The 57,671-nt window shown below is 39.1% G+C and carries 53 protein-coding genes (2 of these 53 cut by a window edge); 49 read left to right on the forward strand and 4 right to left on the reverse strand.

Annotated elements, in window-relative coordinates:
- The 29 genes from pseG to QYB95_RS01725 all read left to right on the forward strand — a co-directional run.
- Positions 1–351: the 3' end of a UDP-2,4-diacetamido-2,4,6-trideoxy-beta-L-altropyranose hydrolase gene (gene pseG, locus QYB95_RS01585; protein WP_301136324.1), read on the forward strand. Its footprint begins 624 nt before the window's first position; 351 of the gene's 975 nt are visible here — the last part of the coding sequence; the start codon falls outside the window, past its left edge; the stop codon is at positions 349–351.
- Positions 348–1,394, forward strand: coding sequence for a pseudaminic acid synthase (gene pseI / locus QYB95_RS01590; protein WP_301136325.1), 1,047 nt, complete (start codon positions 348–350; stop codon positions 1,392–1,394). Before pseG ends, pseI begins: the two co-directional genes overlap by 4 nt.
- On the forward strand, positions 1,391–2,551 hold the full coding sequence (locus QYB95_RS01595) for a glycosyltransferase family protein (protein ID WP_301136326.1): 1,161 nt from the start codon (positions 1,391–1,393) through the stop codon (positions 2,549–2,551). Before pseI ends, QYB95_RS01595 begins: the two co-directional genes overlap by 4 nt.
- A 1-nt stretch (position 2,552) precedes the next feature.
- Positions 2,553–3,695 (forward strand): UDP-4-amino-4,6-dideoxy-N-acetyl-beta-L-altrosamine transaminase, encoded by a 1,143-nt coding sequence (pseC, locus tag QYB95_RS01600; protein WP_301136327.1) that lies wholly within the window; start codon positions 2,553–2,555, stop codon positions 3,693–3,695.
- Between the two features lie 77 nt (positions 3,696–3,772).
- A complete protein-coding gene (locus QYB95_RS01605) occupies positions 3,773–4,996 on the forward strand; it encodes a glucose-6-phosphate isomerase (RefSeq protein ID WP_301136328.1) in 1,224 nt (407 codons plus the stop codon).
- Between the two features lie 291 nt (positions 4,997–5,287).
- Positions 5,288–5,662 (forward strand): flagellar protein FlaG, encoded by a 375-nt coding sequence (locus QYB95_RS01610; RefSeq protein WP_301136329.1) that lies wholly within the window; start codon positions 5,288–5,290, stop codon positions 5,660–5,662.
- A gap of 15 nt (positions 5,663–5,677) precedes the next feature.
- The gene (fliD, locus tag QYB95_RS01615) at positions 5,678–7,906 is read left to right on the forward strand and encodes a flagellar filament capping protein FliD (protein WP_301136330.1); all 2,229 of its coding nucleotides are present in this window, start codon (positions 5,678–5,680) and stop codon (positions 7,904–7,906) included.
- 15 nt (positions 7,907–7,921) lie between these two features.
- Entirely contained in the window at positions 7,922–8,281 is a 360-nt protein-coding gene (gene fliT, locus QYB95_RS01620; protein ID WP_301136331.1) for a flagellar protein FliT, read from the forward strand.
- A gap of 94 nt (positions 8,282–8,375) precedes the next feature.
- On the forward strand, positions 8,376–8,780 hold the full coding sequence (fliS, locus tag QYB95_RS01625; RefSeq protein WP_301136332.1) for a flagellar export chaperone FliS: 405 nt from the start codon (positions 8,376–8,378) through the stop codon (positions 8,778–8,780).
- A 285-nt stretch (positions 8,781–9,065) separates the two neighbouring features.
- A complete protein-coding gene (locus tag QYB95_RS01630; protein ID WP_301136528.1) occupies positions 9,066–9,383 on the forward strand; it encodes a PilZ domain-containing protein in 318 nt (105 codons plus the stop codon).
- Between the two features lie 268 nt (positions 9,384–9,651).
- Positions 9,652–10,206 (forward strand): ribosome hibernation-promoting factor, HPF/YfiA family, encoded by a 555-nt coding sequence (hpf, locus tag QYB95_RS01635; protein WP_301136333.1) that lies wholly within the window; start codon positions 9,652–9,654, stop codon positions 10,204–10,206.
- 218 nt (positions 10,207–10,424) lie between these two features.
- Complete coding sequence (locus QYB95_RS01640; RefSeq protein ID WP_301136334.1) at positions 10,425–10,724, forward strand: hypothetical protein; 300 nt, start codon at positions 10,425–10,427, stop codon at positions 10,722–10,724.
- Positions 10,725–10,742: 18 nt separating this feature from the next.
- The gene (locus QYB95_RS01645; protein WP_301136335.1) at positions 10,743–11,300 is read left to right on the forward strand and encodes a hypothetical protein; all 558 of its coding nucleotides are present in this window, start codon (positions 10,743–10,745) and stop codon (positions 11,298–11,300) included.
- A 584-nt stretch (positions 11,301–11,884) separates the two neighbouring features.
- Entirely contained in the window at positions 11,885–12,685 is an 801-nt protein-coding gene (gene cpaB, locus QYB95_RS01650; protein ID WP_301136336.1) for a Flp pilus assembly protein CpaB, read from the forward strand.
- A 17-nt stretch (positions 12,686–12,702) separates the two neighbouring features.
- Complete coding sequence (locus QYB95_RS01655) at positions 12,703–13,863, forward strand: AAA family ATPase (protein WP_301136337.1); 1,161 nt, start codon at positions 12,703–12,705, stop codon at positions 13,861–13,863.
- 12 nt (positions 13,864–13,875) lie between these two features.
- Entirely contained in the window at positions 13,876–15,225 is a 1,350-nt protein-coding gene (locus QYB95_RS01660; protein ID WP_301136338.1) for a TadA family conjugal transfer-associated ATPase, read from the forward strand.
- Complete coding sequence (locus tag QYB95_RS01665) at positions 15,222–16,148, forward strand: type II secretion system F family protein (protein WP_301136339.1); 927 nt, start codon at positions 15,222–15,224, stop codon at positions 16,146–16,148. Before QYB95_RS01660 ends, QYB95_RS01665 begins: the two co-directional genes overlap by 4 nt.
- A gap of 4 nt (positions 16,149–16,152) precedes the next feature.
- Positions 16,153–17,085, forward strand: coding sequence for a type II secretion system F family protein (locus QYB95_RS01670; protein WP_301136340.1), 933 nt, complete (start codon positions 16,153–16,155; stop codon positions 17,083–17,085).
- 16 nt (positions 17,086–17,101) lie between these two features.
- Complete coding sequence (locus QYB95_RS01675; protein WP_301136341.1) at positions 17,102–17,308, forward strand: hypothetical protein; 207 nt, start codon at positions 17,102–17,104, stop codon at positions 17,306–17,308.
- 176 nt (positions 17,309–17,484) lie between these two features.
- Positions 17,485–18,912: a vWA domain-containing protein gene (locus QYB95_RS01680; RefSeq protein ID WP_301136342.1), complete on the forward strand. Its 1,428-nt coding sequence runs from the start codon at positions 17,485–17,487 to the stop codon at positions 18,910–18,912.
- A gap of 21 nt (positions 18,913–18,933) precedes the next feature.
- The gene (locus tag QYB95_RS01685) at positions 18,934–20,622 is read left to right on the forward strand and encodes an ICP22 family protein (RefSeq protein ID WP_301136343.1); all 1,689 of its coding nucleotides are present in this window, start codon (positions 18,934–18,936) and stop codon (positions 20,620–20,622) included.
- A gap of 225 nt (positions 20,623–20,847) precedes the next feature.
- Entirely contained in the window at positions 20,848–21,222 is a 375-nt protein-coding gene (locus tag QYB95_RS01690) for a hypothetical protein (protein WP_301136344.1), read from the forward strand.
- Positions 21,219–21,887, forward strand: coding sequence for a hypothetical protein (locus tag QYB95_RS01695; protein ID WP_301136345.1), 669 nt, complete (start codon positions 21,219–21,221; stop codon positions 21,885–21,887). The genes QYB95_RS01690 and QYB95_RS01695 overlap by 4 nt, the downstream gene beginning before the upstream one ends.
- An 8-nt stretch (positions 21,888–21,895) precedes the next feature.
- Positions 21,896–22,342 (forward strand): hypothetical protein, encoded by a 447-nt coding sequence (locus tag QYB95_RS01700; RefSeq protein ID WP_301136346.1) that lies wholly within the window; start codon positions 21,896–21,898, stop codon positions 22,340–22,342.
- Positions 22,343–22,378: 36 nt separating this feature from the next.
- Entirely contained in the window at positions 22,379–22,978 is a 600-nt protein-coding gene (locus QYB95_RS01705; RefSeq protein ID WP_301136347.1) for a hypothetical protein, read from the forward strand.
- Positions 22,979–23,038: 60 nt separating this feature from the next.
- Positions 23,039–23,437: a TadE/TadG family type IV pilus assembly protein gene (locus tag QYB95_RS01710; protein WP_301136348.1), complete on the forward strand. Its 399-nt coding sequence runs from the start codon at positions 23,039–23,041 to the stop codon at positions 23,435–23,437.
- Entirely contained in the window at positions 23,434–24,129 is a 696-nt protein-coding gene (locus QYB95_RS01715) for a pilus assembly protein TadG-related protein (RefSeq protein ID WP_301136349.1), read from the forward strand. Before QYB95_RS01710 ends, QYB95_RS01715 begins: the two co-directional genes overlap by 4 nt.
- Positions 24,130–24,278: 149 nt before the next feature.
- Entirely contained in the window at positions 24,279–24,488 is a 210-nt protein-coding gene (locus tag QYB95_RS01720; RefSeq protein WP_301136350.1) for a helix-turn-helix transcriptional regulator, read from the forward strand.
- Positions 24,481–24,783 (forward strand): hypothetical protein, encoded by a 303-nt coding sequence (locus QYB95_RS01725; RefSeq protein WP_301136351.1) that lies wholly within the window; start codon positions 24,481–24,483, stop codon positions 24,781–24,783. Before QYB95_RS01720 ends, QYB95_RS01725 begins: the two co-directional genes overlap by 8 nt.
- Before the next feature lie 121 nt (positions 24,784–24,904).
- On the opposite strand, the gene QYB95_RS01730 is transcribed toward QYB95_RS01725, so the two are convergent.
- Complete coding sequence (locus QYB95_RS01730; RefSeq protein WP_301136352.1) at positions 24,905–25,330, reverse strand: VOC family protein; 426 nt, start codon at positions 25,328–25,330, stop codon at positions 24,905–24,907.
- Positions 25,331–25,568: 238 nt separating this feature from the next.
- On the opposite strand from QYB95_RS01730, the gene secA reads away from it, so the two are divergent.
- The 3 genes from secA to QYB95_RS01745 all read left to right on the forward strand — a co-directional run bounded on the left by secA (position 25,569) and on the right by QYB95_RS01745 (position 30,061).
- Positions 25,569–28,073: a preprotein translocase subunit SecA gene (gene secA / locus QYB95_RS01735; protein ID WP_301136529.1), complete on the forward strand. Its 2,505-nt coding sequence runs from the start codon at positions 25,569–25,571 to the stop codon at positions 28,071–28,073.
- A gap of 158 nt (positions 28,074–28,231) precedes the next feature.
- Positions 28,232–29,336 (forward strand): peptide chain release factor 2 gene (prfB, locus tag QYB95_RS01740; protein ID WP_301136530.1). Its coding sequence is split into 2 segments (ribosomal slippage): positions 28,232–28,303 and positions 28,305–29,336, totalling 1,104 coding nucleotides; the frame shifts between segments, so codons are not numbered across the junction.
- A 326-nt stretch (positions 29,337–29,662) separates the two neighbouring features.
- Positions 29,663–30,061: a YhjD family protein gene (locus tag QYB95_RS01745; protein ID WP_301136353.1), complete on the forward strand. Its 399-nt coding sequence runs from the start codon at positions 29,663–29,665 to the stop codon at positions 30,059–30,061.
- On the opposite strand, the gene QYB95_RS01750 is transcribed toward QYB95_RS01745, so the two are convergent.
- Positions 30,021–30,617, reverse strand: a complete 597-nt coding sequence (locus tag QYB95_RS01750) for a competence protein ComK (protein WP_301136354.1) — start codon at positions 30,615–30,617, stop codon at positions 30,021–30,023. The two genes, QYB95_RS01745 and QYB95_RS01750, sit on opposite strands and share 41 nt — an antisense overlap.
- Positions 30,618–30,901: 284 nt before the next feature.
- On the opposite strand from QYB95_RS01750, the gene QYB95_RS01755 reads away from it, so the two are divergent.
- The 14 genes from QYB95_RS01755 (at position 30,902) to QYB95_RS01820 (ending at position 50,143) form a co-directional block, all read left to right on the forward strand.
- Positions 30,902–31,168, forward strand: a complete 267-nt coding sequence (locus QYB95_RS01755; protein ID WP_301136355.1) for an IDEAL domain-containing protein — start codon at positions 30,902–30,904, stop codon at positions 31,166–31,168.
- A 161-nt stretch (positions 31,169–31,329) separates the two neighbouring features.
- On the forward strand, positions 31,330–32,322 hold the full coding sequence (locus tag QYB95_RS01760) for a LacI family DNA-binding transcriptional regulator (RefSeq protein ID WP_301136356.1): 993 nt from the start codon (positions 31,330–31,332) through the stop codon (positions 32,320–32,322).
- 179 nt (positions 32,323–32,501) lie between these two features.
- Entirely contained in the window at positions 32,502–33,926 is a 1,425-nt protein-coding gene (locus QYB95_RS01765) for a hypothetical protein (RefSeq protein ID WP_301136357.1), read from the forward strand.
- Complete coding sequence (locus QYB95_RS01770) at positions 33,898–35,349, forward strand: aldehyde dehydrogenase family protein (protein ID WP_301136358.1); 1,452 nt, start codon at positions 33,898–33,900, stop codon at positions 35,347–35,349. Before QYB95_RS01765 ends, QYB95_RS01770 begins: the two co-directional genes overlap by 29 nt.
- Positions 35,350–35,364: 15 nt before the next feature.
- Complete coding sequence (locus QYB95_RS01775; RefSeq protein WP_301136359.1) at positions 35,365–36,570, forward strand: iron-containing alcohol dehydrogenase; 1,206 nt, start codon at positions 35,365–35,367, stop codon at positions 36,568–36,570.
- Between the two features lie 244 nt (positions 36,571–36,814).
- The gene (gene uvrB / locus QYB95_RS01780) at positions 36,815–38,794 is read left to right on the forward strand and encodes an excinuclease ABC subunit UvrB (protein WP_301136360.1); all 1,980 of its coding nucleotides are present in this window, start codon (positions 36,815–36,817) and stop codon (positions 38,792–38,794) included.
- A 5-nt stretch (positions 38,795–38,799) separates the two neighbouring features.
- Positions 38,800–41,667 (forward strand): excinuclease ABC subunit UvrA, encoded by a 2,868-nt coding sequence (gene uvrA / locus QYB95_RS01785; RefSeq protein ID WP_301136361.1) that lies wholly within the window; start codon positions 38,800–38,802, stop codon positions 41,665–41,667.
- Positions 41,668–41,819: 152 nt separating this feature from the next.
- Positions 41,820–43,022 (forward strand): DUF4097 family beta strand repeat-containing protein, encoded by a 1,203-nt coding sequence (locus QYB95_RS01790; RefSeq protein ID WP_301136362.1) that lies wholly within the window; start codon positions 41,820–41,822, stop codon positions 43,020–43,022.
- 537 nt (positions 43,023–43,559) lie between these two features.
- The gene (gene ftsE, locus QYB95_RS01795) at positions 43,560–44,246 is read left to right on the forward strand and encodes a cell division ATP-binding protein FtsE (protein ID WP_301136363.1); all 687 of its coding nucleotides are present in this window, start codon (positions 43,560–43,562) and stop codon (positions 44,244–44,246) included.
- Positions 44,236–45,132 (forward strand): permease-like cell division protein FtsX, encoded by an 897-nt coding sequence (ftsX, locus tag QYB95_RS01800; protein ID WP_301136364.1) that lies wholly within the window; start codon positions 44,236–44,238, stop codon positions 45,130–45,132. The genes ftsE and ftsX overlap by 11 nt, the downstream gene beginning before the upstream one ends.
- 75 nt (positions 45,133–45,207) lie before the next feature.
- Entirely contained in the window at positions 45,208–46,518 is a 1,311-nt protein-coding gene (locus QYB95_RS01805; protein WP_345783700.1) for a murein hydrolase activator EnvC family protein, read from the forward strand.
- Positions 46,519–46,686: 168 nt separating this feature from the next.
- Positions 46,687–47,271 (forward strand): peroxiredoxin family protein, encoded by a 585-nt coding sequence (locus QYB95_RS01810; protein WP_301136365.1) that lies wholly within the window; start codon positions 46,687–46,689, stop codon positions 47,269–47,271.
- A 116-nt stretch (positions 47,272–47,387) separates the two neighbouring features.
- On the forward strand, positions 47,388–48,830 hold the full coding sequence (locus tag QYB95_RS01815; protein ID WP_301136366.1) for a S41 family peptidase: 1,443 nt from the start codon (positions 47,388–47,390) through the stop codon (positions 48,828–48,830).
- Positions 48,831–48,973: 143 nt separating this feature from the next.
- Positions 48,974–50,143, forward strand: coding sequence for a PDZ domain-containing protein (locus QYB95_RS01820; protein WP_301136367.1), 1,170 nt, complete (start codon positions 48,974–48,976; stop codon positions 50,141–50,143).
- Positions 50,144–50,454: 311 nt separating this feature from the next.
- Here QYB95_RS01820 and QYB95_RS01825 read toward each other — a convergent pair whose 3' ends face one another.
- Positions 50,455–50,778, reverse strand: a complete 324-nt coding sequence (locus QYB95_RS01825; RefSeq protein WP_301136368.1) for an AzlD domain-containing protein — start codon at positions 50,776–50,778, stop codon at positions 50,455–50,457.
- The gene (locus tag QYB95_RS01830; protein WP_301136369.1) at positions 50,775–51,500 is read right to left on the reverse strand and encodes an AzlC family ABC transporter permease; all 726 of its coding nucleotides are present in this window, start codon (positions 51,498–51,500) and stop codon (positions 50,775–50,777) included. Before QYB95_RS01830 ends, QYB95_RS01825 begins: the two co-directional genes overlap by 4 nt.
- A gap of 411 nt (positions 51,501–51,911) precedes the next feature.
- Here QYB95_RS01830 and QYB95_RS01835 point away from each other — a divergent pair, with 411 nt between their 5' ends.
- From QYB95_RS01835 to addA, 3 genes are all read left to right on the forward strand, one after another.
- Positions 51,912–52,562 (forward strand): TVP38/TMEM64 family protein, encoded by a 651-nt coding sequence (locus QYB95_RS01835; protein ID WP_301136370.1) that lies wholly within the window; start codon positions 51,912–51,914, stop codon positions 52,560–52,562.
- A 173-nt stretch (positions 52,563–52,735) separates the two neighbouring features.
- Complete coding sequence (addB, locus tag QYB95_RS01840; protein WP_301136371.1) at positions 52,736–56,257, forward strand: helicase-exonuclease AddAB subunit AddB; 3,522 nt, start codon at positions 52,736–52,738, stop codon at positions 56,255–56,257.
- Positions 56,238–57,671, forward strand: partial view of a helicase-exonuclease AddAB subunit AddA gene (gene addA / locus QYB95_RS01845; RefSeq protein WP_301136372.1) — the beginning only. The gene runs 2,280 nt beyond the window's last position; only the first 1,434 of its 3,714 coding nucleotides appear in the window; the start codon lies at positions 56,238–56,240; the stop codon falls past the right edge of the window. The genes addB and addA overlap by 20 nt, the downstream gene beginning before the upstream one ends.

Here is a 57,671-nt window from a genome sequence, read left to right on the forward strand (position 1 = left end):
TATGACTATCATTGTCAAATAGATTATATGGCTAAATTAATGCAGAAGGCTGACTTCTCTATCGGTGCAGGAGGTTCAACAACCTGGGAACGATGCTATGTAGGTCTGCCTTCTTCAAGTACAATTGTTGCTGAGAATCAAGCTCTTACTACAAAATACGCACATGAATTAGGAGCTGTCTTGGATTTAGGCTGGCATGAAAAAGTAACAGTGGAAACCTATGTAGACCTGCTGTTAAAACTGAAGAATCGAGAAGTAGAAGTGAATCAAATAGGAAGAATTGGACTAAGCTTAACTGAAAATACTTTCCCAAACCCGTGGATAGACGAAGTAATGGAGTTGTTAACATGATAAAAATTGGACATAAAGAAATTGGTCGACACACAAAACCTTTCATTATTGCTGAAATGTCAGGGAATCATAATCAGTCTCTCCAGCGTGCTTTACATTTAGTGGACCTCGCTGCTCAGGCCGGTGTAGATGCTTTAAAACTACAAACTTATACACCGGATACAATTACCCTTGATGTACATACTGGCGAATTTTTTATTTCGAATGATGAGAATCTTTGGAAGGGACAATCACTATATAATTTATATAAAGAGGCTTATACACCTTGGGAATGGCATGAAGCGATCTTCAATCGTGCAAAAGAACACGGATTACTTGCTTTTAGTTCACCATTTGATGAAACAGCTGTTGATTTTTTAGAAACATTGGATGTCCCTGCATATAAAATAGCATCATTTGAGAATGTTTCCATCCCACTGATTCGTAAAGTAGCGAAAACTGGAAAACCAATTATTATTTCAACTGGTATGGCAACAGCAGCTGAGTTGGATGAAGCTGTACGTGCAGCCCGTTCAGAAGGTAATGACCAAATCATTTTATTGAAATGTACAAGTACCTACCCAGCGACTCCAACCAATTCAAACATTGCTACAATCCCGCATATGAGTGAGTTGTTTGGGACCGAAGTCGGATTATCGGATCATACTATGGGTGTAGGTGTATCAGTCGCTGCTGTTACTCTTGGTGCGACAGTGATTGAAAAACATTTTACAACTTCTCGTACGGAGGGTGGAGTTGATTCTGCATTTTCTCTGGAGCCACACGAGTTAAAAATGTTAGTTGAAGAGACAGAACGGGCTTGGCAAAGTATTGGGCGGGTAAATTATGGCCCTACTGAAGTTGAAGTGCCTTCGTTAGAACATCGCCGTTCATTGTACATTGCTCAAGATATGAAGGTTGGGGACATCTTAACAAAAGAGAATGTACGCGATGTTCGACCTGGACTAGGTCTTCCTACTAAATACTATGATTTAGTATTAGGAAAAGCTATTAAAAAAGATGTAACTAAAGGGACACCATTAAGTTGGGAGCTGTTGTTATGAGAGTTGTAATTTATAGAGGACAATTCCAATACGATGTTGTAAATGATTTTGGGAATTCAATTGGTGAGGTGTTAACAGAGATTGGGCACGAAGTTATTTACATAAACTTAAATAGCAGTCATGTTGTTAATGAATTAGTAGATACATTTAAGCGACCTGTAGATTTCGTACTATCCTTTAATGGTATAGGCCATGATCTGAAAATACACGGTGAATCATTATACGATTATTTAAAAATTCCTATTGTAATGTGGTTAGTTGATCATCCAATCCACCTATATCAACGAATTATAGAACCAATTAATCATAAAATAGTTGTGTGTATTGATGAAACACATGTTGATTATATTGAACAAAATATTCAAGAAGAGATAATTACTTCCTTTATTTCACATGCTGCAAAAAAAGAATCACTTCAACTAGATGCTCAAAAAAGATATGATGTTGTATTTGCAGGGCATATAGCCACCACAGATCAATATGAAGAAACATTAAATCAAGTTGAAAACTATATACCTAATTTCCGAGATAAAGTGATAACGAAGTTAAATCTACAAGGTAATATCGATTTACGCTTACTAATGAATGATTTTTATCATGAACAACCTAGTCTAAAACAAACCCTAAATGAGATTGGCGTTATGAATATTTTAGATCGTTATATAAGGGCAGTAAAAAGAGAAAGAATTATTAATGATCTTTTAAATCAAGATGTAACAATTGATTTCTTTGGTATTATTCCTGAAAATCACCCATTTTTATTGAATTCTAATTTTAAAAATCATGGCTCTATTCCTTTTGAAGAGATGAAAAGAATATTTAGAGCATCTAAGATGGTACTTAACATTTTACCTAATTTCCCCAATGGTGGACATGAACGAATCTTTACAAGTATGATGCAGGGAGCATTGCCGTTAACAGACACTAATCTATATATTAAAAAACATTTAAAAGAAGTCATAGGATTTGATTTAGTTGACTTCTCGGGTGCTGGAAATGTAATTTTAGAAATCCTAGGTAATGAAGCTGAATTGAAAAAACAAATTAAAAATAATCATCAAATTGCTTATGAAAATCATAGCTGGGAAAATCGGGTGGTAGAAATGTTATATGTAATAGAGATTGCAAAAAAATATTTTAATTCAAAAGGTATATAATATGGAGAAACTATCTAAATTCCTATCCTATGGTAGACAAGTCGTGGACGAAAATGATATTCAAGCTGTAGTAGATATCTTACGTTCTTCCTTCCTTACACAAGGCCCTAAAATTGAAGAGTTTGAAGCAGCGATTGCGGAATATGTTGGCGCAAAATATGCTGTGGCATTTAGTAATGGTACAGCAGCTTTGCATGGCGCTTGTTTTGCAGCAGGTATTGGAGAAGGTGACGAGGTAATTACTACACCGATTACCTTTGCTGCTAGTGCAAATTGTGTTCGTTATGTTGGTGGGACTGTAGTATTTGCTGATATTAATAGAAATACCTATAATATTAATCCTTACGAAATTGAGAAAAAAATTACTTCTAAAACAAAAGCGATAATTCCTGTTGATTTTACTGGTCAGCCAGCTGACATGGATTTTATTAATGAAGTTGCAAAAAAACATAATTTGGTAGTAATTGAAGATGGGGCTCATTCTTTGGGAGCGGAGTATAAAGAACGCAAAGTTGGTACATTGGCAGATATGACGATGTTTAGCTTTCACCCGGTAAAACCAATTACAACGGCTGAAGGTGGCATTATTGTAACGGACAACGCTGACTATTATCGTAAATTACAAGTATTCCGAAGTCATGGAGTTGAAAAGACTCCTTATTCAATTGAACAAGGCGATTGGTATTATGAGATGACTGATCTGGGGTTTAATTACAGAATGACGGATCTTCAGGCTGCACTTGGACTATCTCAATTGAATAAGATTGATTATTTTCTTAATCGTCGCCGTGAGATCGCCCAAATGTATAACGAAGCGTTTGCGATGATACCCGAAATTAAAATACCTGTACAGCTAGAAGGGTCTTATTCAGGATGGCATTTGTATATGATTCAATTAGATGAGAAAATCTCTAGAATTGATATTTTTAGGAAAATGAGAAACTTAAATATTGGAGTACATGTACATTATATACCAGTGTATTGGCATCCTTATTATCAGCAGTTAGGTTATAAAAAGGGGATCTGTAAAAATGCAGAATTATATTATGACCACGCACTGACTTTACCGATTCATCCTAGTTTAACTGATGAAGATGTACAGTATATTACTACCAATTTAATTAAACTAGTTGAATCTTACTAAAATCAGCCGAAATAAAGAGTAATAACATTTAGTTTGCTCAAAAAGTTAGGCAAACTATATTTTCAGGAGCTGATAATATGATGTTAACTTTCAATTCCCCTATCCAAATAATTAATAGTTGTAACCAGATTCCTGATATGAGTCACTATCATGAAATTTCATTTAATGAATTATTAAAAATAAATTTGGTTGCTGAAGAGATAAAGAATAATGCACAAATACTTTTAGTTATCGGAGTTGGTGGGTCGTTCCTAGGATCTAGGGCGGTTATCGACGCATTGTCTCCTTATTTTGATCAATCAGATTTAGGAGTTAAAGTAATCTATGCTGGTCAAAATATGAGTGGTGCATACTTAAACCAACTTTTAGCTTACTTACATAATAAGGAAGTTTATGTAAATGTAATTTCAAAATCAGGTTCAACGATGGAGCCAGCACTTGCTTTTCGATTGATTAAAAAATATATGGAAAAAAGATACGGTGCTTTTTCTAAAAATCGTATTATCATTACTACAGATGCTACAAATGGTATTTTAAAGCAAGTTGCGGATATTGAAGGCTATCGTCAATTTGTCATTCCTTCAAATATAGGTGGTAGATATTCAGTATTTACACCAGCAGGATTATTACCAATTGCTGTAACTGGAGTTGATATTGAAGAATTTCTAAACGGAGCTAAACAAGCTGATACTGATACAAATGGTGATACTTCGAATCATGCTGCCCAACAATATGCCTTTACACGTTATGAATTATATAAACAAGGCTACTCAGTAGAACTTCTAGCTTCATTCGAACCACGTTTAAGTAATCTCCACGAATGGTGGAAGCAGTTGTTTGGTGAAAGTGAAGGGAAAGAGTACAAAGGTTTATATCCTTCTACTGTTAACTATTCAACTGACTTGCATGCAATTGGACAGTTTATACAAGAAGGTAGTCGTATTATGTTCGAAACTTTAATTCATTTTGAAGAAGTAGAAGCAGATATGGAAATCCCATTTACAATAGATGACATTGACGGATTAAATTATTTAGGCGGGCGTTCAATGAATTCGATTAATGCTATTTCAAAGGATGGGGTCGCTTTAGCTCATGAAGAGGGCGGAGTACCTGTTGTGAAAATTGTGATGCCAAAGCTAGATGCTTATCATGTCGGTTATTTAATGTTCTTTTTTATGAAAGCCTGTGTCATTAGTGCGTCTCTTCTTGAAGTAAATCCTTTTGATCAACCTGGTGTAGAAGCATATAAACGTAAAATGGTAGAGCTACTTAAGAATGAGGCGGTGTTAGTGAAAGAGTAAATCTCTCTGGATTCAACACGCAGATGATTAATATCGTCCTTCAGGAACAGAACCAAAATGTAAATTTTATTTAGCAACTATTGCAAAATATGAAGAAATGCTCGTCAAAAATTAATTGCACTTGGGAATGAAGTGAACCAACTTGTTAAGGAGAAAAACTAAGTACTACTTGTGCTTAGTTTTTTCATATTTTTTAACAGTTTTTATGAAAGGTCAAGGGTTTTTGCCGATATAACTTGTAGATATGGAATTTATATATACGCCCGGTCAAAGTCAAGGAGGATGGGGAACATGCGTATTTCGTCACAACAAGCAACAGATACTTCTGCGGCAACGAAAACGTTTCAAACTGCACCTGTAGAAAAAGTAGAAGAGCAAGGTAGCTCAAATTCTAAAACAATGATAAATGAACAGCTTACAACTATTGAAAAAAATGATATTAATGAAGAAAAGTTAAAACAAGCAGTAGATTCTTTGAATGAATTTATGGAATCGAACCATAATTCATCAAAGTTTGTTTATCATGAGGGGTTAGACCGATATTTTGTACAAGTGGTGAATAAAGATACAGATGAGGTCGTAAAAGAAATTCCGCCCAAAAAACTCTTAGATGCATTTTATGAAATGCAAAAAATGGTTGGAATGATTGTAGACGAAAAGATTTAATTAGGAGGATGCAATATGGTAACTCGTGTAGGTGGATTAGCGTCAGGAATGGACATTGACTCAATTGTAGAAAAGTTAATGTCGGCCGAAAAAGCCCCATTAACTAAGCTTTATCAACAACAAACAAAATACGAATGGGAACGAGATGCTTATCGTGAAATTAATACAGCCTTAAGTTCCTTTGATGATTACCTATTTGATAACTATAGATTATCTAGTAATTTTTATAAAAAAACAGTATCTTCAACAAATTCTTCATTAGTTACAGCAACTGCAACATCTGCTGCTATAGGATCTCTTTCAATTGAAGGTGTAAGTCAATTAGCAACTTCTGCCCGTTCTATTGGAACGACAATTAATGCTACAAGTAAAACTACCATGCAGGAATTGTTGTCTAGTAGTAATCCTGATTCTACCTTTACTGATCGAACAATAAAACTTAATGCTATTCAAAAAAATGGTGAATTAGCTACAACTGCAGCATCAATCGAAATAAAAGCGACAGATACTGTTGAAAATGTAGTCAATAAAATTAATGCTAGTGGTATTGGAGTTACAGCAGTTTTTGAAAGTGGTAAATTATCGATCTCTGCACAAAATACAGGTAGTTTGAAACAAGAGGGTGCTGCAGAGGTAATTGTTGAATCGGAGACAGGAAGTACATCTGGAACAGCAGTTGCTGCAGGTACTGAATTATTTTCATTGTTTGGACTGTCAGATAATAAAAATATAGCTAATGGCGGTTCAAACGCGATTTTTACAATTAACGGAATTGCAACTGAAAGATCTTCAAATACGTTCTCGATTAATGGTTACGATGTAACTTTGAATTCAACGTTTAATAAAACAGCAACCAATGCCGATATTTTACAGTCAACAAAGGATCAGTATGATTTTGCACACAAGAATACAGAAACTGCAAAAGCTGAACTAGATGCAGCTTTTGCAAATTTAGGTAATCTTAGCTTAGAAGGTTCAATTAATAATATTATTGGTACTACTAGTGACGATGGATTGGTCCTTAAAAATTACTTATTAAATATGGGAAGTAATGGACCCGAAAAGTTAGATGCTATTTTTAATCTAAGTATATCCAGTTCATTTACGGTAGCAGAAATTGATACACAATTAGAAACTCTTAAAAATTCAAATCCTGTAATATTTACTGATGCAGATATCAAATCTTTGAGAAGTGTTTTAATAACTAAGGGATCTGATGGTACCGAATCACCTTCCAATACAAATAATGGGTATCTTCAAGGTCTAGAGGATACTAAAGGGACAAATACTTCACAGCAAATCCTAGATGTTTTTGGAAAAGATTTAGCCTATTCAGAAGCAGTACTAAATAAAGAGGAAGCATTTACTTCATTCAGTGAGGCTTATAATCTAAATAAAGGTGTACCAGTACCTTCTGGACTAAAAAATTATGCCAGCACTGAACAAGATTATAAGGATTTTATGTCTGGGGTTGATAGTTATGTTGAAGCTAATAGTTCAACACAAGATAGTCCGGTGACTTTGACTTCTTCAACCGATGTAGACAACATGGTCGACAAAATCAAAAAATTCGTTGAAACATACAACGGATTAGTAACAACGATTAACGGTAAATTAAAAGAAACCTACAACCGAAATTATCCACCATTAACTGATGAGCAAAAAGAAGAGATGTCTGAAGATGAAATTGAAAAGTGGGAGAAAAAGGCGCAAACTGGTCTTTTACGAAATGATTCGATTTTAACAAATGGTCTGTACGCTATGCGTAGAACTTTTACAGATGCTGTTGGTGGTTTAGGTGATGATACAATTAATTCATTGGCTGAAATTGGCATTACAACTTCATCCACTACTTCGGATGGTGGGAAATTAGTTATTAATGAAGATAAGCTTCGAACTGCCATTGAAAAAAATGCAGATCAAGTTGCTTCTATCTTTACAAAGACTGGTACTGCAAAAGATGCTTCCAAGGGCGTTACTGAAGATACACGTGGTATCGCACAACGATTACGTGATGAGCTAAAAGGTTTTACTGGCGAAATTGAGAAAAAAGCTGGGAAAGCTTCGTCCACTAATCAATCTTATACAATCGGGAAACGTTTGGACGAAATGAAAACACGAATCGACGCGTGGGTAGATAAGCTTGAAAATATCGAATCACGATACTGGAAGCAATTCACTGCTATGGAAACGGCAATCAACAAAGCAAACAGTCAGTCAAGTATTTTCCAAACGGGATACTAAAATGGAGTTAGATTAATGGAAAATTTACAACAGTTATTACAAATTTCCGCTAAACTATTAAAGCATCTTACCAAAATACCAAATGGGGAAGACCGCTCCATCTATATTGATGAAATTAATGCGATGTTGGATGAGCGTGGAACTCTGATTGAGAAGTTAAGTCGTGAAGGTTTTGTGATAGATGCGAATAATAAAGTTCACAACACTTTAGCACAGTTGGACAAGAATATCCGGGAACGACTAGATCACGTTATGAACCTTGTCAAACAGGATATGAAGGACTTACAAAACTCAAAGAAAAATGAAAGACAATATATGAATCCTTATTCTTCCGTTCAGGTAATGGATGGCATGTATTACGATAAGAAAAAGTAAGATTTTGGCCATATTTTACAACAAATATTCAATCTTATTCGTTCAATGATAGTATTATAAAAAAGTATGTATCCCTTTAAAGGAGTGTCCCAAATTGGCAGCACCTAATTCTGCATTAAATGCATATAAACAAAATAGTGTCACAACTGCATCGCCTGGTGAATTAACATTAATGCTCTACAATGGTTGCCTTAAGTTCTTAACAAAGGCAAAAAATGCAATAGCAGATAAAAATATTGAAGAAAAAAATACAAATATTTTAAAGTCTCAAGCTATCATAGCTGAACTCATGTCCACTTTAAATATGGATATTGAGATATCCAAGCAAATGCTTCCCTTATACGACTACATGAACCGTCGCCTGATCGAAGCTAACGTTAAAAACGACACAGCCATTATCGAAGAAGTAATCGGCTTAACAACAGAATTCCGTGATACATGGAAGCAAGTTATCCAAATTACACGTCAGCAGCAATTTAGCAACGCTCAACAAGTTTAATTAAAACTAGCCTTACATCATCTATCAACTTTGGTGTAAGGCTTTCCTTATGCCAAAAATTTAATATTTAGTAATTTAGATATACTTTTAAATAAAAAGCTTACATCTCACTATGCCTAGAATTCCAGAATAAATTACAGTAAAAAGTCATATAGACAGAAGATTCTACTTTAGTTACCTTGGAAATAGGAAATTTTTTAGGAGGAAACACCTATGCAGTTTAAAAGATAAGAAGGGTTTCGGTTTGTTTTTAATGAGCCGATCGAGGCGAGTTTTCGTTTGTTGGTGAATGGACAACCTTTGCCAGCGCTGGATAGTTGTCCGTGTCAGATATTAGATATTAGTCCTCGGGGGATGAAGATGTTTTCGGAGGTGAAATTGGGGGAATACCTAAATAAGGCTGCACTCCAAATCGAGTTGCAATTTGTTTTGGATGTGACGACGATTCAGGCGGTTGGGGAAATTGTTTGGCGGAAGCCCTTTGGCCGAGGCGATCAATATGGCATCCTTTTTCAAGCTCAAAAGAATCTGGATGAACTCATTATTAAAGAGATGAAACTTCGCCGGAAAAAGGAAGTAATGCAGTCTAAACCATATCGATAGAAAAAATTTTTCGACATATTTTGTTTCATATGCTTAGAATTTTTCAAAGTTTGAGTAAGTTCTTACCTATATAATGGCATAAAGAATTTGTATGTAAACAATTTCCGTTAACCGAACCAATCGCGTTAGATGAATTTTTTCTAAATTATTTGTTAAGAATATGTGAATGGAATTGTCGAAAGATGAAAAAGATTCTCTAGTAGTGGTAGGATTTTTTGAACCTATGGCGAATATATATTTACATAGGTGTAATAAAGGAGGAGTTTACATGATTAACTTTAACATTCGTGGTGAAAACATTGAGGTAACTCCAGCGATACGCGAGTACGTTGAAAACAAGATCGAGAAAATCGAACGTTATTTCAGCGAGGGCGTAGATGCTAACGCAAACGTGAATTTAAAAGTTTACAATGGCAAACAAACGAAAGTCGAAGTAACCATTCCTTTGAAGAACCTCACACTTCGCGCAGAAGAGCGTCATGATGATATGTATGCAGCGATTGATCTTATTGTCGATAAACTAGAGCGCCAAATTCGCAAGCACAAAACGAAAGTCAATCGTAAATTCCGTGAAAGTACAGGCATCTACTTTGCACAAGAAGCGATGAACGGGTCTGCGGCTACTACCACATTAGAGGACGAGGAGTTCACGGTTGTACGTACGAAGCAATTCGACCTAAAGCCAATGGATCAGGAAGAAGCTATCTTGCAGATGAATCTACTTGGACATGATTTCTTCGTCTATACGGATTCAGAATCAGATGCAACGAACATCGTCTATAAACGACGTGACGGAAAATACGGGTTAATTGAAACGAATTAACACTCAAATTTAAAAATTAAATATTATCGGGCCCTTGCTTAGTGCAAGGGTCTTTTTTTGTTTGGAGCGGACTTTTGGGGATGATTTTACATGGTTTGATTTTAATCGTCCATACTAAAACCAGTTGTATTTTATCTAATAGCTAATGAAAATCGGGTAGCCATTACAAAATTCGTAATCGTCTGTGCATGGCAAGGCATTAAAAAAGGAGGATTGAGATGGCCGTCACATTAAAATGGGTTTCTGGGGGATTGGAAGCTTTGTTGGGAATCCCATTAATTGGGGGAACAATCATCATTGCCCTAGCTTATTTTCCCTTGCTGGTTATGTTGATTATTCATATTGCCACGTTAATTGTTTGTAAAAGAGAAGGCAAAAGCAGAGTAGGGAGTATTGTGGGGATTGTGACAAATTTGGTTGCCTGGATTCCTTTTTTAGGGATGGCGATGCACATTATCACAGCTGTGATTTTATTGTTATCAGCTTATCAGGATAAGAAGAGAAGTTCATTTAGCTAATAAAGGAGTGCATATACAATGAGAAATTTTCTGCTATTTATAACAGTGATCGGGGCAATGTTGCTGGCTGCTTGTGGAGGAAATGATGAAACGGCTGTTGACTCTACAGTAGAAACGAACGAGGAGCAAGCAACCGGTGATCCTGCAACTGAAAACGAAACTGGAACTGAAACAGAAGGCGGGGAAGAAGCCGCACCTGCAGAAGAGGAAGTATCGGAAGTGGTTGTAGATGATGCAAATGTAACGATTACGTACCAAGGTACTACGACACAAGAGGACGAGATTTTTGGTCAAACTGCATCCATCAAGTTCCAAGTTGTCAATAAACTGGGTAATTCGATTGAGGTGCAATCACGAGAACTTTCTACAGACAATGTCATGGTAGATGAAACGTTGATTGCTTATTCAGAAACAGTTGCAGCAGGGAAAACGGCAAACACAAGCCTGGAGATTTCGGAATATGAAGGCTATGACTTCCCTACATTCAATGAAAACATTGAGCTTACTCTCATCGTCATGAACGGTGATACTTGGGAGACAATTGCTGAATACCCGGTAAGCATTTCAATCAAATAGAAATTTTCCAAAAGGAAGAAAGCGCACAAATGCTGTTAGATCACCAGTTTGTGCGCTTTGAATTTTATTAATAAATAGCAGAATTGAGAACCAAATCTCCTTCAAAACGTCCTATATTATACCTTTATAGTTCTTCACTCTTTTTCCTTCCACCCTTAATACCTCTCAATCCCAAGTATTTTAAAGTCAAATATCTTCAATTCGAACTACCCAAAAATCTAAAAAAATATGGAAAATCGTACTTTTTTCATAGTTTCCTTCGATAGAATATGTCATCTGACCTCATTTTCCAATTCATTCGACAAAATCCAACAATATCCTTGGAAAAATTTAAATATAAAAGTTGAATAACAAAACTATCTACTCATGCCCAATTATCTATAAATCCAACTATGAAATTTCGCCCACCTTTGACAACTTTTTTTACTTATCTATACTAAAAACTGTAAAAAGGCGTTTCATTCGCCACTAGGAAAGTAGAAATACTTTTTTAGCTACATACGTACACCATGGCATTTAACAAACCAAACATTAAAAATTGCCAAGTTTAACTAAAAATTGTGAATTAGAAGGTAGGGGAACTTGTGTTAGAGGCAAAACGACGTGCGGCCATTTTTCTTTTACTCGCGTTTATTTTAGCGGCCGTCGCAGGCTACTTAGTATTGGAAAAGGTCAAACAACTAAATGCAGAGCTTGGAGGGATGGTAGAAGTTTATGTTTCCAATGGAGATATCCCTGCTCGTACATTACTACAATCGAGTCAACTAACCAAAATGGAAATTCCTCAAAAATTCCTGACAGCATCGCATATTACAGATAAAAGTGACATTGTCGGTCAAGTATCGGTGGTTCCTTTAAAGGAAGGGGATATCATTACGCAAAATATGCTGAAGAGTTATTCCAACCTTCAAGATGAAAATAATCGACTTGTCGCGCTATACCGAACAGATAAGATTCAGTTTGACCAGGAAATCGCGGCACTGGATCGAGTGGACATCGTCGTATCGATTGAAGAAGAAGGAAAGAAGAGTACTGAGCTATTCATGAAAGATGTGGCTGTAGCATTTGCATCAGGGACAGGTGAGAAATTCGCCGGGATTGGGGTTGAAGTTTCTTCCGAGGATGCAACGAAATTGATCCATATGCAAAACTATGCAGAATACATACGTGTGCTAAAGGCCAATGTTGGGCAGGAGGATGAGGTTTCTCAGAAGACAACAGAGGAGCCAAAAGAAGAAGTTCCTGCAGAAACGACTAAAGCAAAATCGACTGAAACAAAACCAGAAGGCGAGACAAACACGAAAAAAGATCCTGCTGCAAAGACGAATACTGAAGAACCGCAAGCCCCAAAAACGAAAGCTGAATCTTCAGAAGGAAATTCGTAGGGGAGGGGGAGTCAAGTATGGAGAACAAGTTAAATTTATTAATTATTAGTGACGATAGCTTGCTTCGTCAGCAGCTTCAAACGATTGCGGAAAACACGGGAGAGAATGTGCTCACTGCCACTACAACCGACGCGATACGAGAAATGAATCGTGAAACAAGGGATATTGTCTTGATGACACAGCCTGAAACGGATGTAGCCATTGACCTTGTTCAATCGATGAAGCAAATCAATAGCTCCGTTCTAATCATTTTCATTGCTGATCGAACAGACTTTGTATTGCTGCGGAATATGATGCGTGCAGGAGTGGATGAGTTCTTTGTATTTCCAGAGGAAACCTCGCTCTTTACAAGTCGATTCCCAACAACGGTAAAAAATTATTCCATTACGAAAAACTCAAGAGAAACGGGATCCTCCATTTCTTTTGGTCGAGGAAGAGGGCAAATTTACTCTTTCTATAGTGGAAAAGGTGGCAGCGGAAAATCAGTCATTTCTTCCGTTCTCGCGCAGACACTGAAGCTTGAGTCTACAGCTGAAGTCATTTTGATTGATTTGAATGGCCAATATGGTGGCGTTGAATCAATGTTTTCGATTGAATCAAACCGCTCCGTGGCCGATCTTTTACCAGTAATTGAGGAACTGAATGAAAGCCATATCCGTAATGTGTCTAAAACGGAGCAGCATTCCAAGCTCGAGATTTTAGTGAGCCCGATTGATGCGGAAGTGGCGGAAACTTTAGGAGAAGAATTTGTCGCGAAGTTACTAAGAACCTCTCGGCGTGCCTTTGATTATGTGATCATTGATTTGCCATCTACATTGAATGGCTCGGTCATCACTGCGATGGAGGAGTCAGATAAAATCTTCTATGTACTGACACCGGATACGCCGGCATTACGTGTTTTGAAGCATTATGAAGAATTGGCCGCACGTATCGGCATGAATTTAGTCGGGAAAATGGAAGTAATCCTAAACCATATTGCCAAGGAAAATGAAGTTCAGGAAAAGGATTTGAAAAATGTACTGCGGTACCCGATTGCGGCGACTCTTCGAAAGGACATTAAAGGATTGCAGCCTTTTGTCAACAAGGGGGAGCCGGTTCGAAAGGTTGTAAAGGAAAGGAAGCTTATTCCTTTTGCTAAAGACATTCGGAAGTTTTCTCGGGAAATTTTGAAATCATAAGGGGGTATCGTGATGGCTTCCATTTTTGAAAGAAGAAAAGAATTGGCTTCACAAAAGAAGACTGTTTCCTATCAATACGATAACCATCTTGTAGATGAACTAGTAGAACATTATAAAACGCGCTTGCTCCGCGATACCAATCTGGAGGCATTGACACAGCTTTCGCAAGGTGAAATGCGGCTGAAAATCGAGCAGTATGTGTCGCAGTTTATGTCGGAGGAACGGGTAGTTATTTCCCGCCACGATAAGGAGCTCCTTGTTACTCGAATTTTGGATGAGTCGGTTGGATTAGGGCCGCTTGAGCCTTTGATCAATGACCCAACAATTACAGAGATTCTGATCAACGGCTATAGCGAAGTGCATGTGGAACGAAAAGGGAAACTTGAACAAGTCAATATTACTTTCCGTGATGATGAACATGTTCGCCATATCGTTGACCGAATTGTAGCACCACTTGGTCGTCGGATTGATGAAAGCTCACCGATGGTAGATGCCCGCTTACCTGATGGAAGCCGTGTAAATGCAGTTATTCCGCCGGTGTCTCTAAATGGGACGCTTGTTTCCATCCGAAAGTTCCGAGCAGAGCCATTCCAAATGGATGACTTGCTCGAGTTTAGTTCACTTGATGACAACATGGCCTTTTTCATTGACTGTGTTGTAAGGGCAAAGATGAACATGCTTATTTCAGGAGGTACGGGTTCCGGGAAAACGACATTGCTGAATGTTGCGGCAAGCTCGATTCCACATTTTGAACGAGTAATTACCATAGAAGACTCGGCGGAGCTTCGCCTGAATCGTTCCAACGTTGTAGGGATGGAGGCTCGTCCCGCCAACGTGGAGGGAAAAGGTGAAATCACCATCCGTAATCTCGTACGAAATGCGCTTCGGATGCGTCCTGATCGAATTATCGTCGGGGAGGTTCGTAGTGGAGAAGCATTCGATATGCTTCAAGCGATGAACACGGGTCACGAAGGATCGATTACTACCGTCCATGCCAATACGCCGGATGATGCGTTGCGACGTGTTGAATCCATGGTCGTAATGGCGGGGATGGACCTTCCATCTTCCATTATCCGTGAGTTTATCGTCGGGGCATTGGACATTATTATCCAAGCAACAAGGTTAACAGATGGTACACGTAAAATCGTGTCCATTTCGGAAGTGCAAAAACATGAGGACGGCTCTTCGGAAATCGTTGAGATCTTCACTTTCAAGCGGATTGGGATGTCAGAGGATGGAGATGTTATTGGGTATTTTACTCCAACGGGCAGGAAGCCTAAATGTCTGGAACGCATTCGAATGTTCGGCATTGAAATTTCGGAATCCATCTTTAGACCCCAGCATCAGGAGGTGATTGTATGACCGCTGCTGTAATAGCAGGAGGAGCAGTCCTGTTGCTCATCATTGGATTTTATAATCTATTAGGCTATCGAAAAGAAAAGAAGGAATGGAGAAAGAAGACACACCAATTCTACCGTGAAGGGGAAAAACGAAAAAGTGTCATCGTTCTATGGGGGTCGAAATTCGACCAAACCGAAACGGCAAAGGAAATGGAAGCCAAGTTGCAGGATGCCAATATTCCATTTACGCCATCTGAATTTTATGGAGCGCTATTCGTTTCTTACATGGGGATCTTGTTTGTTCTCGTAAACTTTTTCAGTGTTCCGCTTTTGATTGCCTTAGTTCTGTCTCTTTTATTGCTTGAGGCAGGAAGAAGAATGCTGTTTAAAATCCGGAAAGACCGAAGAAGACAAATCTTGGTCGATCAATTGCCTGATATTTGCCGACTGCTGGCCAATTCCACACGATCGGGGATGACGTTAAATCAAGGGATTCAACTGGTCGCAAAGGAGATGGCGGAACCGGCAAAAAGTGAGTTTAAAAACTTGGCTCATGAATTATCATTAGGCATTGATTTCGGGAGCGCCATTCGCACATTGGAAAAGCGTATTGACAATAAAGAGTTCCATCTGTTTACGGCAACCTTGCTCATTCAAAAGCGGGCAGGCGGAAATTTATATGCCGTGCTGGATGAAATGAGTCAAACACTTGATGAACGAAAGCTCCTTAAACAAGAGATTAAAACGATGACAGCCGAACATAAGTATATCGCGTACATTGTTCCCATCATTCCAATCTTTCTTGTCCTGATGATGAACAATGTAGTAGACGGATTCCTCGATGCCCTGTTTTCAGGGATTGGGATGATCTTATTTGCAATATTTGTTGCAGGAACTGTTGCTACGTTCTTCATCATCAATAAGATTACAAATATTAGGGTGTGACAAAATGGATGGAATTATCGCAATCACCATCATACTTACTGTCTTCTTCATTGGCGTATCGCTTCGAGCATTCTATGTCTATCTAACAAAGCACCGTGAACTAAAGACGACTGTATCCGACACTTTGTATGTATACGACGGCTTTCAAAAGAAAGAAAGTCGCAAGGAAAAATTCTTAAAGAAAATGCTTCATTTTGCAGACGATTTTTCAGATCTGGGTCAGCGAATAAATTTCTTTAGTGAAAATGCGGATGTGAAAAAGTGGATTATCCAGGCGGGATACCCATACGGCATCACGGTTGAAAGATTCCAGGGTCTGAAGATTTTCCTGCTCATCATTGGTGTATTAATGGGTGGCATCATGCTGTTGCTTAGATTTCCATTTTCGCAGTTTATGGTCATTCTGTTGCCCATCGCCGGATTTGCAAGTGCCATTCTTTGGATCCGATCGAAAGCGAAGGCACGCCAAGCAGAAATATCGTACCAATTACCCGATTTTCTCGACACGATGAGTGTGACGTTGCAGGCAGGTGTTGGGTTGACGCAAGCATTGCGGGATATAGTGCCGTATTTTATAGGGCCCATTAAAGAAGAGTTCGAGCGATTTCTTCAAGAAATTAGTGTCGGTGTCCCGAGAGTGGAAGCTTACCGATTATTGCTTGAACGGAATGAATCAAAAGAGTTTCAGATTTTAATCAAGTCTTTAATTCAAGGGGAGCGATTGGGTGTCCCGATTGCCGCCTCTTTTAAACAGCAAGCCGAGGAAATGAGAAAGCTGAAGAAAGAAATGATTAAGGAAAAAGCCGCAAAAGCCTCGCCAAAAGTGACGCTGGTTACAACCTTTCTGATTCTGCCTTCATCCCTCATCTTGATTGGCGGGTTGATGATCATTAATATGTTTAACCAAAATAGCGGGATTTTCGATTTATTAAAATAAAAGGAGAGAAAAAAACATGAAAAAATATATGCAAAGTTTAGTAGTTAATTTTATGGCGCCAGTGAAAAATGAAAAAGGTGCACAATCATTAGAATGGTTAGGGTTGGCTGCGTTATTGATTTTAGTATTAGGGATTATCTCAACGGCTGTTAGTGGTCAATCTGGTTCCATCTCAGATTTAATCGGAAATATCATTCAAAAGATTAGTGGAATGGTAGGCTAGGCATTTACAAAATCGTCCTGATTGGAATGAAGAGTAGTACGATGTTTTCGGGACGATTTAAAAGCAACGAATGAAAAGACTACAAAAATGCTGTAAAACAACTAGAAAATATCTTAATAAAAAAGTAGCACAACTTATAAGATTTTAGTGCTTTTGAATAGTAGGAGTTGAGGCGATTGCAAAGACTTTATGGTTTACTAATGATCTTAGTATTGATGTTGCTTGTTGCTGCATGTAGTAATGAGAAAGCAAAGGAAGCAACCGACGAGGTCGATGCAAAAGAACAGAGTGATGTTTCGACTATAAACGAACAATCACCAGTTAGCGAAAAACCTGAAGATAATGAAGCAAATGAAAATGAAGAAACAAATGAGGATGCAATTGTGGGACCTCCCCTTCCAACAACTTTAGAGGAACTCGAAAAGTTGCCTTCCGGTTATACGGAATATATTAATAGACTCGAAGATGAAGGGAAATTGTTAACGGACGAATTAACAAAAAATCTTCCAGATATTGCAAACAATCCAACAAATGAAGAATTGGATCGTTATTATGAAGCGCTATTGTCTGTATTTCAACAGGACTACGAGGGGCCAGGAGATTTAATCGAGCAACTCAAATTTCAAGCGATTGGCAGTCCAGAGATTGATGATCCGCGCTATCAATTTAAGGAAAACTTGAATGTCATGGTAATCCTGGATGCTTCGGGGAGTATGGCGAATAGCGAAGGCAGCGTAACACGCATGGATGCTGCTAAAAATGCAATTACGGAATTCGTGAAAGGTTTACCGGAAGAGGCAAATGTCGGTTTGCGAATTTACGGACACAAAGGTTCCGGTAAGAATGAAGATAGAGCACTGTCATGCAGTAGCAGTGAATTGGTTTATCCGCTAAGTACGTATAATGCGACAAATTTTGAGCAATCCCTCTCAAAGGTGACGCCAGCTGGCTGGACGCCTATTGGATTAGCTTTAAAAGAGGCCCAGAAGGATTTAGCTTCGTTTAAGGGCGATACGAATACTAATATTGTGTACTTAGTAAGTGACGGGATATCAACTTGTGACGATGACCCGGTTGGAACGGCAAAGTCTCTTTATGATTCTGATATTACGCCGCTCGTCAATGTCATTGGCTTTAATGTGGACCAAGAAGGCCAAAAACAACTGCAGGAGATTGCTGGCGCAACAGAGGGAACATATCAAAATGTTACCGATGCTCAAGGTCTTCAAGAGCAACTGAATGAAGCGAGCAAGATAGCGGAGAAGTGGAAACAGTGGAAAACGTCCGAAGAAGGCTGGATTGATTTCTACAAAACAGATAATGCACTTGATATATTCAGCTATCATACCCATGAATTTGGTAAATGGGTTGATGAAAGGCAAGCAATTGGGTTTACCTTGACTTATCTATTACAAGAACGAGAGAAGATGTCCCGTGAATCACATGACTATCTACAGCAAAAAAACAAGGACTATCATGCTTGGATAGAAGATGAGTATGACAAGTTAAGAGATGAGTTAAAAGCGATGAATGAGATGAATCATGCCCAAGCCATTAAAGCATTAGAGGAAAAATATCTTCAGAATACAAGCAACACACCTTAAAAAGGAAAGTGAGGTGAAAGTGTGAAAGGAAGCAACTTTCGCAGAATCTCTGCAATCTTTATGATTGCCTTTGTCCTGTTCTGGTCTGCAATGCCTTCCATAAGTATGGCCTTTTTCATAACACCAGGGAATGCAATCACACCAGGGCAGGCAATCACGCCAGGACAGGCGATTACAGGTGGGCAATTCATCATGCCGGGAGAAGTGATTGCTCCAGGGGATCCAGTGAATGGAGGAAGTGCCTATCAAGGAGGACCATTTTTGCAAGGCGGGAATGCAGCGGTTTCAGGCCAGCCACTAATCCCATCCTATCAAGGCAGCAATGGTCAATGGATCATTCCCAACATTGCAGGCTCCTTACCAATTAATAACCCGATTACAGCGGGCGATGCCATAACAGGAGGGCAAGGTCCTTCCGGCGGGCAGGCGGTAAATGGTGGAAACGCAAATGGTGACGGCACTGGCCCAACCGGAGGGAATGCGATTAACGGTGGTGACGGAAGCTCGTCAGGAGATTCAATCACAGGTGGAGATCCTGCTAATGGTGGTGAAGGTGCCACTGGTGGCGACGCATTGAATGGAGGAGATGGTTCTACTTCTGGTGATTCGATTACAGGAGGGGATCCGACTCAAGGTGGCAATGGTCCAACTGGTGGAAATGCCCCAATTGGAGGAGAATCTGGCCAAGGTGGGGATGGCCCGACTGGCGGGAATGCCCCAACTGGAGGAGATCCGAGTCAAGGTGGAGATGGTCCAACAGGTGGAGATGCACCAACCAGAGGAGAAGGTCCGACATCGGGTGATACAGGAGGCACTGGTGATTCGGGGGAGGGTGGTTCTAGTAGTGACAACCCTTCATTGTTAAATACGATGGTTCCAACCACTGATACAACAAGAGGACCACTTGGGGTAATAATGGGGGCTTTACAAGACGGAAATCGCTTCATTACATCCTTTGGTAAAAGTTTTGTTGAAGGTCTTACGGCAACCTATGCAGGTTATAGATTTACTGAATTGGCATCAGGAAATTATAAGGTAGTTAGTAATCGGGCAGTGCAAAATCCGGTACTGGATTATTTCTATAATAGCTTCAAAAAATATGACTTGGGCAATCGGCAAGCGTATATGCCGGTTGGTGGAGCGAATCCACGGCCACATAAGATTGATAGTTTTTTCCAAAGCAAGAATTTAACTAATTGGAGTACGCCATCAAGCTTTTTCAAAACAACGTGGAGCAGTGTTAAAACAGGATTGAACGAAAGTTTTAATGTCTTTTCGAAGAAATTTTATGCTCCGTCCAACATGATGAAACTGAATGGACCTGTGAATATAATCGCATCAGCCTTTAATAGTGTTTACGATTATGGTTGGGGCGAAAAAAAGAGTACAGGCATACTATCATCCAACTTCGCCGCTGATTTAACAGTTGATGTTGCAATAGGTGCTGGGACTACAGCTCTATCAAGCGTACTTTCCAGTGCTGTAGGTGGAGCAGTTGCAGGATCAGCATTTCCTGGTGTAGGAACAGCTGTGGGGGCGGTTGTCGGCCTGGGTGCTGGCTTAGTCTCGACCTACCTGATCAATGGGACAGAACCAGGGCGAAGAGCGAAACAGTGGGTCAGCGATAAATTGAGTGCAGGATATCGCAAAGTAGGCGATGGAATAAAAGGATTGGCAAATGGTGCTAAAAAGCTTTTTGGCTTTGGATAACTATTGTATTTCCGATACACTCCTGACTTTTAGTTAGTTAGGGGATAAATGAACACACTGTCATAATTTATCTTCAATCAGCGAAAAGAAATCCCACTGATTGAAGATAGGTCTTGCAGTGGATAAGAAAATCGCAATACTCAAGCCGTTTGTTTGACTATTGGCTTTATCTTAACAATACCTCCTTAGAACATAAGATTGACAAGAAATGTAGGTGTATAAAAAATGTTTAACACAATTAAGTTTTTTCAAGCTGTAGGGGCTTCTTTTTTGGTGACAATCATCGTTTCCTTTTTAGTGGGCTTTTTTCAATTGGGCAATTATGGACTTTTTCTTTTTATTCAAACCATCATAACATATGGAAGCTTGGGCTTTTTTGCCTCTAGATTGAACACTGAAACTCCTTATACTGCTGCTTATTTAGGAGCTATTTTCATGTCCTTCATCAGCATACTCTTCTCTCATTTTGTGTTGCATGTCTATATATTTACTGATCCGAATGGAATTGCGAGAAGTATGTCGCTTGCAGTTTTGGTTAGTTTGCTATTTGCCTACATCACCACTCTTATTAGAACGAAAAGAGAAGAGGTTCTCCCATGATTCGTGAAATACTTGATATTTATAATCGTAATTGGAGTCAAATAACATTTTGGTCTATACTTATTATCTTGCCAGTAACAGTGATTACGTTTTTAAGCATGATTTATGTATCAGGTTCCGAAAATTCAATAGCGCCTCATTACTTTTCAGGTCTCGCAATTTTTTTGAATTTTATTTTATGTATCCCACCCTTTGTGAAAATGGTGCTCGTGGATCGACAGGATGAAACCGTAAAACCAGCTGATGGCATCGCATTTTTCTGTAAGCAATTTGGATTGCTTCTTGTTGTTTCGAGTGTTTTATATTTTATTGCCTTTATCGGGATGTATTTGTTGTTTATCCCAACAGTAATCGCTTTGATTTTGTTATTAGTTTTTCCATTCTTTTCAGAAGGTCATAACATTCAGGAAATTTTCTATCAATCCGCAAAAGCCATTAAAAGGGAGAATATTGCGCTTATTGGAGACATCTTGGTTATCGTATTTATTAATTTGGGGATATGGCTAGTTGTTCTGTTGTTTTTAGAGCAGTACGATAATAACCTGCTCGCATTTTTACTGATCCGCAGTATCATAAATATATTTATCTTCCCCTTTTTCTATATCTACTTAACATTAAGATTCCGAAAAAATTCAGCTATATTAATTGCTGATGAAAGATGGTGATGAAACCAATGGAAAAATTATTAAATCCAAATCAGGAAGTAATGGATTTTAGGAAGTTCAATCTATTATTCATGATTCTCTTATCCTTTATTACACTTGGGGCTTACATAGGGGTATGGTTTTTACAGCATAAACAACGTTTTGAGGAATTTTCTCAAAAAACGAAGCTCTACTTTGGGTGGTGGAAGTTTTTTACTATCTTCTCCTTTGTTTTTCTATTTATCAAATTGTTTGGATCCATGGTGTTAAGTGAGTATGGCATCGTCAATATTCAATCTTATGAAACGATATTTAATTTCTTTTTTATAGGGTTGCTTTACTATTCGATTTTTAGATTAAAGGATTGTTTGGAAGAGGAATATGATCTATACCTGAATAAATATTTACTCTTCTTTTTCCATATTTTTTATATCCAATTTAAATTAAATCAAGTACATTCAACTTCGGAGCGATAAGCTTTAACTCATATTTGTTAAAAGGAGGCGGATGTGTTGAGAAAAAAAGATTCTCATTTTGTAGAGTTTAAGAATAATCGTGTATTTATTACGTTGTTTTTGCATGTGGTGATAGGGCTTTTATGCAGCTTTATCCCAGAAGAAAACGCAGGATTATGGGTTGGGATCAATATAGCTTTAGCGACTGTTTTTGCACTAGTCAATTATACAATCTGGTTATTCCATAAAAATAACAGTAAGCGCTACTTTTCGTTACATACATTTGTCATGCTTTTGGGGATTGCTTTCTATATGATGTCTCCTGCTTTTAGGGCACTGTATCCATCTATCTTTTTTTGGTTATTGCTGCTTGTAACCCTTGTATTGGTTGGTTTCTTGATTATTAAATATGATGCGGTAACCAATGCTTTTGTAAACCCGGGAGATTCGTGGTTTGTAAAGATTTTGGGTATGTATGGAGGAATTATCTTTATCGCTGGTGGAGTTCTTTGGGCTTACATGAATGCGACGGAGACCGGTCCATTTGCTCCGGTGGCGATTATTTTATTTTTCATCGGGATTTTCCTCCTGATGATTGCACCGATTATGCTGGCAACACCTGAGCGAGTAAAAGAATTAGAGAAGCCAAGGTACTAGTTCTTCATACTAATAGGTTTAATAGTGCCTAAAAATTGTTTAGCCAAGGAGGCGATTCTGTTGAAAGGAAGAAAGCTGCTGAAAGAAGAAAGAGGGTCGCTTTCCATTGAATTTTTAGGAATTCTTCCATTATATTTCTTGCTTTTTCTACTTCTCTGGCAAGTCGTTGCTTCCGGTTATGCCGTGATTAGTTTAAAATCTGCTGCATCGGATGGGGCACAGGTGTATGCGGTGTCAGGAGACTGGCTTGAAACAGAAGAGGTAATTAATAAGTCGATAGGCAGTTCATCTATTCTGTCTAATCATCAGGTTTTCATTCAAAATGTACCTGGAAATGCGGATCTTTTTGAAATCGAAATCAAAGCAGAACACCCACTCGTCTTTCTTCCAGATAGCATTGCTAATCTAGCATCAATAACCATTGATTCTAAAGCGACAGGAAAGGTGCTTGTCCCATGAGGCAGTTAGAGAATGAAAAAGTCGCTTTATCGCAAGTGGAATCCAGGGGAGCTAAAGGAGCCTTGAAGCATCTTAACAATGAAAAGGGAAGCGCCGCCATTTATTTATTATGGATCATGACGGTCATCATTGTCCTGACAGTCGTCATTGTCAATATTGCCAAGGTGTATGCGGTTAAGCAACAGGCATCCACTGCTGCTCAACTTGGAGCTTTTGCAGCAACGAGCGAAATTTTGTTCGCAACAGAGGAAGGCATTAAAGATTTCGATGAATACATGATGCAAAAAGCTCTTGAAGCAGGATTGGAATATGAACCCTTGTGGGATGAAATTGAAGAGCGTAAAGAGAGCTATATGGCAAGTGATTACGGGGAACAAGAAGCCTATATTAAAGCTTTAAATGAAATGCTGCCAGGGAGACTGGGGGATCCCATTTTAAAAGGTTACCTTCTTCTGGATTCTGCCCTAAGTACGAAAATATTTAGTACAGTTCAAGACGTAGTTCGAGAAAACGAAGGCAACGAGGAACATGTCGAAATAAAAATCTCACAGGAAAAGTACCGAGTCGAAGTCAAAACCGACGCCACTTACGAGACAATCGGCAATGGGGAATATATTGATAGCTTCGAAAAAGACATTCCCGAACTCGGGTACGGACCGGAATTATCCTACTTACAATATATCTTAAATTAAAATTGCTCCAAAAGAATCTGCATTCTTTCGGAGCAATTTTTTTGTGGCCTAATGTGCATGCCTGGCACACATAATTCCCTTGACATATTATAGCATGTAAAGTATCCTTTACGTAAAGCTAGCTTTACATTTAAGGGTGAGGTGAGAATTTGCAAAACCGCATCAAAGATTTACGTCAGCAGCATGATTTAACCCAGGATGAGCTTGCCGAAAAACTCGAAGTTTCTAGGCAAACGATTATATCTCTAGAAAAAGGCCGATATAATCCTTCGCTCATTCTGGCTCATAAAATTGCAAAATTGTTCGAAATGCAAATTGAAGATGTGTTTATTTTTGAGGAGGGGAAGAATAATGGATAACATGTTGGTGGCAGTATTATTTTGGATTGGTCTTGCAGTAGTTATCGTGAGTGCTTTTTATCTTCCGAGAAGGATGATGAAAAAGAAAAAACAGTATGATGAGAGATTCGTGATGAATGATCATTTGGCTCGCTCTTACAGCTGGATGGGTTCGTTGGTGATAATTTTTATTGTCTGGTTTTTATCGCTTGTTATTTTCCATTCCCTCATCGCATTTTGGCTGATCACAGTAATTTATGTAGGGCATATGCTATCTTACGCCATTGGTACTGCCATTGCGAATGGAAAAAACTGAGATGCGAAGAGTATAAATATCCAGTTATTTGACTTAAAAGATAATAAGATAAAAACGAAAAAAGCCTTCCTTTCGAAACGAGTCCGGTGAAAGAGAGGCTTACTTTTTATTAAACAAGGGATTAATATTGTTCTCCGCTATCCAAGCTTACCTGCCATTCAATGCCGAACTTGTCCTTTACTGCTCCATAGCACTTGCTCCAGAACGTTTCCTGCAGCTCCATTTTTACAGTGCCGCCTTCCTTTAATCGTTCAAAGCTGGAGCGAATGAGTTCTTCATCATCAGTCACCACAGCTAGCGAGATATTGTTTCCTTCAACGAATGGAGAGCCTGGCCAAGTATCCGAGAACATGACGCGGCTTCCCAGAATATCCAATCTTGTATGCATGACCAAATTCTTTGCTTCTTCCGGGATTTCAAAGTTCGGATCTTTTGGTGCATCGCCAAATGTCATAATATTCGGCTTTTCTGTTTTGAATACATCCGCATAAAATTCCGCAGCTTCGCGACAATTTCCATTAAAATTTAAATAGACCTCGATTGCCATTTCTATACACTCCTAACAATTAGAATAATTTAACTGTGGCATATTAAACACCCATTAGTCAAAAATTACACACCCCTTGAGTACCCAAAATTTCAGAACGCAATTTTAAGAGAATCGTGTGTGCCAGGCACTCAGGTTCACAACAGATTTACATTGATTATGTGGTACGTACATTTGCACCGACTCTATAGGAAATGATAAAATGGAAATTGAGACTATATGGGAAGTGAAAAAATCCATGGCAAACATTTTAAATAAAATTTTTGATTTGAATAAAAAAGAAGTTAAGAAACTAACGAAGATTGCCGATCAAGTAGAAGCCTATGCTTCTCAAATGGAGCAATTAAATGACGAAGATCTAAAGGAAAAGACAACAGAATTTAAAGAACGCTATCAAAAAGGCGAAACAATAGATCAACTGCTGCCTGAAGCATTTGCAGTTTGTCGTGAAGCGTCACGCCGCGTACTTGGGATGTATCCTTTCCGCGTCCAAATTATGGGGGCTGCCACTTTAAATGAAGGTAATATCGCGGAAATGAAAACAGGGGAAGGGAAAACCCTAACTTCCACGATGGCTGTATATTTAAACGCGCTTACAGGCAAAGGTGTTCACGTTGTAACAGTCAACGAATATCTGGCAACTCGTGATGCAAATCAAATGGGTGAGCTGTACAATTTCCTTGGTTTGACAGTGGGCCTAAACTTAAACAGCCTGACAAAAGAGGAAAAACGAGAAGCTTATGCTGCAGACATTACATATAGTACGAATAACGAGCTTGGCTTTGACTATTTACGCGATAACATGGTTGTGTATAAGGAAGAACGTGTTCAACGTCCTCTGCATTATGCCGTAATCGATGAAGTCGACTCCATCCTGATAGATGAGGCACGTACGCCATTGATTATTTCTGGACAGGCGGGGAAAACAGCGCAGCTTTACGTTCAATCCAATATGTTCGTAAGCCGCTTGAAAGCCGAAGAAGATTTCACTTACGATGAAACTACAAAAGGCGTTACCCTAACGGAAAGCGGTATTGGGAAGGCCGAGAAAGCATTTGGGATTGATAATCTTTTCGATTTATCACATGTTCGTCTATTGCATGCGATAAACCAATCCTTAAAAGCTCATGTTTCCATGCATCGCGATGTGGATTATGTTGTGCAAGATGGCGAAATCGTCATCGTTGATGGCTTTACGGGCCGTTTAATGAAAGGTCGCCGCTACTCTGACGGGCTTCACCAAGCAATTGAAGCCAAAGAAGTGGTGGATATCCAAAACGAATCGATGACAATGGCGACGATTACGTTCCAAAACTATTTCCGTATGTATGAGAAGTTATCTGGTATGACGGGTACTGCAAAGACGGAAGAAGAAGAGTTCCGCAATATCTACAACATGCAGGTTGTGGTAATTCCAACGAATAAGCCAATTGCCCGTGATGATAAACCGGATTTAATCTTCGCTACAATGAACGGGAAATATAGTGCGGTAGCAGCAGAAATAGCTGATCGCCATAAAAAAGGGCAACCTGTTCTAGTTGGTACAGTTGCGATTGAAACATCGGAAATTATCTCCAATCTATTAGATAAACATAAGATTCCGCATAATGTATTAAATGCGAAGAATCATGAACGCGAAGCCGAAATTATCGCCAATGCAGGGAATAAAGGTGCTGTAACGATTGCCACTAACATGGCCGGCCGTGGTACCGACATTAAGCTTGGTGAAGGCGTCCTTGACCTTGGTGGACTGGCTGTTATCGGTACAGAGCGACACGAGTCGCGCCGTATTGATAATCAGCTGCGCGGTCGTTCTGGCCGTCAAGGGGACCCAGGGGTAACGCAATTCTATTTATCGCTAGAAGACGATCTAATGCGCCGCTTCGGTTCGGATAAAATGAAAGCGATGATGACTAGACTTGGAATGGATGATAACCAGCCGATCCAATCGGGTATGGTCTCAAAAGCGGTGGAATCCGCACAAAAACGTGTTGAAGGCAATAACTTTGACGCCCGTAAACGTTTGTTGCAATACGACGATGTGTTGCGCCAGCAACGTGAGGTTATTTATAAAGAACGTCGCGATGTACTTGAAACTGAAAACATGCGTGCACTTGTGGAGTCCATGATTCAGGAATCCATCGAAAATATTGTCGCTGTTCATACACAAGGCGATCAAAAAGATTGGAACCTAAAATCGCTGGAAGATTACATCCAAGCGAATTTATTGGAAGAGGGTGCCGTTAAAGCAAGTGACCTTGAAGGAAAATCGCCGGAAGAAATCATTTCCTTTATTTACGGTGAGGTTCAAAAACGCTACGATGAAAAAGAAGAAATGTTAAGTCCTGAGCGTATGCGTGAATTTGAAAAAGTCATTTTACTCCGTTCAATCGATACAAAATGGATTGACCATATTGATGCGATGGACCAATTACGTCAAGGGATTCACCTGCGTGCTTATGGACAAACCGATCCGTTGCGCGAATATGAGCAGGAAGGCTTTGCAATGTTCGAGGATATGGTCGCTGCCATTCGCGAGGATGTAACGAAATATGCAATGAAAGCCCAAATCCGCAGCAACCTGGAACGTGAAGAAGTTGCAAAAGGACAAGCTGTCAATCCAAAAGAAGAAGCAGCACCAAAGAAAAAGCAACCTGTTCGTAAAGCAGAGAATGTTGGCCGTAATGATCCATGTCCATGCGGCAGCGGCAAAAAATATAAAAACTGTCATGGTGCTGAATAAGCCCCCACGATTAGTTCCTCGAAATAATGCTTCTTTTAGGAGGCTATTATTTCCTTTACAAATGAAGAAACAAACCTTTGAACCGTAGTCATCTTTTCATCCTGATTAGATGATACGGTTCTCACCGGTTTAAATAAGAGTGCGGAGGATTTTAAATGATCGAATTATCGGAAGTAAGAAATGTATTGGAAACTACAGCCTCGAAATTGGCGGACTTCAGGGGGTCTCTTTGACTTAGAAAACAAAGAGGCACGTATTCAGGAACTGGATGAAATGATGCTTACGCCGGATTTTTGGAATGACCAAAACGGTGCCCAGACCGTCATTAATGAAGCAAACGGATTAAAAGCCATTGTCAATGAATTTAATGACCTTGTGACAACACAAGAAAATCTGGAGATGACATTGGAGCTTTTAAAAGAAGAGCCAGATGATGATCTTCAAGAGGAGTTAGGCAGCGAGCTGGAGGACTTCCAACGCAAAATGGACGGCTTTGAGCTCCAAATGCTTTTAAGTGAGCCTTACGACAAAAACAATGCCATTTTGGAGCTGCACCCAGGTGCAGGTGGTACAGAATCGCAAGACTGGGGTTCGATGCTGCTGCGTATGTATACGCGCTGGGCTGAAAAGCACGGCTTTAAAGTAGAGACGATGGATTATCTTCCTGGTGATGAAGCGGGGATTAAGTCTGTCACTTTGTTAATTCAAGGCCATAATGCATATGGCTACTTGAAAGCCGAAAAAGGGGTTCACCGTTTAGTTCGTATTTCACCTTTTGACTCTGCTGGAAGACGCCACACTTCCTTCGTTTCATGCGATATCATGCCCGAGTTCAACAATGAAATCGAAATTGATATTCGCACTGAGGATTTGAAAATCGATACGTACCGTGCAACAGGTGCCGGTGGTCAGCATATTAATACAACAGATTCAGCTGTTCGTATTACGCATATCCCGACTGGCGTGGTAGTATCCTGCCAAGCGGAACGTTCACAGATTAAAAACCGTGAAAAAGCGATGAATATGCTAAAAGCAAAATTATACCAACTTGAAATTGAAAAACAACAGGCCGAGCTTGATGCGATTCGCGGAGAACAAAAAGAGATAGGCTGGGGTTCCCAGATTCGTTCGTATGTCTTCCATCCATATTCAATGGTAAAAGATCACCGTACAACTTTTGAAACGGGGAATGTCCAAGGGGTAATGGATGGCGATTTGGATGATTTCATCAACGCTTATCTTCGTTCACGCATTGGTCAATAAATAAAAGAAATAAACCTTTTTGGCAAAGCTTAGTTCATTGCCAAAAAGGTTTAATTTATTTTGTGAGTTGGCTGTACCTACAGCACTCCTTCAGCTTTTATTTTTATTCCCTGTAATATCCTTCATTATGCACCTTCTTAGAAAAATAAAATTGGTTATATAGCAAAATTAATTCCTTATTTTATATAGATACTTCTTTCTCCTTGAAACAACCCTGCTGTTTTTGTTTAATTACCCATTAATTACCGCCATATCGCAATTGCATTATTTTTAATTTGTTGTAATATAATAATGAGAACAGATGTTCTATTGTTAGGAGGGATTTAATGGCACATATTCCCACTGAAGCTGTCCCAAATCTAGAATCAGCTATATATTTACCGATGCTGCTTATCGTTTTGGAAAAAGATCAAGCACAAATAGAAGCTGGGCAGTTTAAATTAAAACGTCCATATATCTATTTGATTGATGAAGCAAGAAAACTGGCTGAACATGATTTGAGAAAAACCAAGGCTTATCTAAAAAGTCATCAATTAAGAGTTGTTCAAGGTAAGCGGGACGAAATGTTTACAGAGTATCAATTTCATTATCGGCGGATAATGGATGTTAGAAGATATTCGAATATACGATTAAGAAATCATGTTGAAGATTTACTCAAGATGTACTTGAAAAAAGCGTCCAGTATCAATTCCGATCAAACGAATCAGGATCAGAAGGTCCAATAGGGTCAATCTTTTCAAAAAGTTCAGTAAGTTCTTGGGAGTGTATAGGCTTTGGAGGTTGAGTTAATTCGTTTCGGATGATGATTCTTTGTTGGGAAGCGTGTTTTTGAAGCATTGTTGCACATACGTATTGGGAGCAAAAAGACGCATAATTAATCGGAAGCACAAACTCTTTTCCGTCGATCAAGGTGATTTCTGTAAATTCTTTGTGGCGGCGAATGTTCGTAATGGCATGCAGGCCAACCCAGATGTTGTTTGGCGAAGTTGGAGAAAAGAGAGGGAAGAATACATTTGGTATTCCATCATGAGTAATTATGATAGGTAATTTGTGCTTTGCCTTTCCAAGGAAGGATTTTGAGAAGTTCTTTGCATGGTTATAGTTATATCCCAGGATTTCACAGGATTTTCTAACTATGTAAATAGGTTTTCGTTCAACAATAAATTCTCCATTTTTATCATAGACATGACAGTAAAGTTTTTCCCCGTTTTTAATAGGCATTATTAAATAGGTATTAAAAGAAATACGGTAAGACTCGATTAAAATAATGTTTTTAAGCATAATTACTCCTCCTTTTAATGATTTCATAATGCTATATAACCAATTTAATAAAATCATAATATGAATTTTTTACCAATGCAATTGGAAAAATTGACAAATTATTGAAATAATAAATCAGTAATATAATTACCATTTTTACTTGGAAAACAGTAGAAATCCGAATGACATCCTAAAAATGGGTAATTTTCCACTTTAGAATGAAAAAAACTATCTATTTTTCAGAAAATATTGCAAATTGACAATCAATTTTTTATAATAGAAAAAAGGGAATCGGGGTGATATCGATGGATAAATATTATTCATACACAGATTTTCTTAAGGCAGTTGGGAACTATCAACATGCAAACGAATCTGAAAAGTTATTGAATGACATTTATTTGGACTTGTTTTTGAACCGAATGCAGAGATTGCAAAGAATTGAGCAGCTGAAAGATCTCATCGATAATGCATTGGATGAAAAAGACAAGGAAGCTTTTTATAGGTACACAAAAGAACTAAGCGAATTACAAGAAACTCAAGAAATGGAAGAGACGCAAGAGTCCGTAATGTAAATGAAAAAAATATTTAAAAAGTCGCCATGACAGGTAGCAACCCTTATCCGCTCGGAGTAGGGGCTGAACTAAAGGCGACTTTTTTATATTTGGAATATAATATTAAAAAGCTTCGCTTTATAGTAAAATAACGCTAATAAGTAAAAAGGAGGAAGTTGTCTTTGGTATCATCAAAAGACGTTGCAAAATATGCTGGAGTTTCTCAAACTACAGTTTCAAGGGTACTAAATACACCCGAGTTAGTAAAACAACCTACCGTGGACAAGGTAATGAAGGCGATTCAGGAATTAAACTATATACCCAATGCTAATGCCCGTTCTCTCGTGCAAAAAAGAACCAATACGATTGTCCTTCTATCCGGGCCACTGCATAATCCCTTTTTTGTGGATACGACAACAGCAATTGTAAATTATGCAAATACAAAAGGCTATCGCGTAAACGTTCAATTTGTGAATGATGACAAGCTTACTGAAGCTTATGCAACAGCAATTGAACAAAAGGTTGATGGAATCATTTTATCTTGTATATTAATAGATGATCCGATATTTGAAAGATTGGAAAGCATGCATCTTCCTTTTATTACATATAATCGCAAACACAAAAACAATAGGCACTTTGTTGAAATTGATAATTATAAAGCGGGCTATCTGTCAGCGCAGCATTTAATAGAGCTGGGACATCGCAATATTGCATGGGTAAGCGGTCCATTAACTGTAAGCACATTTTATAACCGATATCATGGATTTTTAAAAGCACTGGAAGATTACAATATAAAAATTCCACAGCAAAATATTATTCATACAGATACCTCGAAAAATGAGGTAACAACGGCATTTAATGACTTGATGAGTTTTAAGTCGCGCCCAACGGCAATTTGTGCGGGTTCAGATTCATTGGCATTATTCTTGATGGATGATGCAGTTTCAATCGGCGTCAAAGTGCCTGAAAAATTAAGTATTATCGGAATAGATAATGTAGATATCAGCAAACATGCAGCAATCAGATTAACAACAATCGGCAGTATTTCAGAAGAAAACCTCGGTTATCTAGCTATTAAAAAGTTGATCGAATTGATTGAAAATAAAAAAAATGGTTGCGTGAAAATCACGGAATCTGTTAAAGTGTTTAATAGAAGTACAACAAGGGAAATATAAAACAGACTTTTTGGGAGTTTGTTTATATTTTAGGACAAAAATGAATACGTAACCATTTTGCAACTCTATTTTTTTAGTTTAAAATGGTTACGTATTCATACAAATTGCAATGGGGTGTAATCTATTTTTTTAGGGGCATTTGTAAGTGCTTACAAATGCAAAAGGGAGGAGAAATATTTATGTTATGGAAAAATCGGAAGTATGGTGAAGAATCACCACATATCCCAGCAGGTCCTTTTAAAGTTCGGCTGCCATTTATCCATTATCGTTTTGAATGGCCGGATTACGTTCAGGGGTTACTAATGTGTGCGGTCGATTTATCGGCAATTCCAATTTTGGTCGATCTATTGGGTATGCCATTTGAGGTCGCATTAGCAGTCATTGTATTAAACGGATTATTCTATCTCTTGCATCATTTACTAGGAGATCCAGCAGTGCCAGGATGGATAACGCCGGCGATTCCGTTAATTACACTTTACTGTACACAGTTTCCGGAGGGACCGGAGCGGGTACATTCACTGATAGCCTTTCAGATGACACTTGGTATATTATCATTGATTCTTGGTGCAACTGGATTAGCATCAAAAGTAGTTAGTCTTATTCCCTCGGCTTTAAAAGCAGGGGTTATTCTAGGTGCAGGTTTTGCAGCGGTTATTTCCGTTTTCAGTGTAGGCGGAAGATTTGAAAGTTTCCCATGGACGATTACAATTGCTGTTGGGATTGGATTTTATTTATTATTCTCAAAGCATTTTGTGAAGTTCCAAAAACGAAACGTACTTTGGGCGACAATAGGGAAATTAGGGATATTTCCAGTCATCATTTTAGCTGTTGTGATTGCCCCACTATTTGGTGAAGCATCTTGGCCGAAGATTGAATGGGGAATCTCTGCGCCAGATTTTGCAACATTATGGAATGAATACACAATATTTGGTTTAGGTTTCCCACCTGTTATGATGTTCATTACTGCTTTACCAACTGTATTAGCAGCATATATCGTATTATTCGGAGATGTATTGCAAACTAAAGCCCTGGTTGAAGAGGGGAGTTCTGTTCGACCGGATGAGAAGATTGAATATAGTGCGAGTCGTGCACATTTAATTTTTGGTATCAGAAACAGTGCAATGAGTATTTTAGGCCCGGACGTAACAATGTGTGGTCCTATATGGTCGGCAATGCAAGTGGTAATGGTTGAACGATTTAAAAAAGGCCGTAAAGCAATGGATTCATTCTTTGGAGGAATTGGTTCGTTCCGCTGGGGTACAAATACTGGATTATTCTTATTGCCGATAGTAAGTTTAGTAGAACCAATCCTTGGTGTTGCTTTAGCATTAACAATGCTAATTCAAGGCTATGTAAGTGTAAAAGTAGGAATTTTAGAGGCTCGTAGCCAAACAGACTTAGGAATTGCGGGAATTATTGGGGCAGTTCTGTGTATCAAAGGCGCTGCTTGGGGCTTTGCCGTAGGTATTTTACTTTGCCTATTAATATATGGCAAAAACTTCTTTAAAGGAGAAGTTGATAATACATTTACAAAGGATCAAACAAATCATGAATTTCAAGATGGAGGGAAAGAACATGAAGAACGAGAGCTTATCGAAGTCTAATACATTTGAAAAAAAATATTACGTCAATGGAGAATGGAAAACATCGGAGAAAGTAGCGGAGCTTTATTCTCCGTATACAAAGGACATTATTGCTTATATTCCACAAGCTGATCGCAGTGAAGTGGAGCAAGTAATTGATATAGCCCATGAAACAAGAGAAGAGATGGGGAAATTAACTGCCTATGAAAGAGCATCCATCTTGGAGCATATTGCACAACTTTTCCATGAAAACCGTACGAAAGCAGCGGAAATTATTTCATTGGAAGCATCGAAACCAATGAAATTTGCATTGGGGGAGATTGATCGTACAATCGAAACCTATAAATTTGCTGCCGAAGAAGCGAAACGTTTAACAGGAGAAATTATTCCTATGGATGCGGCGAGGAATGGGGCAAATCGTTTCGGTTATACAATCGAAGAACCACTGGGTGTCATTGGTGCTATTACGCCGTTTAATTTCCCGCAAAACTTGGTAGCGCATAAAGTGGGACCAGCGATAGCAGCAGGAAATACAATTGTGCTGAAGCCAGCATCTCAAACTCCGCTTTCTGCTTTATTTTTGGCGGAATTGATCGATCAAACTGCTTTGCCTAAAGGAGCATTCAATGTTGTGACAGGCAGCGGAAGAATTGTAGGAGATGCATTGGTTGAAAGTGATAAGGTGAAAATGATTACTTTCACTGGAAGTCCCGCGGTTGGAATTGGTATTCGCGAGAAAGCCGGCTTAAAAAAGGTAGCTTTGGAACTTGGTTCAAACTCGGGGTTAATTATTGATAGGGGCGTAGATTTAACGCAAATTGTACCGAAATGTGTAACTGGTGCCTTTTCAAATCAGGGACAAGTTTGTATTTCATTGCAGCGCACGTATGTAATGGATGAGTTATTCGACGACTTTATTGCTCAATTTGTTGAAGCGACGAAAAAATTGGTTGTAGGCGATCCACTTGATGAAAAAACAGATGTTTCTGCGATGATTCATAGTGCCGAACAAGAACGTGCACTAAGCTGGGTACAGGAAGCTATCGAAAATGGTGCTGAAGTAGTAACGGGCGGGGAAATCGAAGATGGTGTCTTCTTGCCGACGATTATTACAAATGTAGCAGCGCATTCAAAAGTTTCATGTCAGGAAGTGTTTGCACCTATTGTCATTGTCAATCGCATTTCCTCAATAGAGGAAGGCATTGATGCAGTCAATGATTCCAACTATGGCTTGCAGGCGGGGATTTTTACGAATGATATCCAGACTGCTTTCAAGGCTTCCAAAAAGCTTCATGTTGGTGGAGTGATTATCAATGATGTTCCTACATACCGTGTGGACCAAATGCCATATGGCGGTGTGAAGGAAAGCGGGACAGGAAAAGAAGGATTAAAATACGCGATCCATGAAATGACCGAAACAAAATTAGTCATCTGGAATCAATAAAAAGGAGTAGTTTTGATGGCCGAGAAAATTACATTGCCGCCTATCAGCTATACAGGATGGGGTTCTCTATCTAATCTGTTGGATGAAGTGAAAAGATTTAATGCAAAAAAAATTCTGGTAATTACAGATCCATTTTTATTGAATATCGGAATTACGAATAAAGTGACGGATCCGCTTAATGAAGATGGCTATGAAACAGAAATCTATTCGGAAGTTGTACCGGAGCCTCCATTGGCTGTTGGGGAAAAACTAGTAGCCTATACACGCGAAAATCAATTTGATATGGTCATCGGTGTTGGTGGCGGCAGCGCACTTGACTTAGCAAAGCTTGCTGGTGTTTTGGCTTCGCATGAAGGAAAAGTTGAAGAGTATTTAAATTTGACAGGTACAAAAAAAGTCGCGAAAAAAGGCATTCCGACCATTCTGATTCCTACAACATCCGGAACAGGCTCGGAGGTTACAAATATATCCGTGCTATCTCTTGAAACAACGAAAGATGTGGTTACACATGATTACTTGGTAGCAGATGTCGCAATTGTCGACCCGGCATTAACGATTTCCTTGCCGCCAAAAGTAACCGCTGCTACAGGGGTAGATGCATTAACGCATGCTGTAGAAGCATATATATCAAAAAATGCAAGTCCAGTGACGGATGCGCTTGCTCTGCAAGCCATTCGTCTAATCAGCAATTCAATTCGTACAGCTGTTTCAAACGGTGAAGACAAGCAAGCGCGAACAGATATGAGCTACGGTAGCTATCTTGCTGGATTGGCGTTTTTCAATGCCGGGGTTGCAGGTGTACATGCACTGGCCTACCCATTGGGTGGTCAATTCCATATAGCTCATGGTGATTCCAATGCGGTATTGCTTCCATATGTAATGGGGTATATCCGCCAAAGTTGCGAAAAACGCATGAAGGATATTTATGATGCAATGGGCTTTAGTTCTGTAAACCTTTCACAGGAACAAGCATCCTATCGCTGTGTAGCAGAATTGAAGAGATTGGTGGAAGATGTGAATATCCCGTCTACATTGCAAGGCTTCAATATTGCTGAAGAAGCTTTGGAAAGTTTGGCGACCGACGCAATAGAGCAAAAACGAATTCTGGCACGCAGTCCAATGCCTTTGCTTTATGATGATATTTTTGCTATCTATAAAGCTGCATTCGATGGAGAAATCGTAGAAATCAAGAATCACGAAAAGAAATTCATAACTTTATAAAATGATTGAGCATAACTCCAAAAGCAGCTAATCCTTGCTTTTGGAGTTTGTTTTATTTTAGTACCGTTTGTACCATACTAGAAAATAATGCTAAAAGTTTGGTTAAAACGATGATTATAGGCAAAATAAATACTATATAGCTACACTTGAACGAATTAGAATATACGTTCGCATATTTCTCGTAATTTTACAAGGAATATGCTAAAATGAATATACAAGATTTGGATGGAAGGACGAACGAAAAATGGCCACTTTTGACTTACAATCCTCATACCAACCGGGTGGTGATCAGCCGAATGCCATAAAAGAGCTAGTTAAAGGTGTTCAGGAGGGGAAACGTAACCAGACGCTGCTCGGAGCAACAGGTACAGGTAAAACATTTACAATCTCCAATGTTATAAAAGAAGTAAAAAAGCCAACGTTAGTAATCGCTCATAATAAAACATTGGCAGGACAGCTTTATAGTGAATTCAAACAATTTTTCCCCAACAATGCCGTAGAATACTTTGTAAGTTACTACGACTACTTCCAGCCGGAAGCGTATGTACCGCAAACAGATACATACATCGAAAAAGACTCCAGCATTAATGACGAGATTGATAAACTGAGACACTCCGCTACATCGGCTTTGTTTGAAAGAGACGATGTAATTATCATCGCTTCCGTTTCCTGTATTTACGGCTTAGGGAATCCGGAAGAATACCGGGAGATGGTTGTATCAGTCCGAACAGGCACGGAATTGGAACGAAATCAATTATTAAGAAAACTAGTAGACATTCAATATGAAAGAAATGATGTCAACTTTACCAGGGGGACATTCCGTGTAAGAGGAGATGTCGTGGAAATTTTCCCTGCATCCCGTGATGAAAAATGTCTTCGTGTAGAATTCTTCGGAGATGAAGTTGACCGAATTCGAGAAGTGGATGCTTTAACAGGCGAGATTTTGGGTGACCGTGATCACGTGGCAATCTTCCCTGCATCCCACTTCGTAACCCGTGAAGAAAAAATGGTAAAAGCCATTGAAAATATTGAAGTGGAGCTTGAGCATCAATTAGAAAAATTACGGTCAGAAGATAAACTTTTGGAAGCACAGCGTCTGGAACAGCGGACAAACTATGATTTGGAAATGATGCGTGAAATGGGATTCTGTTCAGGAATAGAAAACTATTCACGTCATTTAACATTAAGAGAAGCAGGTGCAACACCATATACATTGCTGGACTATTTCCCGAAAGACTTTTTATTGGTTGTTGATGAGAGCCACGTTACGTTACCGCAAATACGCGGGATGTTCAACGGTGACCAAGCAAGGAAAGGAGTCTTGGTTGAACACGGATTCCGTTTACCGTCTGCACTGGATAACAGGCCGTTAAGATTTGAAGAGTTTGAAGAACATATTAGTCAGGCTATTTATGTTTCTGCTACTCCAGGTCCATACGAACTCGAACACACACCGGAAATGGTTGAACAAATCATACGCCCGACAGGTTTACTCGATCCAACCATCGATGTTCGACCGATAGAAGGGCAAATTGATGATTTGATTGACGAAATCCACGATCGTGTTAGAAAACAAGAGCGTGTGCTTATAACAACCTTGACAAAAAAAATGTCCGAGGATTTAACGGATTATTTAAAAGAATTGGGTATAAAAGTAGAGTATCTTCATTCAGAAGTTAAGACACTGGAGCGTATCGAGATTATAAGAGAGCTGCGAAAAGGGACCCATGATGTTTTGGTAGGGATTAACTTGCTGCGGGAGGGATTGGATATTCCCGAAGTTTCTCTTGTCGCTATTCTTGATGCGGATAAAGAAGGATTTTTACGGTCCGAGCGTTCATTGATCCAGACAATTGGTCGTGCAGCCCGAAATTCCAACGGACATGTTATCATGTACGCGGATAATATGACGGATTCGATGAGAAAAGCGATTGATGAAACAAAACGCCGTCGTACAATCCAAGAAACTTATAACAAAGAGCATGGCATTACACCGCAGACAATTCAGAAAAAAATCCCGGAATTAATTCGAGCGACACAAGCGGCAGAAGCAGAAGAGACATACGTTACGAAAGTGACGAAGGGCAAGAAGATGACAAAGTCCGAAATCGAGAAACTGGTTGCGTCGCTTGAGGTGGAAATGAAGGAAGCCGCAAAAGCACTTGATTTTGAACGTGCAGCTGAATTGAGAGATACAATATTTGAATTGAAGGTTGAGGGATAATAGATTTGAAAAATACTGAAATCGTTGTGCAAGGTGCACGTTCAAATAATTTAAAAAATATTAATGTTACAATCCCGCGCGATAAGCTTGTTGTGGTGACAGGCTTATCTGGATCGGGTAAATCTTCGCTGGCATTCGATACGATATACGCAGAAGGGCAGCGCCGCTATGTCGAGTCCCTTTCCGCCTATGCACGGCAATTTTTAGGTCAGATGGATAAGCCGGATGTTGATTCAATTGAAGGGTTATCTCCCGCCATTTCAATCGATCAAAAAACAACGAGCAAAAACCCTCGTTCTACAGTAGGGACCGTTACGGAAATTTACGATTATCTACGTCTATTGTTCGCACGGATCGGCAAGCCCATTTGTCCGAACCATGGTATAGAAATTGCATCCCAAACCATTGAACAAATGGTCGATCGATTATTGGAGTACCCTGAAAGAACAAAAATGCAATTGCTCGCGCCGGTAGTTTCCGGACGTAAAGGTGCTCATGTAAAACTGCTTGAGGATCTAAAAAAGCAAGGATATGTACGAGTACGTGTAGACGGCGAAATGCAGGATCTGGACGACTCGATTGAACTGGATAAAAACAAAAAACACAATATCGAGGTTGTTATAGACCGTGTTGTTCTGAAAGAAGGCATTTCATCGCGCTTATTTGAGTCTCTTGAAGCCGCTTGTAACCTTGCGGATGGAAAGGTATTAGTGGATGTTATGGAGCATGAGGAGTTATTATTTAGCGAACATCATGCCTGTCCGCTATGTGGATTTTCAATAGGTGAACTAGAACCGCGCATGTTTTCATTCAATAGTCCATTTGGGGCATGTCCTTCATGTGATGGACTTGGGTCGAAACAAGAAGTTGACTTGGACTTGTTAATTCCCGACTGGGAGAGAACGTTGGAGGAACATGCCATCGCCGCATGGGAACCCACAAGCTCACAGTACTATCCGCAGCTTTTAAAAGCGGTTTGTACGCATTATGGAATTGCAATGGATGTCCCGGTTTCCCAACTGCCAACTAGCCAGATGGATAAAATTCTATATGGATCTGGTCATGAAAGGATTCACTTTTACTATGAAAATGAATATGGCAGTGTTCATAACAAAGAGATTCAATTTGAGGGTGTTGTTCGCAATATCGAGCGACGATTCCGTGATTCGACTTCGGATTATGTTCGGGAGCAGATGCAAAAATATATGACCGAACAGGCATGTCCTTCATGTAAAGGCTATCGTTTAAGACCCGAGACACTAGCGGTGAAAGTAGAAGGTTTACATATTGCAGAAGCTACTCAGCATTCAGTTGGTGATATGTATGGGTTTTTCTCCAATTTAACACTTACAGAAAAAGAAATGCAGATCGCCAAGCTCATTATCCGTGAAATAACAGAGAGACTAAGTTTTTTAATCAATGTTGGATTGGATTACCTGACTCTTTCCCGATCAGCAGGTACATTATCAGGTGGAGAAGCGCAAAGGATTCGACTTGCCACACAAATTGGTTCACGTTTATCGGGAGTCCTTTATATTCTGGATGAGCCATCTATCGGGCTCCATCAGCGTGATAATGACCGTCTTGTGGCGACAATGCAGGATATGCGTGATTTAGGAAACACATTGATTGTTGTTGAGCATGATGAAGATACGATGATGGCTGCCGATTATTTGATCGATGTTGGACCAGGGGCGGGTGTCCATGGTGGTGAAATAGTAGCTGCCGGTACGCCGGAAGAAGTAATGAACAATCCAGCATCCATTACCGGACAATATTTAAGCGGCAAGAAATTTATTCCGCTTCCAATTGAGCGTCGAAAGTCTGATGGACGAAAGATTACTATTAAAGGTGCTACAGAAAACAATTTGAAAAATGTGAAAGTCGATATTCCTTTAGGGCAGTTTGTTGCTGTGACAGGAGTTTCGGGATCAGGCAAATCCACGTTGATCAATGAAATTCTATATAAAGCACTTGCTCATAAATTAAATCGGGCACGTATAAAACCAGGTGCGCATAAAGAAATCACGGGAATCGAGCATTTGGAAAAGGTAATCGATATCGACCAGTCTCCAATCGGTCGAACACCTCGTTCGAATCCGGCAACCTACACAGGTGTATTTGATGATATCCGTGACCTTTTTGCATCGACAAATGAAGCAAAAGTTCGTGGTTATAAAAAAGGACGCTTCAGTTTCAATGTGAAAGGCGGGCGCTGTGAAGCATGCAGCGGGGATGGGATTATCCGAATCGAGATGCACTTCCTTCCAGACGTTTATGTACCTTGTGAAGTATGCCATGGAAAACGTTACAACCGTGAAACATTGGAGGTGCGATACAAGGAAAAAAATATAGCTGAACTATTGGATATGACCATTGAAGATGCAGTGGTATTCTTTGAGAATGTCCCAAAAATCCAAAGAAAGCTTCAAACAATTGTAGATGTAGGGCTTGGCTATATGAAGCTGGGACAACCTGCAACCACTCTATCAGGTGGTGAAGCACAGCGGGTAAAATTAGCATCCGAATTACATCGTCGTTCTACTGGGAAATCCATCTATATTTTGGATGAACCGACGACTGGGCTTCATGCACATGATATAGCCCGCCTTCTGAAAGTATTGCAGCGTTTAGTGGAAAATGGCGATACAGTTTTAGTCATTGAACATAACCTGGATGTTATTAAAACGGCCGATTATTTAATTGACCTAGGACCAGAGGGTGGAGAAAAGGGCGGCACGATTTTAGCCACGGGTACACCGGAAGATATCGCGGCGAATGAACAGTCTTATACAGGGCGCTATTTGAAGACGGTTCTGGAACGGGACCGAAAACGAATGGACGCTTTGCTGGCAGAGGCAACGAATAAATAATAATTAACTTTGTATTGAAGTTTCTGTGAATTTTATCAGAAATAATTTACTGATCCAGTAGGTAATTGTCGAAATTTAAAAGAAGATATTGAAACTTTTTGCCCTCCCTCGGCGTATAACTAAGTATACAAATCGAGGGAGGCTTTTTTATTATGGAAAACGAACGTAAACGCATTTTAAAGTTAGTTGAAAATGGAACAATCACGGCTGAAGAGGCAATTGTTTTACTTGAATCGTTAACTAAAGAACAAAACTCCACTCAACATACAATCGTTCCTCTAGCAAAGAATACCGACGAAGAAGGAAATGGTGCAGCTCAGCAACAAACAAATAGCGAAGAAAAGAAATCTACAACCGGCTTTGAGGACATCTTTGGCAAAGCATTTAATAATAAAGAAGCAAACAAAAAAATGGATGAATTTATGAATGATTTAAAACAAGATTTATCTCAATTTAGTGATCGAGTAATGGGATTGATGAACACAACCTTTACTAAAATCAAAGACTTCGATTTAGAATTTCCATTTGGTGAAAAGGTACAGTTTGATAAATCCTATGCCTTTGAAGCAAATGAAGTAAAGGGCATTGAGATTGATATGCCAAACGGGAAAGTGGAACTTGCTAAATCGGATGTTGAACAATTGCTAGTGGAAACACATGTGAAAACGTCGCTTGTTGAGCATGATGAGGAAAAAACAAAAGCTCTATTTGAAGAAAAATTTGTAAACTTAACGAATGAGAAGTTAACAATTTCTGTTTCGCCAAAGCTATCGCAAGTATCATTACGCCTGCTCGTACCTGAAAAATTATACGATCTTGTCTTAATTCGTCTATTGAATGGCGCCGTGACGGTCCAAGACCTGGATGCGAAGCTGCTAAAAGTGAAAACGTATAATGGCGCCGTAAAAGTGGACGATTCTTCGTTCCATCATGCCAATATTGAAACCGGTAATGGGGCGATTGAGCTTCGCCATGTAAAAGGTGAAGATCTAGAGGCAGAAACCGTAAATGGACGCATCTACATTGACGGAGAACTTCAAGAAGTGGAAGCAGAGTCTGTGAATGGCGCAGTTGTTATTACAACAAACGCAAAAGATGCACGTAAAGTAAAAGCGCAAACGGTAGCAGGTGCAGTCGAACTGTATGTACCTAAATCTCTATCACTGGATGGACAAGTGGCAACAAACTTCGGAAAAGCGGATATAGGTTTACCAGACGTGGAAACAAGAGTAGAGGAAGATCAATTCTTCCTTAAAACCTACCACTTCGATAAAATCATCGACAATGCCGATATCTTGAAACTAAATGGTGAGTCTCGAACGGGCACAATCATCGTTCGATACATCGCAGAATAACCTTGAAAACGAATCGCAAACGCGGTTCGTTTTTTGTATGGCAAAAATCAAGAAGTAAAGAATTACTTCCAGTTTGTTTTATGAAACCTGTATAGTTAATAGTAGGCTCTAGTTGTCTAATTAGAGACTGCAAGGTGACACTTCAACTCACAATCATCTCTGAATTGTCAAATAAAGCTGTAACGTGCCACTTCCCATCATCAATACTCCTGATATGTCCATTCAAGACTTGTGTCGGGGTACTCCTACTTACAATCTATTTTTTCCAATTACACTGCTAATTTTTTCATTAGTATATACTCTAAAATTCAAGTTGATTATAAAAAGGAATTTTTGTCTATTTATGGAATAAGAGAAAGAGGGAAGCAGAAATTTAGTTCTTTCCTCACGCAAAATGTGTATATTTTTTTAAAGCTTCACCTCGTATCAATAAATATGAAATGAAAATGTAATAAAATCTGCGAGAATGAGTGCTATAATGGATGGTGAGTGAAAAAATCTAGTTAATAGAAACTTGAACTTAGGTGGTTTTATTTAATGATTCAAATGAATAACGTGGTGAAGAAATATCCAAACGGTGTTGTTGCCGCAAATGGTATTTCTGTTGATATAAAAAAAGGTGAATTTGTCTATGTAGTTGGCCCCAGTGGTGCCGGTAAATCTACTTTTATAAAATTAATGTATCGTGAGGAAAAGCCTACTTCTGGAGATGTCGTCATTGCGGGAATGAACTTATCGAGTCTTAAAAATCGACAAGTTCCGCACTTAAGGCGTCAACTAGGGGTAGTTTTTCAAGATTTCAAACTACTTCCTCGTCTAAATGTCTATGAAAATATTGCGTTTGCCTTGGAAGTTATAGAGGAAAACCCGAAAGAAATCCGAAAACGGGTGATGGAAGTATTAGATTTGGTTGGTTTAAAGCATAAAGTTCGAATGTTCCCAAACGAGCTTTCGGGTGGGGAACAACAGCGTGTTTCCATTGCTAGATCGATTGTAAATATGCCGAAAGTCGTTATTGCGGACGAGCCTACAGGGAACCTGGATCCTGAAACTTCTTGGGAAATTATGAACATTTTCGAAGAGATTAACGCACGTGGGACAACAATCGTCATGGCAACCCATAACCGTGAGATTGTTAATACAATCAGAAAACGTGTAATCGCCATTGAAGGCGGCTTGATTGTCCGTGATGTATACGGAGGTGACTACGGCTATGAAGGGTAGAACAATCCGACGACACTTTCGTGAAAGTATAAAATCACTTGGCCGAAACGGCTGGATGACGTTTGCATCCATCAGTGCCGTAACAGTGACCCTGTTATTAGTAGGCGTCTTTACAATCATCATGATGAACTTAAACAAAGTGGCAGATGATATCGAAAAAGATGTCGAAATTAAAGTTTTGATTGATATTATAGCCGATCCTGCAGAAGCAAAAGCCGCTGAAGCTACACTTATGGAAGAAATCAAGAATATGCCGGGGGTTGCAGAGGTCGTTTATTCATCCAAAGAACAAGAACTAGATTTATTGGTTGATAGTTATGGGGAAGATTTGAGTCTATTCGAACAAAGTAACCCATTAAACAATGTTCTTTATGTTAAAGCGTCAGAACCTCAACAAACAGTAGATATCGCAAAGAAAATAGAGAAATTCGATAATATAAGTGAAGTTAAGTATGGAGAAGAAAAGGTTGGTAAATTATTCAGCTTCTTGAATACAAGTCGAAATGTTGGCCTCGTCCTTATCCTAGGTTTGCTCTTTACAGCCATCTTCTTAATTTCCAATACAATTCGAATTACAATCATTGCTCGTAGAGATGAGATTGAAATTATGAAACTGGTCGGAGCAACGAATTCCTTTGTTCGAATTCCATTTGTCATCGAAGGTATGTGGCTTGGAGTTTTAGGCTCGATTGTTCCAATGACGGTAGTCTCTATTGTTTATGCCAATATATTTAAAATTATAGAACCAAAACTAAACGGTGAATTATTACAGTTGCTAGATGTAACGCCACTACTTTATCAAGTCAATGCATTAATCCTTGTAATGGGTATTTTAATCGGGGTATGGGGCAGCTTTATGTCGGTTAGAAAATTCCTGAAGGTCTAACTATGCCAGCATTGCGAAAAAAGTAGAATAAAAAAGTAGAATCCTGTGTAAGAAAGTGGAAAGGGGTCTTAATCTGTGAAAATAAGTAAAAAGCCAATACGAACTTTAATGACTGCTGCTGTCCTTGTGCTTGCTATCCAAGGACCAGCTACATATGCTGCTAGTTTATCAGATTTGAAAGATGAGAAATCTGAGGTAGAGCAAAAGAAGAATCAATTAAATAGTGAGATCAAAGAAAAAACATCCGAAATTAATACAATCGAAGCTAAGCAAAAGACATTATTAGAGCAAATTACAGAATTAACTGATGAAATTACAAATACAAACAATCAAATCAGTAAGGTAAAACAAGATATCGAAGTAACCGCTGGTGAGATAGAAACATTGAAAGCGGATATTGTTGCACTGCAGGAAAAAATTGACCAACGTAATGAACTGCTTGCAGAACGTGCCCGTGCGCTACAAGCAAATGGTGAAGTTAGTTTTCTGGATGTGCTGCTTGGTGCTAATAGTTTTGTAGATTTCATCGATCGGTACTCAGCCGTGAATACGTTGATGGATGCCGATCGTCAAATCATGAAAGAACAAAAAGAAGATCAGAACAAGCTTGAAGAACAAAAAGCTGCTTTGGAAAATAAAAAACAAGAACTGGAAACTAAAAAAGCGGAGCTTGATAGTTTAAAAGCATCTCTTAATTCGCAAAAAGAAAAGAAAGATAATTTAATAGATGAACTGGAAGCTCAGCAAAAAAAGATTGCAAGTGAAAAGTCGGTATTAGAGGAACGATATGAAGAAGCAGTAGAAATCAGCGATGAAATTAATGCCCAAATCGCTGCGGAACAAAAAAGACTATTAGAAGTTGCTCGTCAACAAGAAGAAGCTAGAAAGGCAGCAGCTGCAGCAGCTGCAGCAAATAATGCAAATAATAATAGCAGCGGCAATAGCGGCGCTTCAGCACCTGCAGTTTCGGCTGGAAATTGGACAAAACCCGCGAATGGTCGTTATACAAGTCCTTATGGCGCACGTATTCACCCAATTTCAGGAACTTATAAATTCCATTATGGAATCGATATTGCAAACGGTACAGGAACTCCTATAGTTTCAGCGGCAGACGGAGTGGTTACATATGCAGGACGTCTTTCTACATATGGTAATGTTGTAATGGTTACACATTCGATTGATGGACAGATCTTCACTTCACTTTATGCGCATCTAAGCTCAATTAATGTAAGTGTTGGAACACAGGTATCAAAAGGTCAACAAATTGCAGGAATGGGAAGCACAGGAGCTTCAACTGGCTCTCACTTACACTTTGAAATTCACGTGGGTACATGGGTAAAACAAAGTGTTGGTAGTGTCAATCCATTAAATTATATTTCTCTATAGTAGTTATCAAAGCAGGCTAGGACATGTTTGTCGCAACTGGCCTGCTTTTATTGTGTCTGTTAGCAACAAATTATTTCTTAATATTCGACATTTATGATATTCTGATGGAGGTTATGTAATAGAAAGTTACACGAAAAGTTTTTACTCTTTAATCTTGGAGGGTGGGAAATGAAAAAGAAAGCAATTGGGCTTAGTGTAGTAATGATTCTTGTAGTTATTATGCTAGGCACTTATATAAAAAATCAGATAGAGGCAAGTGAAGCAATTTCTGAACAGGCAGTCTCCTATGAAATGGACTTGAATCAAGAAGAGGGGCTTGAAAAAGGACAAGTTGCCCCAAACTTTACTTTGCAAACATTAACCGGTGAAACTTTTACTTTATCAGAATTAAAAGGAAAGAAAGTCATTCTGAACTTCTGGGCGAGCTGGTGTCCACCTTGTAAAAAGGAAATGCCCCATCTTCAAAAGTATTATGAAGAAAATGCACAAGATGATAATGCAGTCATTGTTGGCGTAAACATTACCCACGCAGAAAGATCGGTGGATCAAATTAAAACTGTACAGCAATTTGTAGATAGTTTTGACCTCACATTCCCAATCCCGCTAATGGAGGAGGAGGGGGTCGACAAGCTTTATCAGATTATTACCATTCCTTCGACTTTTATGATTGATACGGAGGGCCGCATACAGCGCCAGATCGTAGGACCGCTCGATCAAGAAGCTTTAAGAGATTATGTGAAGAATTTGGATTAATCCATTACATGTATCTGTCCTTAAATTAATAAAATATCCTATTAAATATAAAAATCGGCTTTTCAAAGTGTTATCCCTTTTTGTTTTTTCATAGAGTGAACGAGAGGGGGTAAACAATGAGGAAAAGTCGATTTTTTTTATTAATTGGTGCCGTTTGTATAATAATAGCTGGCTTTATTTTTTGGCAAAACTCGAAGCAAATCGGGGTTGGTGGAAAGGATGTCAGCGATGTTGCTGTCATTGACCAAGCCTATTCCCTTATCACGGAAAACTCGGTATATGGGACGAACGAAGCCGCATTAATCGAAGGGGCAATAAGAGGAATGGCCGGAGCGATTAAAGACCCGTACAGTACGTACTATACGGAAAAAGAAGCGGCCCTGCACAGGCAATCCTTAGCTGGACAACGCGTTGGAATAGGGATTGAAATTACGGAAAAAAACGGGAAATTCATTGTTGTTGCACCTGTAAAATCTTCTCCAGCTGAAAAAGCAGGAATTCGTCCTTATGATGAAATTGTACAAGTAGATGAACAACGTCTTGAAGGGAAAACAATTGGCGAGCTGATGCAATTGATTCAAGGGGAAGCTGGTAAAAAAGTTAATCTCGTCTTATATCGACCAAGTACGGAACGACATATTAAAGTTAGTGTTGAACGGGCGGAAATCAATAATGATACAGTCGCTTCAAAGGTGCTGAAAGTGGATGAATCAGATATAGGCTATGTATCTATTTCTATGTTCGGAGAAAAAACGGCCGAAGAATGGGTGGAAAAGACAACAAAATTAATCAGTGAAGACGTTGAAGGCCTTATAGTCGATCTTCGTGATAATCCAGGCGGATATTTACATAGCGTAGCAGCTGTTGTAAGTAGCATTGAGAAGGATAATACCGTCTTTGCCTATATGCAAAACGGTTCAGGGGCCATGGAGCCTTTAAAGACATCAAAACTGGAAGTGGATGATTTTTATTTAGATAAAATGAAAAAACTCCCAATTGTTGTTCTTCAAAATGAAGGTAGTGCATCTGCAAGTGAAGTGATGGCAGGGGCAGTTCAAAGCTGGGAACGTGCATTGATTGTTGGATCAAAAAGCTTCGGAAAAGGAACTGTTCAAGAAACCTGGGGACTTGAAAATGGGGGAGAACTAAAATTATCGACAAATAAATGGCTCACTCCGGAGAGACAATGGATTCATGGCAAAGGCATCCAAGCGGATATCGAAGCAGAACAGCATCCTTTATTTTCCCTTGAAATTATTCCGTTAACTGGGGAATATGCTGAAGGTGATTTTAAGGAAGAGGTTGCATACACACAGAAAGTACTAAGCGGACTTGGCTATAATATTACTCGGACAGACGGATTCTATGATGAAGATACGGCAGAGGCGGTTGTCCTTTATCGGGAGAAAAATGAACTGAAAAAAGGACGCCACATGGATGAAGAATTCTTTGCGAGTATCCGGGAGCAGGTTATTTCATATAAGGAAAATGCCGAAAATGATGAGCAATTGAACATGGGGATCAGTGTAATGATGAATCGCTTAAAAGGGGATATTTAATTTTGTGAACGAGTCCTCTTGATAGTGGGTGCAAGTTTGCAAGAAAAATACAATTTTATGCCGAAATAGTTAGATTCTATCTACGCAATTGATTGTTCGTTTGATACAATGACATTAGTTATGTGTAAACGGGCGGTGGAAAAGTGGTTACAGAAATATTAATAGAGGTTGCTAGAGGAGTTGGACGATTATTTATGAACCCAATCTTCTATATAGCAATTATCATGGCTATCTATTTAGGCTATCGTCGGGTAAAAAGGGAAAGGAAATTTTTCCACATCCGCATTTTGTGGGGATGGTCCGAAACGATAGGGTTGTTGAAGGAAGGATTATTGATTTCCTTATGTATATCCATTCTCTCACTCGGATTTGGAATAACAATACCAACACAATTTTTATATGTTGTGACATTGATCAGTTTCATCGCACTAATCATCTTTGTCTTTCATTTTCTTTCGCCCATTATTATCTTTTCACTCAGTTTAGTGACACTTTTCTTGTTTGACTATTTCGATGTGTCCTTTAATTTGTTTGGTCTAGAGATTAATGGTGTGGAGATGAAAGAAGGCTTGGCTATAACAGTTGCAATTTTAGCTGGGCTATTATTGGTTGCAGAAGGTATGTTAATTCGTAAATACGGTGCCCAGTACGCATCACCGATTGTGGAAAATTCCAAAAGAGGGCTAAAGGCTGTAGCTTTTCTAAGCAAGAAAATCTGGGTGCTGCCAATCTTTTTTGTGATTCCGGGAGATGTAATTAATGCTTACTTTCCATGGTGGCCCCAAGTTTCATTAGATTCTACAGAGTTTTCTCTTGTCCTATTCCCCATGATCATAGGTTTCCAACAAATGAGCCGACACACTTTACCGGTTTACTTGCACCAGAAACTAGGGCGTTCCGTTATTATTCTGGGGGAAGTAGTCATCATCGGAGGGCTTGTAGCTTATTTCTTCCCAATCGTTGGATTTGCAATGCTGATCGTCGGTCTAGTGGCAAGAATAGCCATCTCTATCCGCTTTGTAATGCGTGAACAAAAGGATGTTTACGCAGTATCAGCAAAATCAAGTGGTGTAGTAATAGCTGGGGTATTGCCGGATTCACCAGCCGAAAAAATGGGATTGGACGTTGGGGAAGTCATACGAAAAGTGAATGGGGTTGAGGTTCATAGTGAACGGGAATTGTATGAAGCATTGCAAATTAATGCTGCTCATTGTCGTCTAGAAGTACTCAATCACCAAAACGAAGTACGATTAACCCAGCATGTAGTCTATAATGGAGATCACCATCGCATCGGGCTGCTAGTGGCGGAATAAAGCTAATATCAACAATAAAAAAAAGCGAAGACTATAAAACGTCTTTGCTTTTTTAGTTTTCATATAGGAGGTTGAAATACTTAGATTGATTATCAATTCAGATAGACGTGCTTTAAAAGAACACGCAGCCTACTATGTAAGCTGCGCAATTTATCCAATAGTTTAGATTAGGATACAATGAAGGGGCCTTACACAAAGCCGGTGACAAAAACGTAGCGTCGTGTCGCCCCCTTAAATCGCTCAATAAACCTATAACTATATTAAAATTTTTATTAAAATTTGCTGCTAGTATTGCAATACAATTATAAAATCTAAAAGAAAAACCTCAATATCGCCATGGTAATGACGCCGACGATAACGGTTTTGGATAAGCTTTTTGTCCAGATCGCAATAATCAATGTGGGAACAAATGCTGCCAAGTTCAGCCAATCAAAGGTCACAATGTTCCCTTCAGCGTGAAAAAGCGCTTCTAATACAAGTGCACTTAAAATACATACAGGTATGTAAGCCAACCAACGCAGGACGACATCGGGTAATTGTATATTTCGAACCAATATAAAAGGAGTAACCCGTGGAACCCATGTGACAAGAGCACAGCCGAGCATCAATAATAGCATTTCCAGTGATATACTCATTTTTCTGTTGCCACCCCAATCGTGGCAACAATCATCGTTGCAATTAGTACGGCTAAGTGTCCAGGCAAGAAATATAAAAGCACATATAGCAAGATTGCCATTAATGCGATTAACTTTAAGTAATGCATAAGTTTGCTTTTCCCGACACTGCTTAAGCTCAGCACAAGCAGTGCACTAAACATAGCGAGTAGGGCAAAGTCCAATCCCCAGTCCTCTGCATTTGGCAGCCACTTACCAATAATTCCGCCAATCGTACATGAAGCAATCCATGCAAGGTAAGCAGTTAGGTTCAGGCCGTCCATCCAATTGCCGCCAAGCTGTTTGTCCTTCATCACTTTTGTAGTGGCAACACCAAATGTTTCATCGGTCAATAATGTACCAAACCCAATATTGCGCAATGGCGAATATCGTGTCAGGTGAGGGGCAACCGTAAGTGACATAAGGAAATGCCGTAAATTAACGATAAAAGTTGTAATAATGATAACCGAAAATGGAGCACCTGCTACATACAATCCACAGAAGATAAATTGTGCGGACCCTGCGTAGACAAGCACTGATAAAAGAAAAATTTCAAGCACTGAAAGGTTTGAAGTGATGCCGATGACACCGAAAGCTATGCCAATGCTAACATAGCCGAGTAAAGTTGGAATACAGTCTTTAATTCCTTGGGAAAATGAATCAGTCGTGATTGTTGACGCATTTACATTTAAGTGGGTACTCAATTTGTTATATTCCTTTCTAGAAAAATCATACCAGTCTCTTTATTTAATAAAATATTAACATTAAAAAAGACTTCCATGTAAAGTAAATTTGTTAATTTTAAAAAATTGGAACTGAATCTATCTTATGACATATTTATGCCGACTTGATGATATTACTTTAAATATTTAATCAGCTATATTAAAATCATATAAAAAAATATTGTAAATCTCATTTAAATCAGTTTTTTTCCGGGAATAGATAGTTTAATAGAGTTAAGATCACAACAAATTATCAGTTTAACTTTGGAGAATATTGCTAAAGATAGTAACAATAAATTCTTTGCAATGAAAAAGTTTAATCCTTAGGTAAACTCACTAGTAGTGTTAGCAAGTGACAAGTCATCATTTTAAATGGAAATTGGGGTGGAACCTGTGAACGATTTTTTTACGGTAGAAAATATTGAAAATTTAGCAGAACATTATCGGACACTTGGACCGCTGATTGGTATTTTCCTCCCATTTATTGAAGCCTTTTTGCCATTCCTTCCATTAGTCGTGATTGTTGTGGCGAATGCAAGCTCCTATGGCTTATGGATAGGATTTTTGTTGTCCTGGATAGGTACGGTACTTGGTTCCTATGTGGTTTTCTTGCTTGTTCGGAGGTTTGGCAGACATCCAAGACTTCAAGGTTTTATAGAGAAAGAAAAGGTTCAAAAACTAATAAAATGGGTCGATATGCGAGGGTTAAGCCCACTGTTCATTTTACTTTGTTTTCCATTTACGCCGTCTGTCCTTGTGAACATCGTGGCTGGTCTATCAAATATTAAGAAAAAGTATTATTTAATCGTGATTATGGCTGGTAAATTTGTAATGATTGCAAGCATGAGTGTACTCGGCTATGACTTAAAAGCGCTTTTAACCGACCCGGTAAAATTAATATTGGCGGGTGTGGGGATTTTCCTGTTATGGATTGTAGGGAAGGCAATAGAAAAACATCTAAATAAAAAAGTTGAGAAAGACTTAAGAGACGAAGCGGATAAAAAAAAGATGAAAATGACCGTTAAAAAAGAGCGTTTACTATAAAGCGCTCTTTTTTTAATTTAGAAACAATCCTTATAATGGAAAAGGATTATAATAGATAGAAAGAGTGCAATTGGTATATAATATTTCTTTGTTTTAAGAGTAGTAGATAGTATAAAAACGAACGTACATTCTGATATAATAAAGATAATACTTCAAAGGAAGAAGGGAACGTCATGTCGTTGCGGGTGATAAGTGGACGAGCCGGTACAGGAAAGTCTACATTCATACACCGGGAAATCGTAAAAGAATTAAAGGAACAACCTTTAGGCTCCCAGATTTATCTAATCGTTCCTGACCAGATGTCATACCAAGCAGAATATGTTCTGACGAATCAATACGATATTAATGGAATTATCCGTGCACAGGTTATGACCTTTAAGCGCTTAGCGTGGCATATCTTGCAGGAAACGGGAGGAATTGCAAAAGAACAAATCGATAAAATTGGTTATCGAATGCTTATACGCCGGTTGCTTGCAGAGAATAAGGAACAATTTTCATTATTCCGTCAAGCCGCCGATAAACGTGGATTTACAAAAGAAATTGAACTGCTCATCAAAGAGTTTAGCCAATATAACATAGATAGTGAAACTTTAAATGAAGCGATCATTAAATTAGAAGAAACTTCTGCTCCTCATACACTTATTGCTAAAGCAAAAGATTTACAGCTGATTCTAACTAAACTAGAAGAAGTGCTAGGTGATAGGTATGTTGATAGCGAGGGGTTTTACCCGATACTGCTTGAACAGCTTCAGAACTCACAAAAAATCAGTGAAGCACATATTTATATTGATGGATTTACAGCGTTTACCGTTCGGGAGTTTGAAATCGTCAAACAGCTGATGTCCTTGGCTAAAAGAGTAACAGTCGTTTTACCTTTTGAGGACCCAAATGATATGTATAATGACCAAGCCGTGTTCTATCGACCTGCTGTTATGTACGATAAATTGCTTCAGGAAGCATATAAAGTTCAAATCGAAGTGGAACCGCGCATTCATTTAGAAAATAATTATCGCTTTCACAACCACGATCTACAACATGTTGAAGAGCAATTTCATAATACAGTTGCAGAGCCAATCCAATCAAATGGGCATGTTCAAATCATTGAAGGGGTAAACCGAAGGGCAGAGATTCATGCGATTGCCCGGGAAATATGTCGAACTGTCCAAGAAGAAGGATTGCGATATCAGGATATCGGGATAATGTACCGTCAAGCAGAGATATATGATCCATTGATTCAAACAATTTTTGCCCAATATGATATCCCTTACTTTACTAATGAAAAGAAGACAATGCTGCACCATCCATTAATCGAATTTAGCCGATCCATCCTGGAAGTGATGACGTCGAATTGGCAGTACGAGCCGGTTTTTAGAAGTGTAAAGACGGATATGTTCTTTCCGGTTAAAAGTGAACTGAAGACAATGCGGGAAAAAGCTGACCTCTTTGAAAATTTCGTGATTGCACAAGGAATTTATGGATATCGATGGTTTGAGGATTCCAGATGGTTTTACAAAAAATATCGTGGCTTAGAGTTTTACTCCAAAAGGCAAACAGATGAAGAAATCGAGATGCAGAAACTGATCGATGAAATGCGGGAAATGATTAAAGCGCCATTAGAAAGACTTCAAAAGATGCTAAGCAAGGCGGAAACGGGTCGGGAAATCGCTATAGCACTGTATAGTTGCATAGATGAATTGAAAGTATACGAAAAATTACAGGAGCTAAAAGCTACGGAATTACTGGAACATGACTTGCATAGTGCCACTGAACACGATCAAGCTTGGAATCATTGGGTAAATGTTCTAGACCAATTTGCTCTTCTGTTCGGTGATCAAAAACTAACTCTTGAAGAAGCTGCCCAAATTTTGGATGAAGGCTTTGATACACTGCAATTTTCAAAAATCCCGCCTTCAGTTGATGAAGTAACGGTTTCAACTGTTGAACTTTCCCACTTTGATAACAAGAAAAGCGTATTTGTCATTGGTGTAAATGATGGCGTGTATCCGATGCGTATGGATTATGAGGGGCTCATCACGGATGTGGAACGAGGTTGGTTTGCCGAAATCAATACTGAGCTATCACCTACTTCCAAAAATCGACTTTTACAGGAAGCACTATTAATCTATCGTGCATTTTCTTCTCCAACTGACCGGCTATATGTCACTTATTCAAGTTCCGATGAAGAAAGTAAAGCATTATTGCCTTCTCTTTATGTAAATCGATTGCACAAATTGTTCGAAGTGGATGGGGTCAAAACATGTCCACATATGAGAGTGATGAATGATCCGATTGAGGAACTGGAAACAAGTAATGCACTTTCTTACTTGCAGCATCCCAGAACTTCATTGGCATATTTAATGATGCAATTACGACAGGCGGAGTACTCGCAGCAGCTCGCTCCGGAATGGGCAGCACTGAAGACATTTTATGAACAAGATAATGATTGGAAGTATGCACTTCAGGCCGTTATGCGTCCATTGGTAAAGAAGAATGTTGCAGAGAAACTGACACCTGAAGTTACCGAGAGCTTGTACGGCAGTAAATTAACATCGAGTGTATCGCGTGTTGAAAAGTTCTATCGTTGTCCTTTTTCACATTTCACGACTTATGGCTTGAAATTAGAGGAACGGGCAGTTTACCGACTAGAAAATTTTGCAATGGGTGATTTATTCCATGAGGCACTGAAATGGATAACGCTGGAAACTGAACGTTTGAATTTGCAATGGAATCGGTTATCAAAAATACAATGCAGCCAGCTTGCACGTCAAGCGGTTGAGCATATCGTCCCTGTATTTTCACATCAAATTTTACTAAGTAGTGCACGCTATCGTTATATCCAGCGAAAACTAATGCGTATTGTTGAAAGAACGATGATGGCCTTATCACAGCATGCCAAAAATTCATTCTTCAAGCCCGTAGCGATTGAAGCGGCATTCGGCCCGAATGAGAAGTTGCCGCCATTGGAACTTGACTTGTCGGGCGGTAAAAAAATGCGTATTCAAGGGCGAATCGATCGAATAGATCGTGCGAAAATTGGAGATAAATCTTATTTGCGTGTCATTGACTATAAATCTTCCAGCCGTGACCTGGATTTAAATGAGGTTTACCATGGTATCTCGCTGCAGCTATTAACTTACTTGGATGTAGCAGTAGAGAATTCGGATGTTTGGTTTGAAGGGGATGTTGATCCGGCCGGAGTTCTGTATGTTCATGTGCATAATCCAATTTTAAAAATGGAGCAAGAAGTAGATGAGGTTGCACTTGAGCTGGAACGTTTGAGAAAGTATCGGATGAAGGGACTTCTAACGGAAAACACCGAGTCGTTAATTGCAATGGATGAGGATCTGGAAATCGACGGAAAGTCAAAAATTGTCCCGGTTCAGATAAATAAGGATGGAAGTGCATCAACTCATTTTTCCAGTATTGTACAGCCAAGTGAAATGGGGCAGATTAAGCAATATGTCAGATATAAACATAGAGTTGCAGGAGAGGGTATCTTAAGCGGTGAAACAGCGATTCAACCATACAGATTAAAAGGAAGAACGGCCTGTGATTTCTGTAGTTTCAAGTCCGTTTGCCAATTTGATACAACCGACCATGAACAATTCTATCACCAACTGCAGGCAGACAAACCAATTAATATCGTTTCGAAAATAAGAGAGGAGATAAAGAACAATGGCGCTGACAATACCTGAAAAACGACCTGACGTTACCTGGACAGATGAACAATGGAAGGCCATCTGGGCAACGGGACAGGATACGCTTGTTTCGGCAGCTGCTGGTTCCGGTAAAACAGCAGTATTGATTAACCGAATGATAGAAAAAGTCATTTCCAGTGAGAATCCCATCGACGTCGATGAGCTGCTTGTTGTTACCTTTACTAATGCATCAGCAGCTGAAATGCGTCATCGGATGGCTGAAGCATTGGAAAAAGAGATCGCCAAAGATCCTAATAATCAGCATTTGCGCCGACAACTAAGCTTAGTAAATAAAGCACAAATTTCTACCTTGCACTCATTTTGTTTAGCCATTGTTCGCCAATATGCCTATCTCATTGAAATCGATCCAGGTTTCCGAATTGCCAATGAAGGTGAATCTGCTTTATTGCGCGACGATGTGTTAGCGGAAGTGTTGGAAGAGGCTTACGATCAAAAAGATGAAGAAAAGGTAAATGCGGTTTATCGTCTAGTTGATAGTTTTACATCTGACCGCGACGATCAAGCCATCGAAACATTAATCGATAAATTGTATGATACGTCAAGGGTTCACCCGGAACCAACAAAATGGTTAAGATCTTTATCTCAACAATATAATCTGCCGGACAACATCACAATTGACGAGCTGGATTTTATAGAGCCATTAAAAAATTCGATTAAGTTCAGTCTGGAAGAAGCACTTGCCCATATTGAAGAAGTTCGCCAATATTCGTTAAAACCGGATGGACCATTTAATTATGGGGAAACAGCACGGCTTGACACCGAGTTGCTTGAGGAAGCAAGACGAATTCTTTCACATGGTACGTGGCAGGAAGCATATGACTTCTTCGCCGCATTAAAATGGTCAACCTTGGCAAGAATGCCGAAGGATAGTTGTGATCCTGAGCTACAAAAAAAGGCCAAGAAGAAAAGAGACCAAGCCAAAGATGTGGTGAAACAACTGAAGGAATCATTCTTCTTACGTAAACCGGAACGGTTGCTCCAGGAAATCCGGCTGATGGCACCAATTATCGAGACATTGGTCGAACTAACGGAAAGCTTTAGTAAAAAGTTTAAAGCCGCAAAGCTGAAAAGAGGACTCGTGGATTTTTCGGACTTAGAACATTATGCCCTTGATATCTTAACGGTGGAAGAAGATGGAGAACTCCACGCATCTCCGGTTGCGCTTGATTTCAAACAAAAGTTTAAAGAAGTATTGGTCGATGAATACCAAGATACCAATATGCTGCAAGAGACGATTTTACAGCTTGTTAAAAGTGGCAGCGAAATCGACGGAAATTTATTTATGGTTGGCGATGTTAAACAATCTATTTACCGGTTCCGACTTGCTGAGCCAATGCTCTTTTTAAATAAATACAATCAATTTGACGAAGATCCAATCTCGAACGGATTG

The sequence above is a fragment of the Ureibacillus aquaedulcis genome, assembly GCF_030418165.1.
GTDB lineage: Bacteria > Bacillota > Bacilli > Bacillales_A > Planococcaceae > Ureibacillus > Ureibacillus aquaedulcis.

Bases quoted from the DNA above. Each gene is read 5' to 3' on its own strand.
- QYB95_RS01695 (WP_301136345.1), top strand. From the start codon at position 21,219: ATGATTCGTGAAATACTTGATATTTATAATCGTAATTGGAGTCAAATA.
- QYB95_RS01610 (WP_301136329.1), top strand. From the start codon at position 5,288: ATGCGTATTTCGTCACAACAAGCAACAGATACTTCTGCGGCAACGAAA.
- ftsE (WP_301136363.1), top strand. From the start codon at position 43,560: ATGATTCAAATGAATAACGTGGTGAAGAAATATCCAAACGGTGTTGTT.
- QYB95_RS01725 (WP_301136351.1), top strand. From the start codon at position 24,481: ATGGATAACATGTTGGTGGCAGTATTATTTTGGATTGGTCTTGCAGTA.
- secA (WP_301136529.1), top strand. From the start codon at position 25,569: ATGGCAAACATTTTAAATAAAATTTTTGATTTGAATAAAAAAGAAGTT.
- QYB95_RS01715 (WP_301136349.1), top strand. From the start codon at position 23,434: ATGAGGCAGTTAGAGAATGAAAAAGTCGCTTTATCGCAAGTGGAATCC.
- pseI (WP_301136325.1), top strand. From the start codon at position 348: ATGATAAAAATTGGACATAAAGAAATTGGTCGACACACAAAACCTTTC.
- QYB95_RS01765 (WP_301136357.1), top strand. From the start codon at position 32,502: ATGTTATGGAAAAATCGGAAGTATGGTGAAGAATCACCACATATCCCA.
- QYB95_RS01750 (WP_301136354.1), bottom strand. From the start codon at position 30,617: ATGCTTAAAAACATTATTTTAATCGAGTCTTACCGTATTTCTTTTAAT.
- QYB95_RS01825 (WP_301136368.1), bottom strand. From the start codon at position 50,778: ATGAGTATATCACTGGAAATGCTATTATTGATGCTCGGCTGTGCTCTT.
- ftsX (WP_301136364.1), top strand. From the start codon at position 44,236: ATGAAGGGTAGAACAATCCGACGACACTTTCGTGAAAGTATAAAATCA.
- QYB95_RS01755 (WP_301136355.1), top strand. From the start codon at position 30,902: ATGGATAAATATTATTCATACACAGATTTTCTTAAGGCAGTTGGGAAC.
- QYB95_RS01675 (WP_301136341.1), top strand. From the start codon at position 17,102: ATGAAAAAATATATGCAAAGTTTAGTAGTTAATTTTATGGCGCCAGTG.
- QYB95_RS01810 (WP_301136365.1), top strand. From the start codon at position 46,687: ATGAAAAAGAAAGCAATTGGGCTTAGTGTAGTAATGATTCTTGTAGTT.
- QYB95_RS01670 (WP_301136340.1), top strand. From the start codon at position 16,153: ATGGATGGAATTATCGCAATCACCATCATACTTACTGTCTTCTTCATT.
- fliT (WP_301136331.1), top strand. From the start codon at position 7,922: ATGGAAAATTTACAACAGTTATTACAAATTTCCGCTAAACTATTAAAG.
- QYB95_RS01660 (WP_301136338.1), top strand. From the start codon at position 13,876: ATGGCTTCCATTTTTGAAAGAAGAAAAGAATTGGCTTCACAAAAGAAG.
- addB (WP_301136371.1), top strand. From the start codon at position 52,736: ATGTCGTTGCGGGTGATAAGTGGACGAGCCGGTACAGGAAAGTCTACA.
- QYB95_RS01775 (WP_301136359.1), top strand. From the start codon at position 35,365: ATGGCCGAGAAAATTACATTGCCGCCTATCAGCTATACAGGATGGGGT.
- QYB95_RS01790 (WP_301136362.1), top strand. From the start codon at position 41,820: ATGGAAAACGAACGTAAACGCATTTTAAAGTTAGTTGAAAATGGAACA.
- QYB95_RS01815 (WP_301136366.1), top strand. From the start codon at position 47,388: ATGAGGAAAAGTCGATTTTTTTTATTAATTGGTGCCGTTTGTATAATA.
- uvrB (WP_301136360.1), top strand. From the start codon at position 36,815: ATGGCCACTTTTGACTTACAATCCTCATACCAACCGGGTGGTGATCAG.
- QYB95_RS01640 (WP_301136334.1), top strand. From the start codon at position 10,425: ATGGCCGTCACATTAAAATGGGTTTCTGGGGGATTGGAAGCTTTGTTG.
- QYB95_RS01745 (WP_301136353.1), top strand. From the start codon at position 29,663: ATGGCACATATTCCCACTGAAGCTGTCCCAAATCTAGAATCAGCTATA.
- QYB95_RS01645 (WP_301136335.1), top strand. From the start codon at position 10,743: ATGAGAAATTTTCTGCTATTTATAACAGTGATCGGGGCAATGTTGCTG.
- QYB95_RS01595 (WP_301136326.1), top strand. From the start codon at position 1,391: ATGAGAGTTGTAATTTATAGAGGACAATTCCAATACGATGTTGTAAAT.
- QYB95_RS01700 (WP_301136346.1), top strand. From the start codon at position 21,896: ATGGAAAAATTATTAAATCCAAATCAGGAAGTAATGGATTTTAGGAAG.
- QYB95_RS01605 (WP_301136328.1), top strand. From the start codon at position 3,773: ATGATGTTAACTTTCAATTCCCCTATCCAAATAATTAATAGTTGTAAC.
- hpf (WP_301136333.1), top strand. From the start codon at position 9,652: ATGATTAACTTTAACATTCGTGGTGAAAACATTGAGGTAACTCCAGCG.
- QYB95_RS01665 (WP_301136339.1), top strand. From the start codon at position 15,222: ATGACCGCTGCTGTAATAGCAGGAGGAGCAGTCCTGTTGCTCATCATT.
- QYB95_RS01730 (WP_301136352.1), bottom strand. From the start codon at position 25,330: ATGGCAATCGAGGTCTATTTAAATTTTAATGGAAATTGTCGCGAAGCT.
- pseC (WP_301136327.1), top strand. From the start codon at position 2,553: ATGGAGAAACTATCTAAATTCCTATCCTATGGTAGACAAGTCGTGGAC.
- fliD (WP_301136330.1), top strand. From the start codon at position 5,678: ATGGTAACTCGTGTAGGTGGATTAGCGTCAGGAATGGACATTGACTCA.
- QYB95_RS01655 (WP_301136337.1), top strand. From the start codon at position 12,703: ATGGAGAACAAGTTAAATTTATTAATTATTAGTGACGATAGCTTGCTT.
- QYB95_RS01690 (WP_301136344.1), top strand. From the start codon at position 20,848: ATGTTTAACACAATTAAGTTTTTTCAAGCTGTAGGGGCTTCTTTTTTG.
- QYB95_RS01770 (WP_301136358.1), top strand. From the start codon at position 33,898: ATGAAGAACGAGAGCTTATCGAAGTCTAATACATTTGAAAAAAAATAT.